Raw genomic sequence first — 54,824 nt, forward strand, 5'->3', positions numbered from 1 at the left:
CCCCAAATCCAGTCGCGGCCATCTAAAGCGGCCACATCTCCGCCGCGAAGGTGGAGCCGACCGGAAAAGCGGCGCGAATTGATCTCAAAGCTGCCTCACAGAAGCTTGTATCTGCCGCCATCGTACTGCTGCTGGCCTGCCCGGGTCTGCGGCGGGACAGCGTCCGACTCTGAAGTCTGCGTTTCTCGAAGGAAGAGTTCGTCACCATGGAAACCGAAGCTCTCGAACGCCCTGCCGATCTGACGATCTGGCGCACGGCTCCGGCGAGCGCTCCGCTCGCGCAACCCGAGCGGTACGGCACCCTGCGCGAGGCGATTGCCGCCGCTGCGGGCGCCCTGACCGATCCGGCCAAGCAGCCCTGGATCATCACCGAGGAGGGCGAGATCCTCTCCCCGAACTGGATTCGCACCTACCTTAACTGATCATCGGGGATTGCGGGGACGGCAAGACAGCCCACCCCGCACCCTCCAGGGCTATTCCGCGGCGTCCTGCCGGCGGAAGCCCTCGATCCCCCGGTGGTCGGGGTTGATCGCCTGAAGCGCCCGCCGCGCGGCTTCGAGCGGATGCTCGGATTCGATTCGGACGGCGGTGAGATCCGGGCTCTTGTAGACCGTCACGATGGTGTCCATCACCTCGGTGAGGGTCGTGCGCTTGTCCTCCGGCGCCGCGATCAGCAATTGCAGCCCCCACGCCCGGTAGAGATCGACCAGCGCCTGGGAATTGCGCACGTCGAGCTTCGAGAACGCCTCGTCCAGCAGGCATAAGCCCAGCCCCGGATGCTCCGAGCCCGGCCTGTCGCCGGGATAGTAGGCGCTCGCCAGCGACGCCGCGATGGCCACGTAGAACGGCGCCTGCGCCTCGCCGCCGGAGCCCCGCAGGGCCCGGGCCGACATCGTCGTCCGGTTGCCCGCCTGATCCTTCATCCCGATCTCGTAGACGAAGTAGTTGCGGTAGTCGGCGAGCCGGTTCGCATCCTCCTCGCCCGCGATCAGCGCCGTGATCTCCGCGAGCGCCGAGGCCATCGGCCCCTCGACCTCCCCCGTCAGCAGCGCCTGCGCCGCCTCCGGCGAGCGCGCGGCCTCCACCGCCAGGGCGTGGACCGCCGCGTAGCGCCGATCCACCGCCGCCTCGAAGGCGTAGGTCTGGCCGGTGAAGGAGCGGGCGGACAGCCGCTCGTTGAGCGCGGCGAGCCGCGTATGGACGCGCTCGAACCGGTCCGCGAGGCGGGCGAGCAGATCCTCCGTCATCAGCCGGCGCATCTCGGCCTCGGCGCGGGCCGCCTGATCGCGGTAGCGGCGCAGCTCATGGCCCTCCACCGCCTCGTATTCCCGCCGCACCCAGGCGAAGCCCTCGATGGCCGGCACATCGCCGGCCCGCAGCGGGTTCTCGATCCGCCACGTCGCGCAGGCTTCGGCGAGTTCGCGCTCGGCCACGCGGCCATGGGAGCGCGCCGCCTCGGCCGCCTCGCGGGAGCGGCTGCGCTCGGCGGCGGCGAGCGCCCCGGCGCTCTTCGGATCGAGCCCCGACAGCGCCTTGCGCGCGGCGGCGACGATGGTCGGATCGAACACCTCAATCCGCGCCACGCGCACCCGTGCGGCATCGCCACCCGCGCATTGCCGCAGCGCCCCCCGCCGCGCGGCGAAGGCGGCGCGGGCCGCCTCGCGCATCGTGCCGACGCGGGCCTTCAGGGCGGCCTCGTCGGCGAGCATCCGGTCGAGCTTGGGCTCCAGATCCTCGGAGAGTTCGCGCAGGTAGGCCACGCGCTCCGCGTTCAGCGCCGCGATCTCTGCGTCGAGCCCGCCGGTGTCGCGCTTCACGATCTCGGCGCGCTCGGTCTGCAGGGACCGGCGGCGGCCGTCGAGCCCGTCGAGTTCCCCGCGCAGGGTGTCGATGTCGTCGAGGCCGCGCTCGATCCGCGCGCGGATCGCCGCCGCCGTGCGCGCCGCCTCGCGCAGCACCGCCGCCTCGCCGCGCAGGCGCCGTGCCTCGGCGGCCGCGCTCTCATGGACGCGGCGGCTCTCCGGCGTCGGGCCGCGATGGCCGCGCGTCATCATCAGGTCGACGCTGCGCGTCACCGAATAGGCCATGCCGGCGGTCGTGCGACCGCTCGGCGCCACGGCGCGGGAGAGCCGCGCCAACTCGGCATCGTTGCGGGCGAGGTCGTAGCCGCCGATCCGCACGCCGAGGAAGGCGCGGGCATGGGGGTCGCTCGATTCGACCACCGACATGGCGCCGTCATCGTCATGGCGCGCGCGCTGGCGGGCCGTGTCGGTGGTTTTCACGAGGATGCAGCGGTGAAAGCGGTCGCGTCCCGCCTGCAGGACGCCGAACGCCTCTTCCAGCCGGTCGGGCTCCACGATCAGCGCCTCGCGGGCGCGGCCGAGCAGCGCCTCGATGGCCGGGCCCCAAGTCGGGTCCACAATCTCGGCCCGCTCGCAGATCGCGACCGCCTCGATGCCCTTGCGCTCCAATTCGGCGCGGAAGGCCAGCGTGTCCGAGGACAGGCGTGCGCCCGTGCCCGCGCCGGGGCGTGGGGCGGTGCGCTCGGCCTCGGCCTCGGCGCTGCGGGCCTTAAGGGCGGCGTCCTCGGCCGCCCGTTCCAGCGCCTCGTCGAACGGGGCGAGACGCGACAAGCCCTCGATCAGTTCGGCGAGGGGGCCGTCCGAGCGCAGGATCTCGTCCGGCGGGGTGTCCTTGCGCAGGCTCGCGCGGGCGCAGGCCTCGGCGAGGCGGGCCGCCTGCGGCGCCACCGGCCGCAGCACAGGCGCCACGGATTGCAGCCGCGCCATCTGCCCGACGAGGGAGACGAGATCGCCGACGCGGCCTGCGAAGTCCTTGCGGTCGCGTTCCAGCATGGAGAGGCCGAGATCGGCGGCGGTCAGCCGCTCGCCCATCGCCTGCCCGGCCTTCAGCGCTTTCTTCTCCGCGATCTCGCGGTCGATGTCGCGCACGAAGCCGCGGCTGTCGGCGACCCGCTCGCGGGCGACGCGCAACGTGTCGGCGCCCTCGCGCAGCTTCTCGCGCACGGCGGTGAGGTCGAGCGTGCGGCGGCGGAGTTCCGCCACCGCCGCCCGCAACTCGTGCTCGGCCGAGGAGACGACCGCCTCTCCCCACGCCTCGTAGCGGTCGCGCAGGCGCTTCAGCCGGATCAGCCGCGCCTCCAACTCGCCCAAGGTATCGAGGAGCGACTTCCAGGTGGCGATGGACTGGCGGACCCGGTCGACGTTCAGGGGCTCGGGGTCGAGCACGAAGGCGCGGACGAAGGCGCTGGTGTCGAAGATCGGCTTGAACGCCACCGCGTTGGCGAAGCTGCGCAGGAAGTGGCGCGGCTCGGGCGCGGGCGCGCCCTCGCGCAGGGTCGCGAGGAGGTCGGCGGTGAAGCGCTCGCCGGAGGTGCGGTATTCGGTGAAGCTCTCGGCCTTCGCCTTCAGGTCGGCGGCGATCTCCGACCACGGGGCGGTGAAGGTGCCGGCCTCGTTCGCGCGGGCGTAATCCGCGATGGAGAAGCGGTGCCCGACCGCGATGAAGCGTGAGAGCACGCTCTCCTTCGCCTCGTCCGCCCGCGCCGCGAGGGCGAGGCCGGCGGTGACGATCCGCCCGGAGGAGGGGTTCTCGAAGGTGAGGGCGAGGATGGTCTCGCAGGATTCCCGCGTCGGCCGCCCGCCCTCGGCGGGGTCGCTGATCCAGCCGAGGCAATAGTCGCGCACCGTCCGCGCGCTGCGGCCCGAGGCCGAGGCGTTGAGGGCGAGGCGGCTCGCGTTGTTGCCGGCCAGCACCGTGCCCACGGCGTCGAAGATGGTCGACTTGCCCGCGCCGGTCGGCCCCACCAGGGCAGCCGCCCCCCGGATCCTGATCTGCTCCCGGCGGATCAGGTACCAGTTGGAAATCGCGATATCGGTCAGAAGATACAAAGGATGGAGTCCGCCGGGCGGCTTGGGGAGCCGGACCAGTTGGCCGGAGTCGCGCCGAGACGCAAGCGTGAGGTCACCCACGCGCGTCGGCCCAGCCCCGCAACCGCTCCATCCACGCGTCGGAGGCGATCACCGTCAGGCCGGGGAGGAGGGCGAGGGGCGTGACGCGCTCGATCCGGTCGCGCTCGCCGAGTTTCAGCCCGCCGCGCCGGGCGAACAGGCGCAGGATTTCGCCGAGGCGCCCCTCATCGGGCGGATCGTTGCGGGCGGCGGTGCGGATCTTCTCGACGATCTCGTCCGTGGTGCATTCCACGATGCCGTCGGTGCCGACACGGGCATCGCGCAGGCCTTCCTCGTAGAGAAGCCGCAGGGCCAGCAGCACCAGCGTCTCGTCCTTGCGCAGGCGCTCCCCCGCGATGTCGTAGCGGGGCGCATCCGCCGCCGGGCTGAGGGACACCATCTGGTCGCGGTGGGCGACCGTCAGCGCGTAGCCGAGGCACGCGAAATAGTCGGTGAAGAACGGCGCGTAGTGGCGGGCCAGCTCGTAGGCCCGGCCGATCCCCGGCGTGTCGGCATAGACCACCTGCGCCTTCAGCATCACCTGAAGGGCGCGGATCAGCTCCTCGGCGTCGGGGGCACGGGAGCCGGGGGGCGGGGGCTCGTCGCCGTCGATGATGGCGCGGAACGGCTCAAGCACGGGCGCCACTCCGGGTGCGCCGCTCGACCACGAAGTCCGGGCAGTCGAGCCAGCCATTGGCCAGCCGTTCGGTGAGATGCGTCACGGCGTAGGTGTCGGCCAATTGCCCCTCGAACAGCAGGTCGATCTCCCGCAGGCGCTGGAACACGACGAAATCGTCCACGTCCTCGATCGTCAGGCCGGAGCCGCGCAGCGCCTTGCCCCGTGCCAGCCGGGCCTCCACGAAGTCGCGCATCCGCTCCGGTGTCACCGTGACCCGGCGGCGGAAATCGGCCTTGGCGGCGGCGAAGGCATCCACCGCCGGGTCCACGTCGAGGTCGGGCAGCGCCTCGATAAAGATCTCGGCCCGCCGGGCGCGGGGCGATTGCAGATGCGCCTCACCGATGGGCGGTCGCAGGAGTGAGAGATCGGCTGGCACGTCGGGCGCGTCGTCCTCCTTGCCCACCATCTGCAGCAGCGCGGCGATGCGCTCGACGGTGCCGGGGTCGGGCGCCTCGGCGTAGCGCAGGGTGGCGCCGATCCGGCGTTCGAGGCGCACCACCACCGCGTCCACGGCGTCGAGATGGCTGTCGACACCCTCGAACACCGTCAGGATCTGCGCGAGGTCGGCGCGCACCGTCCGCTCGCCGGCCGTGAGGTCGGCCGCGCGGCCTTCGCGCACCGCCCCCTCGGCCAGGGCGCGCACGCCGAGCGCATCGCCCAGCGCCCGGTGCGCGAGGCGCACGACGCTCGCCCGGAAGCGGAACGGATTGTAGCGGGTGTGGAGCGTCCGATAATCGCGGATCAGGTGCCGCTCCACGAATTCCTCGAAGAACAGCCGGAACGAGGCCGCCCGGTCGGGCTCGCGCAGGATGCGCTCCTCGACCTTGCGCATCCCCGCCGCGAGGCCACGGACATGAGCAAGGAAGCCGTCCGCCGCGCGGGCGGCGTTGGCGAGCGATTCCGAGCGGTTCGCCGGATCGGCCAAAGCGGATTCGAGGCCGCCGAGCACGTCGAGCACGGCGCCGCCATAGGAGCGCGTCTCGCCCCGTTCGAGGCGGGAGAGTTCTTCGAGGAGAAGGCGCGCCTCCGGGTCGAACTCGACCACGGGGACGTAGCGCTCGCGGCGCTCGATCAGCCAGCCGGCATCGAGCAGGCGGCGATAGGGCACGGCCCGGCGCTCGACCGGATCGGGCGGGACGGGCTCGTCGCCATGGACGTCGGGCTCGCTCCAGCCGGCGGTGAAATCGCCGATCTCGGCCAGAAGCTCGGCCTTGCGCACCGGCTCGGCGCCGAGAACGCGTCGGTGAAGGTGCAGGAGCAGAGCCGCGTTGAAGGCGCGGCTCGGCGAGGCCAGGGGCCGGAAGAGGTCGTCGGACAGCTGCGCGAACAGCATTGAAACGCGTTCCCTACGCCCGCGCAGCCCTCACGCCTTACTTGGCGCCGAGCAGCTCGACGTCGAAGATCAGCGTGGCGTTCGGGGGGATGACGCCGCCCGCGCCACGGGCGCCGTAGCCCAGCTCCGGCGGGATGATGAGGGTGCGCTTGCCGCCCGTCTTCATGGTCATTACGCCCTGGTCCCAACCCTGGATCACCTGGCCAGCGCCGATGGTGAAGGAGAAGGGCTGATTGCGGTCGCGGGAGGAATCGAACTTCTTCCCCTTCTTGCCGCCCTCGTCGAGCCAGCCCGTGTACTGCACGGTGACCTGCTGGCCGGCCTTCGGCTGCGGGCCGGTGCCCACGACCTCGTCCTGATACTTGAGACCGGTCGGCGTGGTGACGATTTCGGCGGCGTTGGCTGATGCGGTCATGGCGATCACTACGGCTCCGGCGACGAGGGACAGGCGGGTCATCGATCCTCCCTGGGCCGGTTGCGAACCACCGGCCTTCGGGGGGCTTCTAGAGCCGGGGGATGGCGCGACGCAATGCGGGCGGCGAAATCCCGCCGGCCCGGGCGGTTAACGCGACCTGGGGATAACCTTTCCGAAAGGATTCCCTTCAGCCACCGTTCAACCGGCGGGGCGCAGCTTAGCCGTGCGCTCCTGATGAGGTGCGTCCCACCGGATCACCACACGCCATGCTGGCCTTTCGGGCTCTCCCCGCCCTCGTCACCGCCGGCCCCGCGCCGAACCGGCCGCGGCATCCGATCCTCGCCAGCATCATGCCCGCGCTCGATACGGCCTTCGGGCTGGAGCATCCGGCGCTCTTCCCCGACGCCATCGCGGCCCTGGTCGCGCAGCTGACGGCGGCCCTCGACGCGGAGCCGGCCGAAGCGGATTTCGTCTTCCTCGAAGCGGCCTGACCTTAGCGTCCCGCCAACTCCGCGAGGCGCGCCACCAGCCGGCGGGCGACCTCCTCCTTCGCGGCGCGCGGCCACGATTCGACGCCGCCGTCGCGCGAGATGAGGTGCACGGCGTTCTCCGCGCCGCCCATCACACCGCCTTCGGCCGAGACGTCGTTGGCGACGATGAGATCGCAGCCCTTCCGGGCGATCTTCGCGCGGGCATGGTCGAGCACCGAGTCGGTCTCGGCCGCGAAGCCAACCACGAGGCCGGGCCGCCCCTCCCGCCGATGGGCGATGGTGGCGAGGATGTCCGGGTTCTCGGCGAGCGCCAGGGACGCGGGGCCGGTGCCGTCCTTCTTGATCTTCTTGGCGGTCGCCTCGGTCTCGGGCCGCCAATCGGCCACGGCGGCGGCGAAGATCGCGATGTCGGCGGGCAGGGCCGTCTCCACGGCGGCCAGCATCTCCCGGGCGGTCTCGACGCGGACCACGTTCACCCCCGGCGGATCGGGGAGGGCGACGGGGCCAGAGACCAGCGTCACAGCCGCGCCCGCCTCGGCCGCCGCCGCCGCGATGGCGTGGCCCTGCCGGCCGGAGGAGCGGTTCGCGATGTAGCGCACCGGGTCGATGGGCTCGTGCGTCGGGCCGGAGGTGATCAGAACCCGCTTGCCGGCGAGGGAGCGCGGCGCCGCCGGGCCGGGGCGCCCGGCGAGGAAGCCGAGGCCGGGCGTCTCGCCCGACGCCGCGTCCAGCATCGCCACGACCGCATCGGCGATCTCCGTGGGCTCGGCCATGCGACCCGGCCCCGATTCGGGCTCCGCCATCGCGCCGGCATTGGGCCCGACCACCCGCACGCCGTCGCCTTGAAGGGTCGCGAGGTTCCGCTTGGTCGCGGGATGCGCCCACATCTTCACGTTCATCGCGGGGGCGATCAGGATCGGCAGCGTCGTGGCGAGGAGGATCGTGCAGGCGAGGTCGGGGGCGTGCCCCCCGGCCATCCGCGCCATCAGGTCGGCCGTGGCGGGCGCCACCACCACTGCATCCGCCTGCCGGGCGAGCTTGATGTGGCCGATCTCGGCCTCGTTCGCGCGGTCGAACAGGTCCGTATGGGCCCGCTCTCCGGCCAGGGCGGCGGCGGCCAGCGGCGTCACGAATTCCTGCGCCCCCGCCGTCAGCACGGGGCACACGCTCGCCCCGCGCTCGCGCAAGCGGCGGATCAGGTCGAGGGATTTGTAGGCCGCGATGCCTCCCCCGATGACGAGGAGGATGCGGCGGCGGGCAAGCGGCAGGCTCATAAACTTAGCCTCTGCGCCTCACGCCGTCGACGTCAAGCGAGGCGGGTCAGGCCGCCACGGGCACACGCGCCGATTTCAGCCCGCCGAACCGCCGGTCGCGCTGCGCGAAGTCCTGCACCGCGAGGCTCAGATCCTCGGGGCCGAACTCGGGCCACATCCGCTCTGTGAAATGCAGTTCGGCGTAGGCCGCCTCCCACAGGAGGAAATCTGACAGGCGCTTCTCGCCCCCGGTGCGGATGAGGAGATCGACCTCCACGGGCGAGCCGTGCATCTCCCCGGCCACCATGGCGCCGAAGCTCTCGCGGGTCGCCTCGCCGCCTTCGAGGCGCCGCGCCGCCGCGATGATCGCGTCCCGCGCCGAGTAATCGACGCAGATCCGCAGGTGCAGTCGCTTGCCCTCCGCCGTCGCCGCCTCGGCCGAGGCGATGGCCTCGGGGATGCCGGCGGGGAGGCGGTCCCGGCGGCCGACGACGCTGAGGCGCGTGCCGGTGCGGGCGAGGCGCTGGGTTTCGTTGCGCAGGTAGCTGCGCAGCAGGCGCATCAGCCCGCCGACCTCGTCGGCCGGGCGCTGCCAGTTGTCGGCGGAGAAGGCGTAGAGGGTCAGCGTGCCGATGCCGAGATCGGGGCAGGCCTCCGCCGTCCGGCGGATCGCCTCGACACCCCTCCGGTGCCCGGCGATGCGCGGCAGCCCGCGACCCGTCGCCCAGCGGCCATTGCCGTCCATGATGATCGCGGCGTGCAGGGCGCGGGGCTCCGCTTCGCTTTGCATCGTAAAGTCTCCGGACGAGTCGGCGGAAGGCGAGTGCATCGGATCCCGGTTAACGATTGCTGTTCGGTCTGGCGATGTCAGGCCGGTTTCGTGACCGAACCGAGGCCGTTTGTCCGGGCGGGGTCGGACGCACGCTCGGCGGCCCGGGCCGCATCGCGAACGACCTGCTCCAGCACGGTCAGGTAGCCGAGGAACCGCTCGCGTCCGCTGCTGGTGAGGCAGCAGATCGTCTGCGGTCTGTTACGATAGACGCCCTTCTCCAGACTCACGAAATCCGCCTCGCTCAGAACGGACAAGTGCCGGCTGAGGTTGCCATCGGTGAGCCCGCAAAGGCGTTTCAGATCGGGGAAGGGCAGGCCCTTCGGATGGGCGGCGAGCGAGGTCAGCACGCTGAGGCGCGCCTTCTCGTGGATGATGCGGTCCAGCCCCTCGTACGAGAAGCGGCCGGCGGCGCGATTAGCGGTCGGCATCGGCCCCTCCGGTGCGCTGCACGATGAGGGCCAGCGTCATCTGCCCGATCACGAAGGGCAGGCCCATGGTCCAGGGCGAGAGCGTCCTCGTCTCCGCCGCGATGGCGATGACCATCAGGCCGGCGAGCAGGTACCACGCCCCGACCCCCTGAACCGCGCGGGGCAGGATCCGGGCGGAGGCGAACAGGCCGAGGCCGACCAGCACCTGCCACAGGCCGGGCAGCAGCCAGAGCGAGTCGGGCGCGAAGCGGGCGATGACGAGGCCGAGGCAGGCGCCGGCCCCGGCGGAGGGGAGGAACACCTCGATGGCGCTCAGCACCATCGCGTCGGCGAGGCCGGAATGGAGCTGGCGCGTGCGCCGCAGGGTCTCGAACCCGACCAGGGCCGAGGCCACCAGGGCGGCGGCGATCCAGAGGCCGAAGAACAAGCCGGGCCGGGTGGCGAGATCCCCCAGCCACAGGGCCTGCCCGGCCGCCGTCGCGAGCGCGATCACGCCCGTCGCGGCGAGCGTGGCGGAACCCAGGCCACGGAACGCCGTATCGCGGGCGATCTGGGTGCGGATCGCCACGATATCGGCCAGGGCCTTGTCGAGGTCCTGCACCTGCCCCACCCCCGTGCGTCGGTAATATTGGGATTTGAAGTATCGCGCGGCCCCGCCGCTCGCAAGCGCGGTTGAAAACGGGATTTCGGAAATTGTCGCCCGCCGGAACGCACGCGAGCGTCGTTCTCTGTGGGCGGACGCCTTTCTCCCGCCGCGTGACAGGCCCATATTGTCCCCATGCCGACGCCGAGAAAGCCCCGCGCTGCCGCCGCCTCGTCCTCGAAGGCCGACAAGCCGGTTCTGCAACCGCTCGACAGCCATCTGGCCGAGCTCCTGAATCCCGCCCTCAACCGCACCCGGCCGAAATCGCCGGATGTCGGCGGCGCACGGCCGGGCAAGCCAGCCGCGCGGAAGAAGGGCGGCAAAGGTTTCGCGGAGGCGCCGCAGGCCGGCTTCACCGTGGGCGACGCGGCCGAGATCGACCCCAAGCTCGCCCAGGCCCTCGGCCTCGCGGCGCCGGAGGATGGCCCGGTGCCGGCGGGCGCGGCCGACATGGAGCCCGTCGCCGATGGCGGCGCCTCGGCCACGATCACCGCGCTTGAACGGCTGCTCACCGAGGGCAACCCGCTCTTCAAGAACGGCGAGACCTGGACGCCCCACCGGCCCGAGCGCCCGGCGAAGTCGGAGGGCGGCGTCAAGTTCGTCCTGAAGTCCGAATTCTCCCCGGCGGGCGACCAACCCACTGCCATCGCCAGCCTCGTCCAGGGGGTGCGGGAGCACGAGCGCGATCAGGTGCTGCTCGGCGTCACCGGCTCTGGCAAGACCTTCACCATGGCGAAGATCATCGAGGAGACACAGCGCCCGGCGCTGATCCTCGCGCCGAACAAGACCCTGGCGGCGCAGCTCTACGGAGAGTTCAAGGCGTTCTTCCCTGAGAACGCCGTCGAGTATTTCGTCTCGTACTACGATTACTACCAGCCAGAGGCTTACGTCCCGCGCTCGGACACGTTCATCGAGAAGGAATCCTCGATCAACGAGCAGATCGACCGGATGCGGCACTCGGCCACCCGCGCCCTGCTGGAGCGGGACGACGTCATCATCGTCGCCTCTGTCTCGTGCATCTACGGTATCGGCTCGGTCGAGACTTACACGGCGATGTCGTTCACGGTGTCGCTGGGCGAGCGGATCGAGCAGCGCCAGCTAGTCGCCGACCTCGTGGCACTCCAATACAAGCGCATCCAGTCGGACTTCGCCCGTGGCACCTTCCGGGTGCGCGGCGACGTGATCGAACTCTGGCCCGCCCACTTGGAGGATCGCGGTTGGCGGATCGGCCTGTTCGGCGACGAGATCGAGTCCATCGTGGAATTCGATCCCCTCACCGGCAAGAAGATCAGCGACCTCAAGTTCGTGAAGGTCTACGCGAACTCGCACTACGTGACGCCGCGCCCGACGCTGCAGCAGGCGATCAAGGGCATCAAGGCCGAGCTGAATGGCCGGATCGAGGAGTTGACCAAGATGGGTCGCCTGATCGAGGCCCAGCGCATCGACCAGCGCTGCACCTTCGACATCGAGATGATCGAGGCCACCGGCTCCTGCAACGGCATCGAGAACTACTCCCGCTACCTCACCGGCCGGAAGCCCGGCGAGCCGCCGCCGACCCTGTTCGAGTACATGCCGGACAACGCCCTCGTCTTCACCGACGAGAGCCATGTGACCGTCCCTCAGATCGGCGGCATGTACCGGGGCGACTTTCGCCGTAAGGCGACGCTGGCCGAGTACGGCTTCCGCCTGCCATCCTGCCTCGACAACCGCCCGCTGCGGTTCGAGGAATGGGATGCGATGCGTCCGCAATCGGTCCACGTTTCGGCGACGCCGGGCAAGTGGGAGATGGAGCAGACCGGCGGCGTCTTCGCGGAGCAGGTCATCCGCCCGACCGGCCTCGTGGACCCGGTGATCGAGATCCGCCCGGCCCGCTCGCAGGTCGACGACCTCCTCGGCGAGGTGAAGGCCGTCGCCCAGGCCGGCTACCGGACCCTGGTGACGACGCTGACCAAGCGCATGGCGGAAGACCTTACCGAGTACCTGCACGAGAACAGCGTGCGCGTCCGCTACATGCACTCGGACATCGACACGCTTGAGCGAATCGAGATCATCCGCGACCTGCGGCTCGGCGCCTTCGACGTGCTGATCGGCATCAACCTGCTGCGCGAGGGCCTGGACATCCCGGAATGCGCCCTGGTGGCCATCCTCGATGCGGATAAGGAGGGCTTCCTGCGCTCGGAGACCTCCCTGGTGCAGACCATCGGTCGCGCCGCCCGAAACGCGGACGCCCGCTGCATCCTCTACGCCGACAACATCACCGGCTCGATGGAACGGGCCATGGCCGAGACGGAGCGCCGCCGCACGAAGCAACTCGCCTACAACGAGGAGCACGGGATCACGCCGCAGAGCGTGAAGCGCGGCATCTCCGACATCCTCAACAGCGTCTACGAGCGCGACCACGTTCAGGTCGATACCGGGCTCGCCAAGGATGCGATCACCGTCGGCCACAACCTAAAGGCGGTGCTCGCCGACCTCGAAAAGCGGATGCGCGCCGCTGCCGCCGACCTCGACTTCGAGGAGGCCGCCCGCCTGCGCGACGAGCTCAAGCGCCTCCAGGCGACGGAGCTTCTGGTCTCGGACGACCCGATGGCCCGCCAGGGCGATGTGGAGCGCGAGGCCGGTCGCTACGGTAGCAAGGGTCCGCGCGGGGGCAGCCGGATCAGCAAGCCGGACCTGGACAACATGGGCCCCGGCACCGACCGGGAGTTGCCGGCGGACACGCCCCTCTGGCAGGAGCGCCCGAAGCCACGCTCGACGCAAGGGCTCGGCGGCCAGCGGCCGAAATACAAGGGTGGCGGCGGCCGCAAGCGCGGCTGAGCCGCCGCTGGCCGGCGCCGGCGGATGCCCCATCTACCGGGCCGCAACCCTCTTGCGGACGACACGCGCGCGCCATGACCGATCAAAAGCCCGAACTCGATTCCGACACCCTGGCCTTCGTCGGCCGGGTCTTCCAGTTCGCGCGGATGGGTCACGCGGAGGAACTGGCCACCCTGTTCGCGCAGGGCCTGCCGGCCAACCTGCGCAACGACAAGGGCGACAGCCTGCTGATGCTCGCGGCCTATAACGGGCAGCACGAAGCGACGCGGGTGATCCTCGAAGCCGGGGGCGACCCCGAACTCGCCAACGACCGGGGCCAGACGCCCCTGGCCGGGGCCGCCTTCAAGGGCGATCTCGCGATGGCCGAACTCCTTCTCGCGCACAAGGCGCAGGTGGACGGGGTCGGCGACGGCACCCGCACGGCACTGATGACGGCGGCGATGTTCGACCGCACGGAGATGGTCGATCTTCTCCTCGCCCACGGCGCAAACCCGGACCTGCGCGACGCCTCCGGCCAAAGCGCCGCCGACATGGCGCGGGCCATGGGCGCGCAGGCGACACCGGACCAGCTGGACCGGGCGCCGCGGAAGGCGGGGTGAACCCGCTCTAAAACAACAACACAACAACGAGGGGAACGCCGTGCCGAAAGCGATCAAACTGTCGGGCGCGCTGTTCGCCCTCGCCCTGCCCGCCCATGCCGCCGAGACCGACTGGCCGGCGTTCGGGCATGACCACAGCAACCGCAACTTTTCGGACCTGACGCAGATCGACCGGGGCAATGTCGCGAAGTTGCGCCCCGCCTGGATGTTCCAGACCGGCGTGACCGGCTACTTCCAGGCGCAGCCCATCATGGTCGATGGCATGCTCTACCTCTCGACCACGCAGAACAACGTCGCCGCCCTGGATGCCAAGTCTGGCAAGGTGGCGTGGACCTATCTGCACAAGCCGCGCACCGACAAGATCTTCGGGCCGCCCTCGAACCGGGGCGTCGCCGTGGCGAACGGGCTCGTCTACGAGGCGACGATGGACGGGCGGCTGATCGCCCTCGACGCCAAGACCGGCAAAGTCGTGTGGGACAAGGAGGCGGTCCGCCCGGAGGAGGGCGAGACCGAGACAGCCTCCGGTCTGGCGGACAAGCTCGGCGGCAAGCCGGTGCAGGGATCGAGCCGGCTCGGCTTCAAGATGCCGCCGCTCGTGGCCGAGGGGCTGGTGATCGTTGGCGTGACCGGCGCGGGCTACGGCCTGCATGTCGAGGACCCCACGGGCGGGCTCGACGGCGGCGCGGTCGTCGGCATCGAGGGCGGCTATGGCCGCCGGGGCTGGCTCGCCGCCTACGACGCCAAGACCGGTGAGGAACGCTGGCGCTGGTACGTCACGGCCGCCGAGGGCTGGGAGGGTGGCTTCGTCGACAAGACCGCCGACGGCGTGCCCCTGCACCGGGACATCGCCGCCGAGAAGGCAGCGGCACCCGCCAACCGCGACGCGTGGCGGGTCGGCGGCGGCTCCCTCTGGATGACGCCAGCCTACGACCCCGCCCTGGGGCTCCTCTTCCTCGGCACGGGCAACCCGGCGCCGCAGAATTTCGGCCTCACCCGGCCGGGCGACAACCTCTACACGATGTGCCTCGTCGCCCTCGACGTGCACACGGGGACGCTGCGCTGGTACTTCCAGCAGGTGCCGCACGACGAGTGGGGCTATGATGTCGCCGCGCCGCCCTTCCTGCTCGACGGGCCGAACGGCACCAAGGCCGTCGCCTCCGCCAGCAAGACCGGCTGGATCTACGTCCACGACCGGACGAGCGGGAAGCTCCTCGAACGCTCGGAGCCGCTGCTCAACCAGAAGAACCTGTTCGTCCCGCCGAGCCCGGAGGGCACCGTCGTGGCGCCGGGGCCGCTCGGGGCGGTCTCGTGGCCGCCTACCGCTTATGATGGCAACCTCGCCTACGTGCAGGTCCGCCATGGGGCGACGACCTACACGGTGAACGCCGTCCCCGCCGGGCCGGGGCGCCCGGAAATCCGCTTCACCGAGACGAGTGTCGCCAAGGGCGAGCCGTCGTTCAGCACCCTCACCGCCGTCGATCTCAACGGCGGCGGCAAGATCGCGTGGTCGGTGAAGTCCGGCAGCCGTCTGTCCGGCGGCACCCTCGCCACGGCGGGCGGGCTCGTCTTCTCCGGCGAGGAGGACGGCCATCTCGACGCCCACGATGCCGCCACAGGCCAAGTGCTGTGGCGCTTTCAATGCGGCGCCGGCATCAGCGGCCCGGCCATGACGTACGCCATCGACGGACGGCAATACGTCGCCGTGGCGGCGGGCGGCGCGTCCTACACGCAATCCGCCGGGTTCGGCACGGGCGACGCCCTCGTGGTGTTCACCCTGCCGGAATAGAGGCTCACGCGCCGGCGCGAACGGCCGTCGCGGGCTGCGTGCGGGAGAGGCGGGCGCCGCGCAGGATACGGCGCCGGGCCGGCTCCTCCACCAGCAGGTGCGCCAGCGTCGCCGCCACGAGGCTCGTGAGGCTGGCGAGGCCGATCCCGAACCAGGGATGCGCCGAGAGCCGACCGTGCAGCACGACCTTGTCGGCGGTATTCAGCATCGCGAAGACCGGGATGTGCAGCAGGTAGAGGGCGAAGGAGATCTTGCCCAGGAACACCAGCGGCCGGGAGCAGAGCGGCCCCCGCCGCATGGCGGCACAGGCCAGGATCAACGGCGCCCAGGCGAGCATCGTGATGCCGTTGTGCAGGATCGGGTCCGGAACGTAGCCGTTTCCGGCGACGATCAGCACCCCGAACCCGGCCGCCGCCGCGAGGAGGAGCGGGCCCGGCAGGCGCGCATGGCGCCACGCCACATAGAGTAGCAGCCCCGCGATGAATTCCGGCAGATGCAGGAGCGGGAAGTACTTCACGAACTCGGCCAGCAGCACCGGCCGCATGCCGCCGGCCTCCGGCGCGATCAGCGAGACGCCGCCGCTCGACGCCTGCCAGACGGACGTCGCCAGCGCGGCGACGGCGACCCAGAAGGCGAGGGTGGCGAGCGCGACCCGCCTCGGATTGCGCAGCACCAGCGGGAGCAGGATCGGGAACAGGGCGTAGAAGAAGAACTCCACCGAGACGGACCAGCTCGGGCAATTGAGCGAGCAGGCCGCCCCCGGCACCCAGGCATGGAGTCCGAGGGGCGCGAGCAACGCGCCGGAGGCCATGAGCGCCTTCAACGGCATCGGCTGCTTGACCACCCAGGCGAGGAACCACGGAACGTGGATCACGAGCGCCAACAGGAAGAGCGGGTACACCCGCGCGAACCGCGCCCGGTAGAACAGCGCGCGGGCCTGCGGCTGGCCGAGATCTGCATCGCGGTAATTGTAGGCGAGGATGAAACCGGAGAGCAGGAAGAAGAACGTCACGCCCGAATAGCCGAGCCCGATGAATCCGCCGCCACTCACGTCCGGGAAGTAGTAAGGCGTATAGTGGAATGCCACGACATAGGCCGCCGCGAAGAAACGCAGGGCTGTAAGAGCAGGAAGCGCCTCGACCTTCGGATGAATAGCGATGGCGGGCGTCGAGCGCGAATCGAACATGGCGGAATCGTCCGGATTGCGCCGCTGACCGGACGTTTCCGTCCGCTGATCCCGGCACTTTCAGGAGCATAGCAAGCCGGCGCTACGCGTTGATCTAAAATTTCTCGCTAAATGCCGCCAGCCACACTTATCGAAAATTAGCCCTACCGCCCCGTGCTTACACGATCACCGGGCGGACGGTGAGCATCCGCAATCCGGCGATGGCCATGACGATCATGCCGAAGGCCGGCGTGTTCGGATTGAACAGGATCGTCTCCAACGACGCCGAGAGCAGCACCATCTGCCACAACCGCAGGAAGAGTTCGGCGGACGGATCGGTCGGCCCGTGTGGGAGCCGGTAGAGGAAGTCCCGTGTCGGCAGGGCGATGAAGACGATCAGGGTCAGCACGAAGCCCGGCAGGCCCATGGCGAGGGCGGCGTCGAGGAACGAATTGTGCGCCTGGGTCGCCATCTGCACCCAGTTCGAATCCGGGTTCACCACCGAGGCGTAAACCGTCCGCTCCGTCAGCCAGAAGGCGCCGAAGCCGAAGCCGGTCAGCGGCTTGTCGGCGATGTTGTCGATGGCGAAGGTCCAGATCTCGTTGCGCGCCGTGAAGGTCGCATCGGGGAGGACGACATCGAGGACGGCGCGTACCGGCGGCAGGACGATGGAGCCAATGGTGATGGTCATCAGGACCATGACCGGCCCGACGAGCAGCACCAAGCGCGCCATGCGGGACCGGAGGATGCCGCAGAGCCACGAGAGGCCGAGCACCATCACCAGGGTGATCATCGGCGTCTTCGATCCGCTGCCGATCAGGAAGATGCCGGCGGAGACAACCATGGTCCAGCCGAGCCAACGGTTGCGGACGGCGGCGATGAACAGGCCGAAGATGACGAGGATCGTCATCGCCATGCCGGCCTCGTTCTTGTGCGAGAAGATCCCGCGCCACAGGCCGTCATGGCCGATCTCGCCCGTCAGGTCGAAATGCGAGTGGATCGTCAGGCCGGGTACGAGCACCAGTCCGAGATAGCTGGAGATCAGCACCGTGAAGCCGGCCATCGCGAAGGCGTCGGCCAGTTGCCGCGCCGAACGGGCGACGGCCAGAAGGCTCACCGCGAGGAAGGCGGCGATGACGTAGAGGGCGAGGCGGCGCAGGGACAGGAGCGGATCGCTTGCGAGCAGCGAGGTCGTCAGCAGCCACGCCCCAAACAGGAGCACGGACTTCGTCGCCATCGGCCGCAGACGCTGCAGGCCGAGATGCCAGACCAGCGGGATGCCGACGAGGATCATCGACCCGAACAGGAGCTGCGTCGCGAGGCTCCCGCCCTCGACCTCGCCAAGCGGCGTGGGGGCGCTCAGGTCCGTGAACCACGCATGGTTCAACAGGGCTACGAGCACGAAGACCATGTAGGACAGGCGCAGGACATCCGGCAGGTCGCGTGCGCGACTCGATGCCGGTTGGCTCGCGGAGAAGACGGTCTCGGTCGCCGTGCTCACAGGTCAGACTCGCCGATGCCGACGGGAGATTAATCCGACGGGAGGCTCATACCTTAGCGCGGCGGCCTATCAGCAAAAGCTAACGCCTTCGCGATCGACGCGATAATCTTTCGTTAGGGTTGAAGTTTCACGGCCCGGGCCGGATCGGTCATCGTATACTGCGTCCGACCGGCCGCCTGCCACATCAGGAACGACGACATCTCGGCCAATTCCGGCGCCTTCGAGCGGAAGGTGACGGAGAGGGCGAGCACCGTGTCCTTGTGGTCGAGGCCGCGATAGACCCGTTCCTGCACCGGCACGTTCGCGGCCCGCAGGCGCGCGGCCAGCGCCGCCGTGTGGCGCGGCTTGACGGTCGTGTCTTCGTCGCCCGTGGCGAGGAAGGCCGGCGGCGAGAGCGGGCCGGCGAAGTTCATCGGCTGCGTCTGGGCCAAGTCGGCGGCCTGCCCGAAGACCTTGCGGGTGGTGTCTGTGTCGAGGGGCAGGAAGTCGTAGGGACCGGACAGGCCGGCGACCGCGCGGATCACCTTCGGATCGATTCCGACGCCTTCGAGGTAGCGCGGGTCGAGGGCCAGCATCACCGCGTTGTAGGCGCCCGCCGAATGGCCGGCGAGGACGATCCGGCGCGGGTCGCCGCCATAGGTCGCGATGTTGTCGCGCACCCAGGCGATGGCGGCGGCGCCGTCGTTCAGGAAATCGGGGAAGCGCGCCTGGGGGTAGAGCCGGTAGTCCGGCAGCACCGTCACGAAGCCCTGCGCGGCGAGCGCTTGGCCGACGAAGGCGTAATCGTCCTTCGAGCCGCTGTCCCAGGAGCCGCCGTAGAAGAACACGAGGACCGGGGCGGCTTCCGGCGCCGTCACGGGCACGTAGACGTCGAGCGTGTGGCGGGGGCCCTTGCCGAACTCCCTGTCCCGCGCCGCCAGCCGGCCGCCGGAATCGCGGGGGCCGATCGCGTCGAAGAGCGAGAGGGGGGATGCGTTGGAGAAGCCCAGGGCCGCGAGCCCCAGGCAGATCAGGCTGGCAAAGGCGGTGAGGAGTCGTGTCATATCCCGTCCGGTTGCGCCGTTCCCCGCGAAGAATCACCCGCCTCGGGGCAGATTGATGACGCAGGCGAGGCGCTGAGAAAATATTTCACGTCCGCAGCACGAAACAGGCGCCCCCGACGCGGCGGATCTTGCCGCACAGATTGTCCGCCGCCTGCCGCGTCTCGGCCGGAATGCGGATGCGATAGAACGCGCGCGTCCCCCGGTTGCGCAGGCGCGTGCCGATGATCATCGGGCGCACCTCGCCGATCACCCCGGCATAGGTGCTGCGCGCCCGCGAGAAGCTCTGCAGCGCCAGCGCCTTCGAGAAATTCCCCGCGAGCTGGATGCCCCAGGGTGCGGCCGGTCCCTCCGTGCCGCCGAGCGCGAAGCGGTCGCCACGGTTGGGCAGCCGCAGGGCGGCGGTGACTTGCAGGCAGGTCTGCGGCTTCTCCGGCGCGGCCGTTGTGTCGGCTTGCTTCGGCGCCGGGGCGCCGCCCTCGGGGAACTCGATCTTGCCGCTCGATGGAGTACGCCATTCCTCCGGCGAGCGGCCGGTGATGGACAGCACGTAGGCGCGGGTCTCGGCCGGAAGGCCGCCGCTGCCCGCGAGCCAGTTGCTCACCCGCGTCGGGCCGCCATTGTAGGCCGCCGCCGCGAGACCGAGATTGCCGAATTGCCGCTTCAGGTCCGCGAGGAGATGCGCCGCGTGCGGGATGGCCTGTTCCGGGTCGAACGGATCGAGCAGCCCCCGCTCCTTCGCCGTGCCCGGCATGAACTGCGCGACGCCCTGCGCCCCGGCCGGGCTCACGACGCCGACGCGGAAGCTCGATTCCCGCCAGATCAGGCGGGTGAGGAAGGCCACGGGCAGGTCCCGCGTCTTCGCGGAATCGTCGATCAGCCGGCAGAGCGCCTGCTCGACGGTTTCCGTCGCGCCCTCGGACGGGACGGCAGCCGCGGGCAGGGCCGATCCGAACAGGAGCAGGAGGGCCAAGCCGACGCGGAGCGCCGGAGACACGGGGCGGGGCAGGGGAATCACGCTCTCCGACAGCATCCCGCGATCCGGGCGACGCGGCCGCAACTAGAGCCGGGATTCCCCCGATCAATGCAAGTCGGTCGCGGAGGCCGGCACTGTGACGCGGGAGCGTCCGCGCTATAAGGCGTCCATGCCGGATCTGCAGACGCCGCTCCTGTCCGTCGAGAACCTGTCGGTCGTCTTCCGCTCGCGGGACGGCGACACGAAGGCCGTCGACGGCATCGATTTCCACATCGCCCGGGGCGAGACCTTGGCGCTGGTGGGAGAATCCGGCTCCGGCAAATCGGTCTCGGCGCTGGCGGTGCTGCGCCTCCTCGATCAGGCGGCGGTGCAGGGCGGGCGCATCCTGTTCAAGGGGCGCGACCTCGCCGCCCTGCCCGAGCGCGACATGCGCGAGGTGCGCGGCGCCGACATCACCATGGTCTTCCAGGAGCCCATGACCTCGCTGAACCCGCTCCACACGATCGAGCGGCAAATCAGCGAAGTGCTGGGCCTCCACACGCGGCTCACCGGCAAGGCGGCGAAGGCGCGGATCCTCGAACTGCTCGAACTCGTCGGCCTGCGGGATGCCGCGTCGCGGATGGGCGCCTATCCGCACGAGCTGTCCGGCGGCCAGCGCCAGCGGGTGATGATCGCCATGGCGCTCGCCTGCGAGCCCGACCTGCTGGTCGCCGACGAGCCGACCACCGCCCTCGACGTGACGGTCCAGGCGCAGATCCTCGCCCTCCTCGCCGACCTGCAGAAGCGGCTCGGCATGGCGATGCTGTTCATCACCCACGATCTCGGCATCGTGGAGCGCATCGCCGACCGGGTCTGCGTGATGCTCAAGGGGCGGATCGTGGAGGCGGGGGAGACCGGCGCGGTCTTCCGCGCCCCGCAGCACGAATACACGCAGCGCCTGATCGCCTCCGAGCCGAAGGGCCGGGCGAACCCCGTCGCACCCAACGCGCCGATGCTCATGGAGGCAGGGCCGCTCAAGGTGTGGTTCCCGCTCAAATCCGGGTTCCTGCGGCGCACGGAGGGCTACGTGAAGGCGGTCGACGGCGTGTCCGTGAAGGTCCGCGCCGGGGAGACCGTGGGCGTGGTCGGCGAATCCGGATCCGGCAAGACGACGCTCGGACTTGCGATCCTGCGGCTCACCGCCTCCGAGGGGCCAGTCGTGTTCCTCGGCCAGCGGATCGACGGCTATTCCGTGAGCCAGATGAGGCCCTTGCGGCGGGACATGCAAGTGGTCTTCCAGGATCCCTACGGGTCCCTCTCACCGCGTATGTCGGTGGCCGACATCGTGGCCGAGGGGCTGGTGGTGCAGGGCGCCGTGCGCAACCGGGCCGAGCGCCGCGCGGTGGTCGCGAAAGCGCTTCACGATGTCGGGCTCGATCCGGCGACGATGGACCGCTATCCGCACGAGTTCTCCGGCGGTCAGCGCCAGCGCATCGCCATCGCCCGCGCCATCGTGCTGGGCCCGAAATTCGTGGTGCTGGACGAGCCGACCTCCGCCCTCGACCGCTCCGTGCAGGCGCAGATCGTGACCCTGCTGCGGGACCTCCAGCGGGAACGCGGCCTCGCCTACCTGTTCATCAGCCACGATCTGAAGGTGGTGCGCGCGCTCGCGAACCACGTGGTGGTGATGCAGAACGGACAGGTGGTGGAGGAGGGCGCGGCCGAGGCGATCTTCGCCAACCCGCGCACGGACTACACCCGCACGCTGTTCAAGGCCGCCTTCGCCCTCGACAGCGACGCGCCGACCGAGATGGAGCCCGCCTAGACCGTGGCGCGCGCCCTCCTCATCGTGCTCGATTCCGTCGGGATCGGCGGCGCCCCGGATGCCGCCGCCTATGGCGACACGGGCTCCGACACCCTCGGCCACATCGCGCAGGCCTGCGCCGACGGGCGCGGCGACCGGCCGGGCCTGCGGGCCGGGCCGCTGCGGCTTCCCCATCTCGCCGCCCTCGGCCTCGGCCTCGCCGCGCGGGGCGCCACGGGTGCGGTGCCGCCGGGCCTCGACCCCTCGGGCGAGCCGGAAGGGCTCTACGGCCACGGCGTCGAGACCGCCGCCGGGAAGGATACGCCCTCCGGCCATTGGGAGATCGCGGGCCTGCCCCTGCCGGAGCCCTGGGGCACCTTCCCCGATGCGAGGCCCGCCTTCCCGGCCGAACTGATCGACGCCCTCGTCACGCAGGGCGGCGTGCCGGGCATTCTCGGCGATTGCCACGCCTCGGGCATCAGCATCGTCGAAGAGCTCGGCGCCGAGCATGTCCGTACCGGCAAGCCGATCTGCTACACCTCGGCCGACAGCGTGTTCCAGATCGCGGCGCACGAGGAGAGCTTCGGACTCGAACGGCTCTACGACCTCTGCCGCACGGCGCGGGTGCTCTGCGATCCATACCGGATCTGCCGGGTCATCGCCCGGCCCTTCGTCGGCTCGGCCGAAGCCGGCTTCCGCCGCACCGCCCACCGTAAGGACTTCGCCGTGACGCCCCCCGGCCCGACGCTCCTCGACCGGGCGGAAGAAGCGGGCCGCGAGGTGGTGAGCGTCGGCAAGATCGGGGACATCTTCGCCCACCGCGCCACCGGCCGCGAGGTGAAGCCCGGCGCCAACGCCGCCTGCCTGGATGCCGGGCTTGCCGCCCTGCGGGACTTGGCCGAGGGCGGGCTCGTCTTCGTGAACCTCGTGGATTTCGACACCGAGCACGGCCACCGCCGGGACGTGCCGGGCTACGCGGCCGAACTCGAAGCCTTCGACGCCCGCGTGCCCGCGATCCGCGCCGCCCTTCGGCCGGGTGATGTGGCGATCATCACAGCCGACCACGGCAACGATCCGACCTGGACGGGCACCGACCACACGCGCGAGCAGGTGCCGGTGCTCGCCTTCGGCCCCGGCCTCGCGGGCAGCGCCATCGGCCGGCGCGACAGCCTCTCCGACATCGCCGCCTCCTTCGCCCGCCATCTCGGCCTTCCCGCCGTGGGGGCGGGCAAGCCCTTCCTGTAGGAGCGTTTCATGTGGGACGACGACACGCCGCGCAAAGCGCCGACGCACGAGATCGGCCAGCCCCTCGACACGCTCTCGCTCTCGGACCTCGATGAGCGGATCGCGCTGCTGCGCGCCGAGATCGCCCGCATCGAGGCAGCCCGGGCCGCCAAGGAGGCCGCGCAATCGTCGGCCGATTCCTTCTTCAAGCGGGGTTGAGATGGATCGCACGGCCACGTTGGCGGCCCTGCGCCGGGGCGACCTCGCGGGTACGCGGGAGGTCCGCCTTCCCGATGGGCTGTCCGAGTTTCCGGCCGAACTGTTCGGGCTGGCCGACACGCTCGAAGTGCTCGATCTCGGGCGCGGCCGCTATGCCCTGCCGGACGATCTCGGCCGCTTCCGCGCCCTGCGGGCCCTGTTTTGCTCCGGCACGCCCTTCGCACGGCTGCCGCCGGCCCTCGGCGGCTGCGAGGCGCTGAGTCAGATGGGCTTCCGGGGCTGCGGCATCGCCGATGTGCCGGCCGAAGCCCTTCCGCCGCAATTGCGCTGGCTGACCCTCACCGACAACCGTATCGCCACCCTGCCGGATGAACTCGGGCGACGCCCACGCCTTCAGAAGCTGATGCTCTCCGGCAATGCCCTCGACCGCCTGCCGGAGAGTCTGGGCGGGCATCGGAACCTCGAACTCGTCCGCTTCGCCAGCAACCGCTTCGAGCGTCTGCCGCCCTGGCTCGCCGAGATGCCGGCGCTGGCCTGGGTGTCCTATTCCGGCAACCCCGCCGAACCGGCGAGCCCGCCCGCGGAGGCGCCCCTCGTCCCCTGGGCGGATCTCACCGTGGGGCCGCTCCTGGGGGAGGGCAGTTCCAGCTGGGTCCACCGCGCGACGTGGCGCGGCGAGGTCGCGCTGAAGCTGTTCAAGGGCGCCATGGGCAGCGACGGCCTGCCCGAGCGGGAAGTCGCGGCCTGCCTCGAGGCGGGAGATCATCCGGCTGTGATCGGCGCCCTGGGCGGCGTCACCGGCCACCCGGAGGGGATACCGGGCCTGCTGCTCCGCCTCGTCCCGGCGGAATGGCCGGTGCTCGCCGGGCCGCCGAGCCTCGCGAGTTGCAGCCGCGACGTCTACGATCCGGCGCTCCGGCTCGGCGCGGATGCCGTGCGGCGCCTCGCGGGCGGCATCGCCTCGGCCGTGGCGCATCTGCACGGGCGGCGGCTGATGCACGGGGACCTCTACGGCCACAACATCCTCTGGGACGGTCGCGACGGCGAGGCGGTTCTGGGCGATTTCGGCGCGGCCTCGACCCTGCCCGAGGGCGAGGCCGGACGGGCCCTCGCGCGGATCGAGACCCGCGCCTTCGGCATCCTTCTCGACGAGCTTCTGGCCCTCTGCGCCGAGGCGCCCGACAGCCTCCACGACCTCGCGCGGGCCTGCACCCAGCCCGACGCGGCCACGCGGCCCGCCATGGCGGATGTCGCCGCGACCCTGCAGTGAAGGCGTCACGGGCTCATCCGCTCTGCGTCAAAACCTCGCCGATTTGGCCCCCTTTCACTCTCCGCCGGTTGGCCCGAGAAGGCTGGCCGAGCGAAAGGGACCGATGGCGGCGCGACGAACGATAGCGGTCTGGGGGATGTACGGCGCGTTGCTCGCAGGTAGCGGCGAGGCGGGGGCCATCGACGCGAAGCCGGAACCCGCCGTGCCGGCGGCCAAGGTGACGCTCGGGATGCTGAGCGTGAAACCCCTCGGCGTCGATCTCCCCTGGGATCCGCGCATCTGCATCGGGTGCGAGCCCAGCCACGGCCCGGCGCAGGGTTGGCGCCGGCGGCATCGTCGCCGCTAGGCGCGCCGAACCCTAGCGCGGGGGCGCGGCGTCGATGGCCGACAACTCGCCTGGCGGCAGGGCGGGTCCGCCGGCCTGGACCTGGATCGTCGTCCCCGTCCCACGGGCGCGGTTGGCCAGCGCCACGGTCAGGCGCTCGGCGGCCTCCGGCTGCATCACGGCCAGGATCTCGGCCATCTTGCGCGGGTTCATCGCCACCACGAGGGGCACGAGCACGTCGTGGCCGAGGCGGTCGAAGACCCGCGCGGCGTCCTTCGGCTTCATCGTCTCGTACATGGTGACGATGCTCTTGAGGCCCTGCTTCTCGGCCTCGTCCTTCGCCTTGGCGGCGGCATCGACCTTGTCCTCGGCCTTCTTCAGGTCGCCGATACCGGTCTCGACCTTCTTCTCGGCCTCATCGAGCATCTTCTCGCGCAGGTCGAGTTCGTCGCTGCGCTGCTTGAGGGCGTTGCGGCGAGCGCCGAGCTTTTCGAGGAGCGCCTTCTCGCTGGGCGATGCCTGATCCTGCGCGGGAGCCGGTGCCTCGGGAGGCTCGGCGGCAGGCTTCGGCTCCTCCTTCTTCGGCTCGACGGAGCCGGTGGTCTCGGGGTCGGGGATCTCGTAGCCGGTGCGCGCCTTGGCGATGGCCCGCGCGAAGGCGGGCAGGCTCGCCTCCGGTATCCCGGCCTGCGAAAGCGTCAGCAGCTTCAGCACCAGCAGCGTCCCCGCCGCGATGGCGACGGCATCGATCAGCCGCAGCTTCAGCGGGCGCACCGGCTTCAGCCGCGAGCGCCGCAACGCCGTCTGCGGCTTGGCGGCGACCTTGGTGCCGGCCTTCACCGGGACGGCCGGCTCCGGCGTGGTCTTGGTCGTGGGGCGGGGGCTCATCAGGCGGCGCGGGCGCGGACGCGGGCCAGCGCCCGCTCGGTCATGGCGAGGGCGGCGGCGGCGGCGGCGCCCAGGCGCTCGCCGTTCGGGCCTTCCGCGATCGGGGTGGAACCGGGACGGGCGGGCGTCTCGGCCTTCGGTTCGGCCCGCACCTCGACGGGGCGCGGCGCGGCCGGCGCGTTGCGGGCACCGGAGACGATGGCGGCGATGCGGCTCAGCACGGCCTCGCCCGCCTCGACGCCGCCCGCCAGCGTCGCGGTGCAGGCCTGCGCCGCCTGGATACGGTCGGCGAGGGTGCGGTCGCACTCGTCCAGGGCGCTGCGCAGGCCGGAGATGGCGCGCTCGGCATTGTGGGTCGCGACCATCAGATCACCGATGGTGGAGCGCAACGCCGACTCGTCGCCCTTCATCTGGCCGATCCGCTTGGACAGGCGCACGGAGGAGACGATGGTGGCGGCCAGCAGCACGGCGACGAGCAGGTCGGCGAAGAGGGTGACGAAGAGACTCATGGCGGCCTACCCGTCCGTGCGGTTGTTCATGGAGGCCTCGTAGGCCTGGAGCGTGGTCCGGGAGCGCCGCAGGGGGCGCGTCACCTGCACCGCGATGTTGCCGTCCACCCGGCCGATCCGCCCTTGCGTCAGCGCCCAGTCGCCGCAGCGCACGGTGACGAGATCCGAGGGCTTGGCATCGAACATCAGCGTGTCGCCAACGCGCAGCCGCATCACGCGCTTCAGCGGCAGCATCATCTCGTGCAGCACCGCCTCCATGGCGACGTCGGCCTGCCAGATCTCGGTGGCGAGGTGGCCCTCCCACACCTGATCGCGGCCGAGCTTCTCGCCCATGAAGCTCTGGGTGAGGAGTTCGCGGATCGGCTCCAGCGTGGCGTAGGGGAACAGGATCTGCATCCGCCCGCCGCGCCCATCGACGTCGAGGCGCAGGCCGATGAGGATCGCCGCGTTGCCCGGCCGGGTGATGGTGGCGAAGCGCGGGTTGGTCTCGATCCGGTCGATGAGGAAGCTCACCGGAGAGAGCGGCTGGAAGGACAGCTGCAGGTCCGCGAGGATGATCTCCACAAGGCGCCGCACCAGCGTCATCTCGATGGCGGTGAAGGGCCGTCCGTCGAGGCGGCTCGACGACCCGCCGCGCTTGCCGCCGAGCAGCAGGTCGAAGGTCGCGTAGGCGAGGTTGGTGTCGACGGTGACGAGGCCGGAATTCTCCCACGGATCGGCCTTGAACACGCCGAGCAGGGTCGGCAGCGGGATGGCGTTCACGTAGTCGCCGAACCGCACCGACGTGATGTTGTCGAGCGTCACCTCGACGTTGTCCTGGAACAGGTTGCGCAGCGAAGTCGACAGCAACCGGATCATCCGGTCGAAGACGATCTCCAGCATCGGGAGGCGTTCGTACTGGACGACGCCCGAATCGACGATGGCGCGCACGCCCCCGGCCCCGGAGGCCGAGAGTTCGCGCATGGAGAAGCCCAGAACGCCGTCGATCTCTTCCTGGTTCAGGATGCGATCGTTGCCGGCGAGTTCGGGGAGGTTGTCGCTCTCCCCGTCCTCGATCATCGTCGCCCATTCGGCGGCGACGTCGCTGGCGTTGCGGGTGGTGCCCTGTTCGGCGAGGGCCGCGCCCCATTCCTCGGCGAGCGACGCGTCGCCGCCCTCGGCGCCCTGCTCAAGCAGTGCGGCCGACCAATCGTCCTCCTCGACCTGATCCTCCGGTTCCATCACCGCCTCACTGGATGATCAGATCCTTGAACAGCACCGCGTCGACCTTGGCCGGGTACACGGCGACGTTCACGCGCTTCAGAAGCTCCTCGCGGAGGCGATAGACGCCCACCGACCCGGCGAGGTCGCTGGCGCGGATCTCGCGCATGTACATCTGCAGGGTGTCTTCGATGCGCGGGGCGAGGGACTTCACCTCCTCCTCCAGCTTGGGATCCTTCATCTCCAAGCTCACGCGCAGCTTGGCGAACTTGCCCTTGTCCTGGCCGGCATCGGGGCTGAGGTTGATGATCATCTCGCGCAATTCGATGAAGGCGATCTGCTTCTTCGCCTCGCTGCCGCCGCCGTGACCGCCGCCGCCATGCGAGGAGGCCTGCGCGGCGCCGTCGCCGTCCTTGGCCACGCTGCTTCCGCCCTTCATCAGGAAGAAGCCCGCGCCGCCGCCCACCACCACGAGCAGCGCGGCGGCCGCGATGATGATGAGCTTCTTCTTGCTCTTCGGGGCCGCGTCGGCGCCGCCTTCACCCGGTTCGGCGCTCGCCTTCTTGGGCTTCTTGGCCATGGGGCCGTCACTCGCGAAGCTGAATGGAGGATCGTTGCGGTCAGGTATCGGCAGATGCGGTTAACGCGCCGTTAAGGAGGCAATTTCTGCCGGGCCGGCTTTGCCGCCAGGACTGTTCATCGTGGCACCCCACCGCCTGCCGTGCTGAACAAGTGGTTGCGTTGACTGATCAAATTGCCCCGGCCCGGACTGGCACGGGAGGTGCTGATTGTCCTGTCGCCCCGGTCGTTCGTGGGCGCCAGAGTTCACGATGCAGAATGCCCTCTACGTCGGCGTGTCGAGTCAGGTCGCGCTTCAGCGCGAGCTCGACGTGATCGCCAACAACATGGCGAACGTCTCGACCACCGGCTTCAAGAGCCGCAACAGCCGCTTTCAGGAATACCTGATGCCGACGGCGCGGGCAGACAGCTTCACGCCGCCCGACCGGCGCATCTCCTACGTGATCGACCAGGGCACGACCCTCAACGTCGATCAGGGCCCGGTGGAGCAGACCGGCAACCCCCTCGACATCGCCGTGAAGGGCACGGCCTTCATCGCGGTGCAGACCCCGGCCGGGGAGCGCTACACCCGTAACGGCGCCCTCACGGTCAACGCCCAGGGCCAGCTCGTGACGAGCGACGGCTTCGCGGTAGCGGGCGAGGGCGGGCCGATCGCCGTCAACCCGCAGGAGACCGGCCTCTCCATCGGCACGGACGGCACGGTCTCGACCAATCTCGGCATCCGGGGCCGGATCAAGCTCGTGACCTTCGCCAACCCCGGCAACCTCGTGAACGAGGGGGCGAACCTCTACTCGTCCACCGCCCCGGGCCGGCCCGCCGGCCTCGACGGGCGGCTCGAATCCGGCGCCCTGGAGCGCTCGAACGTCAGCCCCGTCCTCGAAATGACCCGGCTGATGGACGTGAACCGCTCCTACGCCCTCGTGACCAGCATGATCTCGCGCATGGACGAGCTTCGCGGCTCGGCCATCTCCAAGCTCGCCAACGTGGCCTGAGGTAGCATCCGATGCGCGCGCTCTACTCTGCCGCCACCGGCATGGCGGCCCAGGAACTCAACGTTCAGGTCATCTCGAACAACATCGCGAACCTGCGCACCACCGGCTACAAGCGCCAGCAGGTCCACTTCCAGGATCTGCTCTACCAGAACATCCGCCGGGCCGGCTCCTCGACCTCCGAGCAGAACACCCAGCTTCCCGCCGGCCTCGCCCTCGGCTCGGGCGTGAAGACCACCTCGACCGCCCGGGTGATGTCGCAGGGCACCCTCAGCTCCACGGAGAAGGATTACGACGTCGCGATCCGCGGCGAGGGCTTCTTCCGCGTCACCCTGCCGGACGGCCGTACCGCCTACAGCCGTGACGGCTCCTTCGACCTGTCGGCCTCGGGCCAGCTCGTCACCCGCGACGGCTACCTCGTGGACCCGGCGATCACCGTACCGAACACCGCGACCTCGGTGACGATCAGCGCGACCGGCGCCGTGCAGGCGACCCTGCCGGGCCAGACCGCACCGCAGGCTTTGGGACAGTTCCAGCTGTCGCGCTTCGTCAACAAGGTCGGCCTCGAATCCATCGGCGACAACCTGTTCGTCGAGACTGCCGCCTCCGGCCCCGCGATCAGCGGCCTGCCCGGCGCGGAGGGCTTCGGCAACCTGCAGCAGAGCTATCTCGAAGAGGCGAACGTCAACGCCGTCACCGAGATCTCGTCGCTGATCGCGGCACAGCGCGCCTACGAGATGAACTCGAAGGTCGTGACCGCCGCCGACCAGATGCTCTCCACCACGTCCCAGATGTTCCGCGGCTGATGGCCGGCACGGGATCCTTCACCATGATCGACCAGCACTTCGCCCCCCACGACGACCTTGCCGAGGTGGTCCTCAGCCCGATCACGCAGCCGCGCCGGCCGCGCGCGCCCCTGCCCGCACCGGGCATGCTGATCCGCGCCGCCCTCGCCCTCGTCCTCTTCGTGATCTTAGGCGCCGTGGCGGTGCCGGCCATGGCCGAGACCGCCGCCCCGCGCCTGCGCGGCGACGTGACCGCGAAGACCGACATCCTGACGCTCGGTGACCTCGTGGAGAACGTGCCGCCGGCGCTCGCCGACCGCCCGCTCTTCCGCGCCCCGGCCCTGGGCTCGACGGGCACGATCCAGTCGCGCCGCATCATGGAAGCCGCCTCCGGCCTCGGCCTCGGCCCGGTGGAGACCGGCGGCCGGCTACAGATCGCCGTGCAGCGCGCCGCGCGTCGCGTCGGCCCCGCCGAGATCGAGGTGGCGCTGAAGCGCGGCCTGGAAAACGGCTTCGGCTTGGAGACCAGCCTGATGACGATCCGCCTCGACGGCGAGGCGCCCTCCATGCTCGCCCCCCTCGACCTTGCCGGGCAGGCCACCGCCATCGACATGGTCTACGACCAGCGCTCGCACCGGGTTTCGGCCCTGGTGAGCCTCGGCGACCGGCAGGCCTCGCTGCGGGTCTCCGGCGTGGTGGTGGAAATGCGGGAGGTGGCGGTGCTCGCCCGCGGCCTCAACCGCGGCGAGCCGATCCGCGAGGGCGACCTCGTGCTGGAGAAGCGCCCGCGGGACGGCGTCGGCACCGACGTGCAGTCCAGCGTCACCGCCGCCCTCGGCGAGGTGGCGCAGCGCAGCCTGCCCGCCGGCTACGTCCTCCGCGAGGGCGATACCGCCAAGCCCGACCTCGTGGCGCGCGGCGAGACCGTGACCATCGTCTACTCGACCCCCGGCATCAGCCTGTCGATGCGCGGCCTCTCCAACGACGCCGGCCGGATGGGCGCCGTCGTGAACGTGGTTAACGTTGCCTCAAAGAAGGTGCTGCAGGCTACGGTCATCGGCCCCGGCCGCGTGTCCGTCGGCCCCGGCGGCGGCCCGCAGCTGCAGGCCAGCGCCGCCACGACAGCCCTGCGCTGATCGCCCCTTTCGCGTCGAGGAGTTCCGCCGATGCGCCTGATCGCCCGTCTCACCACGCTCGCGCTGCCGCTGGCGCTCGGCGCCTGCAACACGGCCGACCGGCTCGCCAACATCGGCGCGACCCCGGCCCTGTCCGCGATCCAGGACCCGACCGCCCAGCCCGGCTACAAGCCGGTGCGGATGCCCATGCCCGACGTGCAGCCGGTTTCCTACGCGCCGAACTCCCTGTGGCGCACCGGCTCGCGGGCCTTCTTCAAGGATCAGCGGGCGGCGAAGGTCGGCGACCTGCTGACGGTCAACGTCGTCGTGACCGACAAGGCGAACATCAGCAACGAGACCAAGCGCTCCCGCGCCAACACCGAGAGCTTCGGCCTGCCGAACGCGGTGGGCCTTGAGAACTCGACCCTCGGCAAGGCGGCGGGCGTCGGCGGCAGCGCGCTCCTCAGCGCGACCTCCGCCACCGCCAACGACGGCGCAGGCTCGGTCCAGCGCGCCGAGACGGTGACGACCAACGTCGCGGCCGTGGTCACGCAGGTGCTGCCGAACGGCAACCTCGTGGTCGAGGGCAAGCAGGAAATCCGCATCAACTTCGAGGTGCGCGAACTCGTCGTGGCGGGCGTGGTGCGGCCGGAGGACATCGCCGCCGACAACACCATCGATTCCACCAAGATCGCCGAATCCCGCATCGCCTATGGCGGACGCGGCCAGATCACCGACGTTCAGCAGCCGCGCTACGGCCAGCAGCTCGTGGACATCATCCTGCCGTTCTGAGGCCAAACCCGCCGCCTAGCCGGCCTCCTCCGGCTCCGGTCCCCGCGTGGCGTCGAGGCCGCTGCCCGTGCCGGGGAGGGGGCCGGTCTTCACCGGGGCTCCGGTGCGGGCCGAGTCGTAGATCGCCTCCATCAGGATCTGGTCCTGAAGCCCCTCCTCACCGGGGGTGTGCGGCTTCAGGTTCTCCTGGATGCAGCGGGAGAAGTGGTCGATTTCCAGGGCGAACTGGTTCTTGTGCGCCAGGATCTTCTCGTCCCGCGCCTCGCTCTTGCCCTCGGCCCGGCCGACGAACAGCCGCTGTCCGCGATAGGCGAAGGCGTTCTGCAGGTCGAAGGCCCCGGCCTGGGTATGCACCGTCAGTGCGCGGGACTCGTGCACGCCGTAGCTCGCGATGCACTGGGCGATCGTGCCGGAAGGGAAGCGCAGGGTGAAGGTGATCGTCTCCTCCACCTCCTTGAACTTCGGATCGTCGGGGGGCGAATAGGCGATGGCCTGCACCGAGTCGGGCTCCTCGCCGAGCAGCGCCCGCGTGCCGTTGAGGCAATAGAGCCCGATATCGGGAAGCGAGCCGCCCCCCGCGAGGGCCTTCTTCAGGCGCCATTGCTCGGGCAGGCCCGTGGTCTGGCCGTTGAACGCCTGGATCAGCCGCGCCTTCCCGAGGCTTCCGCCGCGCACCTCTTTGGTGAGCGCCCGGTTGAACGGCTCGTACTGGCAGCGATAGGCGATCATCAGCTTCATGCCGGCCTTGGCGCAGGCCTCGATCATCTCCCGGCATTCGGGGGACGAGACCGCCATCGGCTTCTCGCAGAGGACGTGCTTGCCCGCGCCGGACGCCGCCACGACGTTGTCCCGGTGCACGGCGTTCGGCGTCACGACGTAGACCGCCTGCACCTGCTTGTTCTGCTTGAGCCGGTCCCACTCGTCGTAGCCGTAGACCGCATCCTCGGGCAGGCCGTGCTGGCGGGCCACGAGCTTCGCCTTCTCCGGGCTCCCCGACATCAGCGCCACGAGGCGCGAGCGCTTGGTCTCGCCGAAGGCCGGCAGGATCTCATCGAGGGTGAGGCGACCGAGGCCGACCACGCAATAGCCGACCCGCTGCTCCGGTGGCTGCGGCGCCGGGCTCGGCGGGGGCGTCGGATCGCCGGAGCCGCGCCAGTTCGGAAAGAGGACGCGGTTGCCCTGGACGGCACCGGTATCGGCGGGGACGGACGGGCCGGGGGTCGCCGCCTGGGCGTTGGCACCGCCAAGCGCCGCGCCGGCCAGGGCGCCGCCTGCCGCGAGGAGGCTGCGCCGGGAAAAGCGTTCGTCGTCCGCCATGGGGCTCCGCTCGTCGAATCGGGCTTCGGGAACCCGGCCCAGCGAGACGGGGTTCCGGCCCGCGACGGATGTCCTCAGTGCACCGCGTCGCCCGGCCCGACGACCAGGGCCGCCTGCAAACGCGCGATCTCGGCGTCGCGGGCCTTCAGCGCCTTACCGTTGGCGAGGGTCCCGGCATCGTTCTCGAATTGGACGCCGACCGCGTCGCCGTCCCGCCACACGATGCGGCCGAGGCGGGTCTCGCCCCGGATCGGCACCCGCAGCGTCACCCGGTCGGGGAGGATCGCCCCGGAGGCGAGGCGCAGCCGCGCGCCGGTCAGCGAGACATCGCGCACCGTGCAAGCGATCTCCGGGAGGAAAGCCGCCGTCTCGACGAAGCCGCCGAGCAAGACCCGGCGGCGGGCTTCATCTCTCCGTTCCAACATCACCAGGTCCTCCTCACGAGTCCGTGAGCACTGGTAACGGTTTCTTCACGATCTGGCTGCGCTCACCGGCGAACAACGTAAGGTCATGCTTAATGCGAGGGCGGGCCGGTCGGCGGATCGTTGACCTCGACCTCGCCGCGTTGCTGCAATTGCAGGGCGACGAACCAGCACAAGGAAGCCCAGGCGGCGCCGACGCACCAGCCGGCCACGACATCGCTCGGCCAGTGCACGCCGAGATAGATCCGGCTGATCCCGACGAGCAGCGTGATGCTGACGCCGAGGGACAGGACGAGCGCCTTCACCCGAGGGTTGCGATCCACCCGCGCCATCAGGATCGCCAGGGTGAGATAGGCGATGGCCGACATCATCGCGTGCCCGCTGGGGAAGCTCGCGGTGAACACCTCCATCCCGTGCGGAACGAGATCGGGCCGGGGCCGGTGGTAGAACAGCTTCAGCACCGTCGAGACCAGCTCGCCGCCGCCCACAGCGCCGACCACGTAGAGGGCGATCCGCCGCCGGTTCGACAGGGCGAGGTAGGCTGCCACGGCTGCCGTGACGAACACCACCGTGAAGACGCTGCCGAGCCCGGTGATGTCGCGCATGGTCTCTTCGAGCCAGCGCGGCCCGATGGGATCGGACAAATCGTTGGGGTTGCGCAGGGCCAGCAGGATGCGGCGGTCGAGGGCTTCGGTCGACCCCTCGCCGACCTCGTGGGCCAGGGCGAAGAAGCCGTAGCCGAGGGTGCTCAGGCATAGCAGCGCGACGAGCGGCCCGACCTCGTTCAGCCGCAGCCAGAACCACACGGCCGTGGCGCGGCCGGTGATCGGGTTCTGCGCCAATGTCCTCGGCACCCTCATTGCCCGTGTCTCCGCCCGCCCATCACGCGTTCTCCCCGAACGGGATGCGCGCCACCCTGTCCCACGGGCCGCCGAGGTAGCGCCAGAGCATGACGCCCGGCGCCGTGAACCGGAACGGCGCGAAGCCCGCTTCGAGGGCGGCGTGGAGGGCGCGGGCGGTTTCGGGCGAGACCTTGTTCTGCACGGTGACGTGCGACCGCCAGCCCTGGCGGTCCTGCGCGGTGAGCCAAGGCTCGAACTCGCGGGCGAGCCGCCCCCGGAACGTGTCCAGCGCCTCCGATTGCAGGACGTAGGCGACGCCCCGGCCGGTGAAGCGCAGGCCCGTCACCGCCACCTCGGGCGGCGGAACGGTGCGGGCCAGCGCGGTGATCGCCTCCAGCACGCCGCGCTCCCTATCCCCCGGCAGATGGTGGAACAGGGTCGAATGCGCGGGGATGTGATTCAGCTTCTCCGGAAAGTGGCGACGGCGCTCGCCGTCGAACCGGGTGAAGGTGTCCTCGTCGAAGGCGAGGGTGAGGATGAGGGGAGGCGACTCTTGCATCATTCGCGAGATGGCGCGCCCGGTGCTTAGGTCCAGTAGAGAACCCGCGCGCCGGGCAGGGTGCGGGCGATCTCGTCAGTGATCGCCGCACGCATCGCGTCCATCTGCGGCTTCGGTAGCACGTATTTCACCGTGCCGAACTTCGTGAACTTGCGCGTCCGTTCGGCCTCGTCCAGCGGCAGGTCGGAGCCGGGATACCAGCCCTGCAGCACCTCCTTCGAGCCGGGCGTGAACCGGTGGGTGATGAGCTCCGTGGTGAGGTCGAGGTTGGGCACGCCGGAGAGGGCGTCGGCCGCATCGCGGATCAGGCCGGCATAGGCCTCCTGCCAATCCGGGATCGGCAGGATCGGCGCGATGGTCAGCCCCACGGGATACCCCGCCAGGGCCACCTGCCGCAGGGCGTCGAGGCGGGCGTCGAGCGGATCGGTCCCGCCCTCGTAGCGGGCGGCGCCGCGCGCGTTCACCGAGAAGCGGATGCGGGTGCGTCGCCCGTGGTCGAGGCCGAGCAGCGGCGCGACGGCGGCGAACTTCGTCGTGAAGCGCAACTGCACGGGCGCGTCCCACCCGCCGAACCGCTCGATCGCCGCCGAGAGCGAGCCCGTCAGGTGCTCGATGGCCAGGGGGTCGGTGTAGCAGGACGCCTCGAAGGTCGTGCCCTCGGCCGCCCGCGCCTCCGAGGCCGAGGTGACGTTGCCGCGCCCGAGATACGAATCGAGGTTCCCCAGGATGTCGCCGAGATTGGCATAGGCCCGCGTGACCGGCGGGCCGGAGAGCGACCCGGCGAGGTAGCAATACTGGCAATGGGCCGGGCAGCCCTCCGCGAGGTCGAAGCGCCAGTCGGCCGAGGGCGGGATCGGCTGCAAGCGCAGTTTGGTCGGCGGGGCGACGGTGATCGCGAGCGTCGTCTTCGCGTCGGTGTAGGCGCGGCGCGGGTCGGCCTGGCGCGGCAGGCTCAGCCGGTTGGCGGCGAGCCGTTCCACGGGCAGGCCCATCGCCTCGATCCGCGCGACCATCGCCCGGCCGTGGGCGTGGTCGAGGGCGGCGGGCGTCACCACCACCCGGCGCGGACGCCACAGGCGCGGCGCGCGGGCGCGGCGTGCCTCGGGGAGGGGGGATGCGACGGCCATGTCCATGCGGTGCGAACGCCGCAACCACTGGGCGAGGTCCGGCTTTCCGACGCCGGAACGTGCGGCTAAAGCTCCCCGCGATGGCCGAAACGGACAAGCCCCATGTGCATCTCGGCCGCGACGGCTGGCTCTTCCTCATCGGCGGCAGCAACCGCGTCATGGACCGCTATCGCGGCCCGCTCGCGCAATGGTGGCAGCTGCGCCGCTGGTCCCGGCTGATCGCCGCCCGCGCCGCGCGGGCCGAACGGCTCGGCATCCGCTGCCTGCACGTGTTCGTGCCGGAAAAGCTGTCGGTCTACGACAACAAGACCGATGGCCTGCGCTACGACCCCACCCATGCCTCGACGCGGCTCCTCGCGCGGCGGCTCGGCCGCAGCCATGCCTATCTCGACCTGCTCGCCCCGCTGCGCGCCGCCCGCGACGGCGACGTCCCGCTCTACCTGCGCACCGACACCCATTGGTCGCTGGAAGGGTGCCTCCTCGCCTACCGCACCCTCATGCGGGCGCTCGGCGCCACGCCGCCCGCCGACATCGCCGCGCGGCCGAGGGTCGAATGCCCGGAGGTGATGGACCTCGGCGAGAAGCTGGCCGAGCCGCCGGTCGAGGCGGTGGAGCGCATGGCGATCCTGCGGGACGCCGCCCGCGTCGAAACCGGCCCCCTGCTCGCCGCCTACGAAGCAACGGGTCGGGCCGCCGATCTGCATACCGGCGCACATGTGGTCTACCGCAATGCAGCGGAGAACGCCGATCCGCGCCGTCTGGTGCTGTTCGGCGATTCCTGCGCGCATTTCGCGCCGTTCATGCTCACGGGTCTACTGGCCGAGAGCTTCCGCGAGGTGCACTTCGTCTGGTCGTCCAGCCTCGACTGGCACTACATCGAGGCGGTGAAGCCCGATATCCTGCTCTATGAGCTGGCCGAGCGGTTCATCGCCCGCGTGCCGACCGACGATTACGACGTCGCCGCCGGCACCCGACGCGGCGCGGCGGCGAGGCCGCTGCCGGGTCAGTAGATGGCCGGATCCATCATCACAAAATCACCGGACGAGGCCTGCGTGGCCGGCACGGGCGCAAAGGCGATTCCGAGCATCAGCACGAGGATCGTGGCGAAGCAGGCGAGGGTGGCCGTGACCGTGTCCGCGTGCCGCCGCAGCGCGTGGATCGCCATGCAGCCGAGCGTGAAAAGGGCCGCCTCCGCGACGGGCGCCAGCGCGGGGATCATCAGGGAACTCCTCGTGTCATGAAGTATCGGTTGGGCGGGCGCAGAGCACCGGCCACGCCACGGACGATGCCGTGTTTTGCTGCGCCGCAACAGAGGTTCCGCCGCAAATCAGGTCTGCGCGGAGCGGGGCGAAGCTGCACTTTCCCTCGACGGCGGCACTCCAGCGCCTAATTCAGGGCAAAGGGGCAATGACCCTGCGGGAGGAACACGCAACGCCATGACGGCCACAGTCCGCTTCGCCCTCGCCTGCGCCGCCCTGGCGGGGTTCGGCATCCACGGCGCCGCCGCCCAGACCGCGTTCAAGCTCGAAGGGGCCTGCGAATCGCTGGTGGTGGCGGGTCGCGACGTAAGCGCCCAATGCGCCCCGACGCTGACCAACGCGGTGAGCCGCAACCGCACCACCTTCGACTTCATGACGAAGGACGGGCAGGTCGTCAGCTTCTCCGGCAACGGCGCCCAGCAGGAGGCGACGGAAGAGACCGACCCGCTCCAGCCGATCAACGTCGTCTCGGAGAGCAAGACCGGCAGCGAGGTCGGCGCGCCGGTCCTCGCCATCGGCGCCTGCCGGTTCTCGACGCCGGAGCCCGGCCGCACGGGCATCGCCTGCGAGGCCAAGACGGCGGATGGACGGGTCTATTCGGGAACGTTCGTGACCGCCGCCAAGACGGCGCCCGGAGCCCCGGGCCGCTGAGCCAAGCGCCAGCCGGGGGTGGACAACCGCGAACCATCCGCGCAGCGGACTGGTCAGAGGCGGCGTGAAGCCCCATCTACCGGCAACCACGAGAAAAGTTCCGAAGCGAGATCGATGCTCAACGACCTCAGCGCCGGCGGCGCTTCCGCCGACCTGATCAAGGACACCACGACGGCCTCCTTCCGGCAGGACGTCATCGCCGAATCCATGAACCGCCCGGTTCTCGTGGATTTCTGGGCGCCGTGGTGTGGGCCGTGCAAGCAGCTGACGCCCGTCCTGGAGAAGGTCGTTCAGGCTGCGGCCGGCAAGGTCGTGCTCGCCAAGATGAACATCGATGAGCACCCCTCCATCGCGGGCCAGCTCGGCATCCAGTCGATCCCGGCGGTCATCGCCTTCGACAAGGGTCGCCCGGTGGACGGCTTCATGGGCGCCGTGCCCGAGGGCCAGATCAAGGAATTGATCGACCGGCTCGCCGGCCCCGGCGGCCCGTCGCCGATCGAGGCGGCCCTGGAAGAGGCGGCCTCTCTGGTGGAGGCCGGCGACCTCGCGGGCGCGTCGGAAATCTATGCGGCGGTGCTCGAACAGGAGCCCGACAACGTCACGGCCCTGGCCGGCTTCGCCAAGCTGCAGCTCGATGCGGGCGAGATCGAGAACGCCAAGCGCGTCCTGGCCATGGTCCCGGAGGAGAAAGCGAACGACCCGGCCCTGGCCGGTGTCCGCGCCGCCCTCGAACTCGCGGAGCAGGCCGCCTCGCTCGGCGATCTCGCCGGGCTGCAGAAGGCCATCGACACGAACCCCGACGACCATCAGGCGCGCTACGATCTCGCGCTGGGCCTCGCGGGGCGCAACCAGCGTGAGCAGGCGGTCGATCACCTGATCGAGATCCGCAAGCGCGACAAGACCTGGAACGACGACGCGGCGCGCAAGCAGCTGCTTCAGTTCTTCGAGGCCTGGGGGGTCATGGACCCCGACACGATCCGTGGCCGGCGCAAGCTTTCGGCCCTGCTGTTCTCGTAACGCGCCGGCCCATCCCGGACGAAGTAGGCGCGTCCGGGAGCCGGGCCGGGAAATCGCGCCAGAGGAGGTGCGATGAGCACGCATTCCGGCTTACAGCGTCCGGCGGATTGCCCCGCCGTCATTCCCGTCTTCCCCTTGCCCGGCGCTTTGCTGCTGCCGAGGGGACAGATGCCGCTCAACATCTTCGAGCCGCGCTATCTCAAGATGGTGGACGACGCCCTGCGCGGCGACCGGCTGATCGGCATGATCCAGCCCGATCCGGACGGCGCCGCCGCCGCCCACCCCAAGCTGTTCCGCGTGGGCTGCGCCGGGCGCATCACCCAATATGCCGAGACCGGCGACGGCCGTTATCTGATCTCCCTCACGGGCGTCAGCCGCTTCCGCATGGAGAGCGAGGTCGCCTCGGCCGAGCACTACCGTCTGTGCCAAGTGAGCTACGACGAGTTCGCGGTGGACTTCCAGGCGCGGGCGGGCGAGGAACAGGTCGACCGGGCGGGCGTCCTCAAGGCCCTGCGCGACTTCGTCGAATCGAACGATCTGAAGGTCGATTGGGCGGGGATCGACGAGGCCCCCAACGAGGCCCTCGTGAACGCGCTGTGCATGATGAGCCCGTTCGGGATCCGCGAGAAGCAGGCGATGCTCGAAGCGGCGGACCTCAAGACCCGCGCCGAGATCCTGATCGCGGTCACGCAGATGGAACTCATGCGGGGCTCCGGCCCCGAGCCGACGATGCAATAGGATTCCACCCCGTCATGGCCAACGACCTCACTGCCCCCGTCGAGGCGACCCGCGTCGATCCCAAGCTCCTCGAAATCCTCGTCTGCCCGCTGACCAAGGGCACGCTGGAATACGATTCCGCGAAGCAGGAGCTGATCAGCCGTTCGGCCAAGCTCGCCTACCCGATCCGCGACGGTATTCCGATCATGCTGCCGGAAGAAGCCCGGCCGCTGCACGACTAAAATCGTCGTCGCCACGAACGTCGCGAAAGCTCGGCCGTATTGCCGAGCTTTCGCTCGGTTACGAAATAATACATATTTGTTGGGGCGCGGCCATATTCATGCCGCGCAATTTGGTTTACAACGACTCATCCCGCAACAACGCTGACGACCGGACGCGAAACCGCGCCGTGGCGTCGCTGTATTTGCAGAGAGCCGTTCCCAGGATGACCTTCACCGTTCCGACCGTCTTCGCCGTCGCTGCCCTGACCGCCGGTGCCATCACCGCGCCCGCCGCAGCCGCGCCCGACCGGCACAACGGCACCTGGGCGGTGGAACTCGTGACCGACAGCGGGCTGTGCAGCGCGCGCTACAGCTACAGCGTCGCCATCCGCGACGGTGAGGTGCGGCCCGCCACGACGACCGGCGCGCGGGTCAGCGGTCGGGTCTCGCCGGATGGCACGGTGGGCATCACCGTCGCCGGAGCCGGCGGGTCCGGGACCGGCACCGGGCGGCTCAGCGGCACGCAAGGGTCCGGCACCTGGGCCGTGTCCTCGCTCTGCTCCGGCCGCTGGACGGCCCGGCGCGGCGACACGCGCACCGCCCAGGCCGAGTAGACGCGCTCAGGCGGCGGCGGAAAGCCAGGAGCGCGCCTCGGCCAGCCGTTCGCGCTCGAACACCTTGATCTTGTAGGGCGAGACGAAGGCGAAGGTCTCGGCCATCATCTTCAGCCAGGGCGCGTCCGTGACCAGGGCCACGTGGCTCACGCCCTTCATCATCGCGATGCCGAAGCGCGGATCCTTGAAGAAGGCCGCCGGCTCCATGCCATTGAAGCTGCGGATGTCTTCCAGGAGCTTGATGCGCTCGCCCTTGTCCAGGTCGGCCTTCATGGCGTTGATGGCCGCGTTCATCTCCTCGTCGGAGATCTTCCCGTCGACCACGATTTCGGCCACGTTCGAGTCGGGCGTCTTGGTGTAGCTAAGCACTGATCGCTCTCCGTCCACGGCGTCGCAGCCGAAGCGCCCTGTCTCCTACAAAAAGCTCTGCGGGTCGACATCGATCGTGACCTTGAGGTTGCCGCGCGGCTTCGGGGCGCGGGCCAGCCACTCCCGCAGGTAGGCCTGCATGTCGACGTTGCGCTCGGTCTTCACGAGCAGCCGGAAGCGGTGGCGCCCCCGGATCAGCGCCAGCGGCGCCTCGGCCGGTCCGAGCACCATCACGCCGCCCGGCGGGTCCGCCTCGCGGGCCAGCGCCTGCCCGTAGGCCTCGGCCACCGCCTTGTCCGTGGCGGAAACGATCAGCGCCGCGAGCCGGCCGAAGGGCGGCAGGCCCGCCGCCTCGCGGGCGGCGATCTCTTCCGCGTAGAACCGCTCCGCATCGCCCGACAGCAGCGCCGCGATCACCGGATGCTCCGGCTGATAGGTTTGCACGAGCGCCCGCCCCGGCTTTTCGCCGCGCCCGGCCCGGCCCGTCACCTGTTGCAGCAACTGGAAGGTCCGCTCGGCGGCACGCGGGTCGCCGGAGGTGAGGCCGATATCGGCATCCAGCACGCCGACCAGCGTCAGGCCGGGGAAGTTGTGCCCCTTGGCGACGAGCTGCGTGCCGATCACGAGGTCGCATTCCCCCGCCGCCACCGCTTCGAGTTCCTGGCGCAGCCGCTCGGCGCCGCCGGGAAAGTCGCTCGACAGCACGATGATGCGCTTGTCCGGGAACAGCCCGGCGGCCTCTTCGGCGATGCGCTCGACGCCGGGGCCGCAGGGGGTCAGGTGGTCGAAGGCACCACAATTCGTGCAGGCCTCCGGCCGCCGCTCGGTGTAGCCGCATTGGTGGCACACCAGCGCCCGGCGGAAGCGGTGCTCCACGAGCCAGGTCGAGCAGTTCTTGCATTGGTAGCGGTGGCCGCAGGCCCGGCACAGGGTGAGCGGCGCGTAGCCTCGCCGGTTCAGGAACAGCAGCGCCTGCTCGCCACGCTCCAGCGTATGCTTCACCGCGTTGATGAGGGGCGGGCTGATGAAGCTGCCCTTGGCCGGTGCATCGCGCCGCATGTCGATGGCGGCGATGTCGGGCAGGCGCCGTCCGCCGAACCGCTCGGGCAGGACGAGGTGGTCGTAGCGCCCCCGCGCCGCGTTCACCCGGCTCTCGATGGAGGGCGTCGCCGAGGCAAGCACCACCGGGCAGCCTTCGAGCCGCCCCCGCACCACCGCCATGTCGCGGGCGTGATAATGGACGCCGTCCTCCTGCTTGTAGGCGGTCTCGTGCTCCTCATCGACCACGATCAGGCCGAGTTGCGCGAAGGGCAGGAACAGGGCCGAGCGGGCGCCGACCACGACCTTCGCCTCGCCCGAGGCGACGGCGACGCGCAACCGCTCCCGGCGCCGTCCGCCGATGCCGGAATGCCAAGCGGCCGGGCGGACGCCGAACCGCTCCGCGAACCGGTCGAGGAACTGCGCGGTGAGGGCGATTTCCGGCATCAGGATCAGGGCCTGCCGCCCCGCCCGGACGCAACTCGCCACCGCCTCGAAATAGACTTCCGTCTTGCCCGAACCGGTGACGCCTTCGAGCAGGACCGGCTTCGCCGTGCCGGCCTCGGCACTTGCGGCGATGATCGCGTCGAGCGATGCCACCGCCTCGGCCTGTGCCTCGGAGAGGGGGACACGGGGGTGGTCCGGGTCGGGCTCGGGCGCCACCGGCTCCGGCGCGATGGCGAGCGCTTCGAGCGCCCCGTCATCGATGAGCCCGTCCACCACCGACAGCGAGACGCCGGCCTCCTTGGCCAGGGCGCTCTTGCCGCGCAACTCCCCGTCGGCGGCAATGGCGAGCACCTTTGCGCGCGCAGGCGTCGGCCGGGACGGCGGCTTGCCGGAACTGCGCACCGCGACGCGGGCGATCTCCGCACCGGCCGCCTCGTCGGGCAGGCGCAGCACCATCGCCAGCGCCGAGCCCCGGGGAGCGAGGGTGTAGCGGGCGATCCAGTCCACCAGACCGCGCAGGGTGCCGCCAAGGCGGGGAACGTCGAGGATGCCGGTGACGGGCCGCAGGTTCGAGCCGCCGACGCTCTCGGCGACGTTCCACACCACCCCGACCGTCTCGCGCGGGCCGAGGGGAACCTGCACCACGTCGCCGGCCGTCACGGTCAGGCCATGCGGGACGACGTAGCTGTAGGGCGTATCGATCGCGAGGGGGATCTGGATTTCGGCGACGGTCGGCATGTTCTGCCTTTGTACCATAGCGGACGGGAATTGGCTCCTGCCCGCCCTCGTCGCCGAAGGGAAATTTACGAGTGGCGGCGCACGGCGTAGCGGTAGCGCCGTCCCTCCTCGTCGAGCAACTCGCTGTCGGAACTCTCCCGCCAGACGATCTCGTCGCCGGGTCCGGCGGCGTCGGTGAGCACGGTGCCGCGCACGATATCGAGCGCGAGGCCCGCGCCGTAGCTCATGGCGGTCGCGTCCGTGATGGCGGCGCCGATGTCGCCTCCATCGGGAAGACAGGCGAACAGGACGCCGTCGGCGATGGCGAGGGTGTAGGTTTGCATGCGGCGGCTCCAACTCAAACGAGCAGCTCGGGAGGGGCGAACCTAGGAACCCCGGCCAGCAGGAGAAGTGCATTCTCCGAATTACTGCAATGCAACAAGACGCCGGGGCACCGTCATGTGTTCCGGTTCGGGAGGTGGCCCACCGTATTGAGACCATCTCCCGACGTGCTGCGCACGAGCGTTATGACACCTGAGCGACCCGGATCGTGCCGTCACACTCGCGTGAGCGGTGGCGTCTCCGGGGGCGAGACGACGACCGTCGTGGGCACGCTGTCCGCGTCCGAGAAGGCGGCGATGACCTGCGGCGTAAGGGCATCGCCGTCCTCGCCGGAATTCGGGACGAGGCGCACCGTCTCCTCACGGGGCGGGGGCGCATCACTGCCGGCATGCTCGTCTGCGACGGCCGCGACCGCCTCCGGCGCGATCAGCCCGAGCCCGGCAGCGTGGCGGGCGATGGCGATGCTGTCGGCGGCGAGCACGAGGCTCGACCCGGTCGCGGCCACGGCGCCCGCGAGGCGCACCACCTCCTCCGTGCGAGCGGCATCCCGCGAGACGTTGCGGATGTAGACCGCCTTCACCCGTCCGGGATTGTCGGCCACGATCTGCGCGTAGACTTCCGGGTCGTGCTGCCCACTGTCGCCGATCAGCACGAAGGGCCGGTCATGGTAGAGATCGAGCATGTGGCGGATCAGCGCCTGCTTGTGATCCTCGGCCTTGCGCGGGAGCGGATGGGTCCACGAGAGACCCCATTCCCGCAGGAACAGCACCGGCCCCGCCGGGATGCCGTGGCGCTGGAAGAACTCCGTCAGCATCTCGTAGAGACCCCAGGGCGCCCGCGAGACGTAGAGCATCGGGTTGCCCTCGCCCCCGCTCGGGCCGGCATGGAGCGCCCGGTAGAGCGACGTCACGCCGGGGAAGGCGACGCGGCTCTCCGCATCCTCCACGAACAGCCGCCAGAGCATCTTCAGCTTGTTGGCGACGCCCGTGCGCATCACCGTGTCGTCGATGTCGCTGACGACGACGTAGCCGCATCCGGCGGGCGGGATGTAGACCTCGCCCTTCGTGGGGATCGGCGGATCGGCCTCCAGGGTGAGTTGCACCTCGTGCCAGGGGCCCTCGACTGCCGGCAGGGATTGCGGGCGCAGATGCACCCGGAAATAGCCGTCGCTGTCCGTCGCGACCCGCGTTTCGGCCCCGCCGAACCGGACGAGGATCGAGGCATCCGCGACGATGCGCCGGGAGATGCGGCGGCGTACGTCGCGCCATTGGGCCCGCAGGGAATCGGGATCCTCTCCGGGCCTGTTCGGCGATTGGCGAAAGACCCGGCCGATCAGGAAGATCTCTTCGGCCGAGCCGTAGCCACGATAGGGTTCGACCACGAGGCCGCCGCGTCCCTGCGCCCGCCGCACCGGGCGGGCGATGACGCGCAGCGCCTTCCGCGCGGCCCGGCCGGCTCGTGTCGACATGCCTCGAGGGGCCTCAGGCTTGCGGGAGATCGGGGGTGAGGCCGAGGGCGTCGAGCCCTTCCTCGAGCAGGTCGCCGGCATCGGGCGAACCCAGCAGTTCCTTCACCGCGCCTTCGCCGGCCGCCTCGCGCTCACGGGCGAACTTCACGGCGGCGTCCCACTCCTCCGGCTCCATGTCGCCACGGCCGATGTAGAGGAGCGCCAGAAGCTCGGCGCGGGAATCGTCGTCCATGCCGGCGATCATGCCGCGCACTTCGGATTCGGTGGCATCGTCGGTGCCCGAGGTGAGCACGTCGGTGGCGCCGTCATCGATGGGGTTCGAGCCGGAATCCGGATCGGTCGGGCCTTCCTTCACCTCGATCGCGCGGAGCCGGATGACGAGGTCGGCGACGGTGTCGGGGGCGAGGTCCATCGATGTCTCCTGAGAACGCATGAAACAGCAGGGCATTCGCGCCCCTTGAGCCGCGACAACGGGCGAGGCGCGCGGCGGTTCGCTGCCTCGTGCGCGCTAAAGCGGGAGACTGCGTGGTCCACGGCGTCGGGCGGAACGAAGCGGTGCCTTTCGGGCTTGCAGTTCGCCGATGACGAACGACCTCCCCGCCCGATCCGTGACACGTACCGCGAGGCCTCCCATCTGGGCGGCCATCCTCGCGAGCGCCGGCCTTTCGTGGGGGCTGGCGTCATCCGCCGAGGCGCGGCCGAGCTACGACGGCAGCGCGCCGACCTGCTTCCTCACCGCTGGCGGCGCCCTCGAAATCTGCCGCGACGGCAGCGAGGCGGAGGGCGTCCTGGCGGCGCCGTCTCCCTGCGCCTTCGCGCGGGGTATCCAGCTCCTTCGGCTGCCGAAGACCGGCGTGACGGCGGTGTTCCAGGGCGAGAGCCCGCTGGCCAAGACGCGCCGGGGCGAGGATTGTCCCGAGCGGAAGGCCACGGACACGCGCGACGGCGGCGCGCTCCATACCGGCCGCAGCCCGGAACAGCTGGCGACCATCCTGCCGCCCTCGCAATCGCGCTTCGGCGTCGCCTTGCCGGAGGAACGGCGGCGGAAGGGCGAGGCGCCGACGCAGGAAGGCATCGGCCCGCGCGATCCCATCGCCATCGCGGGCCGAGATTGGGCCGGCGAGGAGTATTCCTACGTCTTCCTGCTCGGCCAGGAATCCACCGCCACCGACGCCGAGGCGCCGGAGGACCAGCCCCGGCGCAGACGGGGCCGCCGCAGGCGGGAGGCATCCGAGCCGGCGGCGCCCGCCGCCTTCAGGCGGATCCAGATCGAGGCCCGCACCCTCGACTTCGCGAGCTTCGAGATCCGCACCCGCGACGAGGACGGCAAGCTCGCCTGGGAGCCCTTCACGCAGGAGCGGAAGAAGCGGCATCGCGCCTCCGACGCCCCGACGCCCGTGGCGGTGCTGGACGAGGCCGGCAAGCCGCTGATGTCCGCCTGCCCGGCGCCGCCCTTCGCGACGCAGGGCCTCGCCGGCTCGATCAGCATCGTGGACCGCACGTATCACTATTTCTACACGGACGTGCTGCCCGAGGATTGCGGCCTGCCGCCCGAGCAGCGGCGCATGGGCCTGTACCTGCGCACCTCCACCGACCTCGCCGCCGACAGGGTGTGGTCGGCCGCGCGGAGTCTCGGCGCGGCCCTGCCGCCGAACAGCCTCGTGCGGGTGGCCCGTGCCAAGGGCGCGACCCGTTGGGCGGTGTCCTACACCTGCAACCGCCCGGCGAACGCCCCCGGCGGTCCGCTGGCCGACATCTGCCTGCAATACACGGCCGATCTCGATCCGGCGGGGATCGGCGCCCTGACGCTCTACGCGGACCCGGTCGAGGCCGGGCGCTCGCCGACGTATCTTGGCCTGCGCTCCGGCGGGAACGGGGCGGGGCGCTTCGACCGCACCGGCCATTTCTGGATGACCGACGCCTACGGCAACCTCGACTTGCCGACGACCTATGCCGGCAAGTCGGGCCTTCTGACCTGGGTCGACCGCCTCTCCCCCGGCGCCGGGGGCTACGAGGGCTCGCGCGTCTACGGCCGGCCGGCCTTCTGGGCGACCTGGACCGTGCGCCGGACGGGCACGCCCTGACGGGAGGGGCATGCACGCCGCTCACGGGGGCGTTATATGGCTCCTCCGGGCACCGGGCGGCGGTGCGTCAGATCTGACAGATGGGCACCGAAACAGACCTCTGGTTCGCCGCGAGCATCGTGGCGATCTCGCTCGTCCTCTCCGCCTTCTTCGCGGGTGCCGAGACCGCCTTCACCGCCGCCTCGCGGGCGCGCATGCACGCCCTGGAACAGAGCGGAGACCCCCGCGCCAGCATCGTCAACCGCATCCTCGCGATCCGCGAGCGGTTCATCGGCGCGATGCTCATCGGCTACAACATCGTCGCCATCGGGGCGTCGGCCTTCACGACGAGCGTGCTCACCGCCGTGTTCGGCAAGAGCGGCGTCATCTACGCGACCATCGGCATGTCGGTGCTCGTCATCGTCTTCGCGGAGGTGCTGCCGAAGACGCTGGCCATCTCCAACCCCGACAAGATCGCCCTGCTGATCGCCCGGCCGGTCGCCTTCGCCGTCGCGCTGATGGGGCCGCCCGCGCTGGCCATCGAGCAGGTGGTACGCCTGATGCTGAAGCCGTTCGGCGTGACCATCGGGGAGCACCAGTCGATCCTCACCGCCGCCGAGGAGATCCGGGGGCAGGTGGCGCTCCTGCACCGGGAAGGCGGTGTCGAGCGGGCCGAGCGCGACATGCTCGGCGGCCTTCTAGACCTGTCGAACCTCTCCGTGTCCGATGTGATGGTCCACCGCACCAAGATGCGCGCCATCGACGCCGACATGACCTCGCAGGATATCGTCCGCGCAGTGCTGGCCTCGCCCTACACGCGCATGCCCCTATGGCGCGGCACGCCGGAGAACATCGTCGGCGTGCTCCACGCCAAGGATCTGCTCCGCGCTCTCGACGCGGCGGGGGGCGACGCCTCCGGCCTCAAGGTCGAGGAACTGGCCCTGGAGACATGGTTCGTGCCCGGCACCACCACCCTGCGGGCGCAGCTCAAGGCGTTCCTATCCAAGAAAACGCACTTCGCCCTCGTCGTGGACGAATACGGGGAGGTGATGGGCCTCGTGACCCTCGAGGACATCCTGGAGGAGATCGTCGGTGACATCGCGGACGAGCACGACGTGACGGTCTCGGGCGTGCGCCTTCAGGTAGACGGGTCGGTGAACGTCGATGGCGGCGTGCCGATTCGCGACCTCAACCGCGCGATGGACTGGCACCTGCCCGACGACGAAGCCACCACCATCGCCGGCCTCGTGATCCATGAGGCGCGCACCATCCCGGACCAGGGCACCGCGTTCAACTTCCACGGCTTCCGCTTCCAGGTGCTGCGGAAGGCGAAGAACCGGATCACGACGCTGAAGATCACCCCGTTGTCGGGCGTGGTCCAGCCGCCGACCTTGGCCTTGGAGCATCGCGACACGGTGTGAGGGCCAACACCTCGTCAGAGATGGCGCCTCGGGTCCATGCGCCCGTGAAGCACGCGCACGATCTGGATACGTCCGTCGTCTTGCCGTCGGTAGTAGACGGTGTGAGAGCCCACTACGAGGGTCCAATAACCCGGCCGGATATCATCGGCGTTTCGCCCAGGTCGGTGACCGCTCGCGATATCGCCGAAGGCGGTGGCGACTCGCCGTAGGTACCTCTCGGCTTGGTCGGCATCCCAATGGCGTGCCGTATAGCGCCAGATTTCGTCGAGATCACCGCGTGCCCGTGGCGTGATCGTGTAGCCCGAACTCACGGCCGTTGGGTGCGCTTGCTCAGCAGGAACTCTTCGACGTCGAACGGCTCAGCGGGACCGCTGTTCTCGCCTTCGATGAGCGCGGCACGCACGCCCTCCAGTTTGGCTTCATGCTCTTCGAGAAGGCGCAGCCCGGCCCGGACGACATCACTGGCCGAACCGTAGCGTCCGCCCTCGACCTGCCGCTCGATGAAGCGCGAGAAATGGTCGTTGAGGGCGATGGAGGTATTGCGTCCCACGGGCTCCTCGGGAGCGAGCATGTTACCAATTCCTGGTTACTGTGCCCTCGCGACGCCCAAAAGAAAAGGGGCCGCCTCGCGGCGACCCCCTTCCCGTTTCATCAGGTGGCGTGGACTTAGAAGTCCATGCCGCCCATGCCGCCGCCGCCCGGCATCGCGGGGGCGCCGCCGTCCTTCTTCGGGGCGTCGGCCACCATGGCCTCCGTCGTCACCAGCAGGCCGGCCACCGAGGCGGCGTCCTGAAGGGCGGTGCGGACGACCTTGGCCGGGTCCACGATACCGGCCTGGATCATGTCGACGTACTCTTCGGTCTGGGCGTTGAAGCCGAAGGTCTCGGAGTCCGTCTTGTCGGTGATCTTACCGACCACGATCGAGCCCTCGACGCCCGCGTTCTGGGCGATCTGGCGGATCGGGGCCTCAAGGGCCTTCAGGACGATCTTGATGCCGGCCTGGACGTCCGGGATGTCGGACTTCAGCTCGGCGACCGCCTTCTTGGCGCGGAGCAGCGCGGTGCCGCCGCCGGGGACGATGCCCTCTTCCACCGCAGCGCGGGTGGCGTTGAGCGCGTCGTCGACGCGGTCCTTCTTCTCCTTCACCTCGACCTCGGTCGCGCCGCCGACGCGGATCACCGCGACGCCGCCCGCGAGCTTGGCCAGACGCTCCTGCAGCTTCTCACGGTCGTAGTCCGAGGTGGTCTCCTCGATCTGCGCCTTGATCTGGCTGATGCGACCCTCGATCTCGGACTTCTCGCCGACGCCGTCGATGATCGTGGTGTTCTCCTTCTCGATGCGGACGCGCTTGGCGCGGCCGAGCATCGGGAGCGTCACGTTCTCCAGCTTGATGCCGAGGTCTTCGGCGATCATCTGGCCCTTGGTCAGGATCGCGATGTCCTCGAGCATCGCCTTGCGGCGATCACCGAAGCCCGGAGCCTTCACGGCCGCGACCTTGAGGCCGCCGCGCAGCTTGTTCACGACAAGCGTGGCGAGCGCCTCACCCTCGATGTCCTCGGCGATGATGACGAGCGGCTTGCCGGTCTGCACCACGGCCTCGAGCACCGGCAGCATGGCCTGGAGCGACGAGAGCTTCTTCTCGTGGATGAGGATGTAGGGGTCCTCGAGCTCGGCGACCATCTTCTCCGCGTTCGTGATGAAGTACGGGGAGAGGTAACCGCGGTCGAACTGCATGCCCTCGACGACGTCCAGCTCGGTCTCGGCGGTCTTGGCCTCCTCGACGGTGATGACGCCCTCGTTGCCCACCTTCTGCATGGCGTGGGCGATCATCTCGCCGATCTCCTTGTCGCCGTTGGCGGAGATCGTGCCGACCTGAGCGACCTCGTCGGAGGTCGAGACCTTCTTGGCGCGGGCGATGATGTCCTTCACCGCGGCGGCGGTAGCGAGGTCGATGCCGCGCTTCAGGTCCATCGGGTTGATGCCGGCGGCCACGTACTTGGCGCCCTCGCGAACGATGGCCTGGGCCAGCACGGTCGCGGTGGTGGTGCCGTCACCGGCGATGTCGTTGGTCTTCGAGGCCACTTCGCGCACCATCTGGGCGCCCATGTTCTCGAAGCGGTCGGCGAGCTCGATCTCCTTGGCGACCGTCACACCGTCCTTGGTGATGCGCGGGGCGCCGAAGCTCTTCTCGATCACGACGTTGCGGCCCTTGGGGCCGAGCGTCACCTTGACGGCGTCCGCGAGGATGTCGACGCCGCGAAGCATCTTGTCGCGGGCGTCGGCGGAGAAACGAACGTCTTTCGCTGCCATGTCCTAAGCTCTTTCGGTTCGAGGATGCCCCGAGGCCGGGTTCGGCCTCAAAGGGGCTTCAAAGCTGTCTGGGTCGGATGGGGGTCAGAGGTTGACCACGCCCATGATGTCCGACTCCTTCATGATGAGGAGGTCTTCGCCGTCGATCTTGACCTCGGTGCCCGACCACTTGCCGAACAGGACGCGGTCGCCGGCCTTGACGTCGAGGGGGTTCACCCGGCCGTTCTCGTCGCGGGCGCCCGGCCCGACGGCGATGATCTCGCCCTCTTGCGGCTTCTCCTTGGCGGAATCGGGGATGATGATCCCGCCCTTCGTCCTCTCTTCGCTCTCGATACGGCGGACGACCACACGGTCGTGCAGCGGACGGAACTTCATGAGCTGCCCTCTTGCTTCAGGTCTGGAGATGGCGTTGATGCGGCCCGGCGGGTCGCCTCGACCCCATAGTTAGCACCCTTGTTAGCACTCTCGTTTGACGAGTGCCAACGTGGTGGCGAAATAGCCATCGCGCGTCATCGAGTCAAGATGGTCGCACCTTTCCGGGCCGCGTCGCGGCCCGTGCCTGCCAGGATCGCCACCCGACATGCTGAAGAAACACGGGGCGGTCTGGATCGACCTGTTCGATCCATCGGCCGAGGAGGTCGCGGCGGTGGAGAAGGAGACCGGGCTGCGCATCCCCACGCGCGCCGCGCTCTCCGAGGTGGAGACGTCGAGCCGCCTGCGCCGGCTGAAGGGCGGGCTTTCCCTCTCGACGCCGATGATCACCTTCGAGCAGGCGGATTCGCAGTTGAAGCCCCTCGGCTTCCTGCTGACGAAGGATCACCTCGTCACCGTCCGCTTCCACGATCTGCGCGCCTACGGCCACGCGGCCCAGCGCCTGTCGGAGGAGGAGGCGGGGGATCCGGCCGAGACCTTCATCGTCTTGCTGGAGGAGCTGGTCGACAGCCTCGCCGACGCGCTGGAGGAGATGGCCGCCGATCTCGACTCGCTGTCGAGCCGCATCTTCGACTTCGACGTGCGCGGCCCCTCCGCCCGGCGGATGGAAGAGCCGCCGCCCCGCCGCCGCGACATCGCCCTGCGGCGCATCCTGCGGGCGATCAGCCGCCGGGGGAAAGTGCTCGGCAAGGTGCGGGCGAGCCTGCTCGGGCTGGAGCGCATCCTACCCTTCGTGTCGAGCGCCTGCGACGGGCTCGAACTCAACGACGACGGGCGGTTCGAGACGATTCGCCGGGACATCGAATCGCTGGACGAGTTCGAGACGCGGCTCGCGGAGAACGTTCAGTTCCTGCTCGACGCGGCCCTGGGGCTCATCAACATCGAGCAGAACAACGTCTTCCGGGTGCTCACCGTCGTCTCGGTGGTGGGCGTGCCGCCGACGCTGATCGCCTCGATCTACGGCATGAACTTCAAGAACATGCCGGAACTCGATTGGGCCTACGGCTATCCCTACGCCCTGGGCCTGATCTTCCTGAGCGCCGTGATGCCGATCATCTACTTCCGCATCAGAGGCTGGTTCTGAGCGGCACGGTCGTCAATCCCGCGCCAGCTGTGCCCGGCCGATGGCGAAGACGCGGCCGTCGCCGAGGAGATAGGCCGTGAAGCCCTTCGGGAAGGCGGCGTCGAAGGCCTTATCCCGCACGTTCAGGCCGCCGGCGAAGGCGCCGAGCGCCGGCATGACGAGGCGCTGGCCATCGGTGACGAAGCAGCGGCGGCGCACGGCCCGGCCGCGGGCCGCCACCTTCCCGCAGGGATGAAGGTGGCCGGCAATCTCACCGGAAGAGGGGGCCTCGCCGGGCTCGTGGCGCAGCACGAGGTTGCCGAGGGTCAGCGCCTCGGCGTAGCGCCCGCCGACGCCCTCCTGCACTGCCGCGTCGTGGTTGCCGGCGATCCAGACCCAGTCGCGCCCCTCCTGCAGGGCGGCGACCATCGCCCGGTCGCCGGGCTCCATGCGCTCGGGGCCGCGCGCATCGTGGAAGGAATCGCCCAGCGCGACGACGCGGGCGGGGTCGTGGCGGACGATGGCCTCGTGCAGGCAGGCCAGGGTCTCGCGGGTGTCGTAGGGCGGCAGGAACTGGCCCGACCGGGCGGCGAAGGCGGAGCCCTTCTCGAGGTGGAGGTCGGAGACGATCAGCGTGCGGTGGGCTTCGAGCCAGATCCCGCCGCAGAGATCGAGGGTGAGCACTTCGCCCGCAACGGTGATCGTCGGGTGCTTCTGGGTCTTCTCGAGTCGGAGTCCGGCCGCCACCAGGGCATCCTCTATCGCGTCGGGGGAGGGCGAACCGTCGTGCGGGCCTCGGCTCAAGCCAGGGCCTCCTGAAGAAGCTCCGCCTCCGCCTCGGCCAGAATCTCGTCCGCTCCCTCGCCGTAGACCCGCTCGCGGCCGATCTCCAGCATCACGGAGACGGACAGCGGCGACACCCGGTCGAGGGCGCGATGGATGATTCGCCCCTGGATACGCTCTAGCATCACGCCGAGCCGCCTGACGTCGAGGAGTCCGGTTGCCGCATCCTGCCGCGCGGCGGCGAGCAGCAGGTGGTCGGGCTCGTGCTTGCGCAGCACGTCGAAGATCAGGTCCGTCGAGATCGTGACCTGCCGACCGGTCCTCTTCTGGCCGGGGTGGTGGCGCTCGATCAGCCCGGCGATCACGGCGCATTGCCGGAAAGTGCGCTTCATCATGGCCGATTCATCGAGCCACGCTTCGAGGTCGTCGCCGAGCATGTCCTCGCCGAACAGCTCGCCGATGAAGTCGGGATCGAACGCAGCCCGCTCGGAGATGTCCCGCGTCATCCAGATGGCGATGCCGTAATCGTTCGCCGCGAAGCCAAGCGGCCGGAGCCCCGCCCGTTCGAGGCGCCGGGTGAGCAGCATGCCGAGCGTCTGGTGGGCGAGCCGACCCTCGAAGGGGAAGGCCGTGAGGTAATGGCGCTTGCCGCGCGGGAAGGTCTCGACGAGCAGGTCGCGCTCCCCCGGCAGAACCGAGCGGCGGCGCTGCTGCACGAGGTAATCGCCGATGGAGGTCGGCAGCCGGTCCCATTCGAACGGGTCGGCGATGATCGCCCGCACCCGCGCGGCCAGGAAGGTCGAGAGGGGGAACTTGGACCCGGCATAGGAGGGGATCGCCGGGTCGGTCCCCGGCGGGGCGCGGGTCACGAGGGCCTCGTCCTCGGCCAGCCCTTCGAAGCGCAGGGTCTCGCCCGCGAACAGGAAGGTATCGCCCACGGTGAGCGTATCCGCGAACTCGTCCTCGATCTCGCCGAGCACGCGGCCGGTCTTCGGCAGCACCGTGCCGGGCTTGCCGCGCAGGCTCCGGCCCAGGCGCACCTTCACCCGCGCCGCCTCGACGATGGTGCCGACATTCATCCGGTAGTTTTGCGCCGTGCGGGCGTCGCGCACCCGCCACAGCCCGTCCGGCCCGCGCAGGATCTTGGCGAAGCGCTCGTAGGCCCGCAGCGCGTAGCCACCGGTCGCCACGTAGTCGATAACCTGCTCGAACCGCTCCCAGGTCAGGCCGGCATAGGGCGACGCCGAGACGATCTCGTCGTAGAGGGCGCTCGGGTCGAAGGCGTCGGCGCAGGCCATGCCGAGGACGTGCTGAGCCAGCACGTCGAGGGCGCCTTCCCGGGCGTCGGGCGTGTCCTGCGCCGCCTCCTCGACGGCATCCAGCGCCGCCTGACATTCCAGCATCTCGAAGCGGTTGCCGGGGACGAGATAGGCCTTGGACGGCTCGTCCATCCGGTGGTTGGCCCGGCCGATCCGCTGCATGATCCGGCTCGCCCCCTTCGGCGCGCCGACATTCACGACGAGATCGACGTCGCCCCAGTCGATGCCGAGATCGAGGGTCGCGGTGCAGACGATGGCCCGCAGGCCCCCCGAGGCCATCGCCGCCTCCACCCGCCGCCGCTGGGCGGCATCGAGGGAGCCGTGGTGGATCGCGATGGGCAGCGTGTCCTCGTTGAGCCGCCACAGTTCCTGGAAGGTGTACTCGGCCTGGAGCCTCGTGTTGACGAAGACGAGGGTCGTGCGGTGCTCCTTGATGAGGTCGTAGATCGCCTCCATCGAGTGCCAGGCGGTGTGGCCGGAGATCGGCAGCGGGCGGCCGAGGTCGAGCATCCGCAGGTCGGCGCGGGCCCCGCCCGCCACCACCACGAGGTCGGCCAGAGCCGAGGCGTTCCCTCCCCCCCCGCTGCGCGGGGTACCCTCCCCCGCAGAGGGGGGAGGGAGACGCGGAACCGTCTGCGGCACGAGATAGCGCCGCAACTCGTCCGGCTCGCGCACCGTGGCGGAGAGGCCGATCGAGAC

56 protein-coding genes (1 of these 56 cut by a window edge) are annotated in these 54,824 nt (G+C 70.1%); 23 read left to right on the forward strand and 33 right to left on the reverse strand.

All coding sequences use genetic code 11. The annotated features are described in order from the left end of the window. Window positions 1-206 precede the first annotated feature (206 nt). A complete protein-coding gene (locus AAHF99_RS12970; protein WP_147909957.1) occupies window positions 207-422 on the forward strand; it encodes a hypothetical protein in 216 nt (71 codons plus the stop codon). Window positions 423-473: 51 nt separating this feature from the next. Here AAHF99_RS12970 and AAHF99_RS12975 read toward each other — a convergent pair whose 3' ends face one another. From AAHF99_RS12975 to AAHF99_RS12990, 4 genes are all read right to left on the reverse strand, one after another. Then, the gene (locus AAHF99_RS12975; protein WP_342164771.1) at window positions 474-3,911 is read right to left on the reverse strand and encodes an SbcC/MukB-like Walker B domain-containing protein; all 3,438 of its coding nucleotides are present in this window, start codon (window positions 3,909-3,911) and stop codon (window positions 474-476) included. Between the two features lie 73 nt (window positions 3,912-3,984). Next, window positions 3,985-4,608 carry a DUF4194 domain-containing protein gene (locus tag AAHF99_RS12980; protein WP_342164772.1) on the reverse strand — a complete coding sequence of 208 codons (624 nt, stop codon included), beginning with the start codon at window positions 4,606-4,608 and terminating at the stop codon, window positions 3,985-3,987. Continuing rightward, window positions 4,601-5,983 carry a Wadjet anti-phage system protein JetA family protein gene (locus AAHF99_RS12985; RefSeq protein WP_342164773.1) on the reverse strand — a complete coding sequence of 461 codons (1,383 nt, stop codon included), beginning with the start codon at window positions 5,981-5,983 and terminating at the stop codon, window positions 4,601-4,603. The genes AAHF99_RS12980 and AAHF99_RS12985 overlap by 8 nt, the downstream gene beginning before the upstream one ends. Window positions 5,984-6,020: 37 nt before the next feature. Next, a complete protein-coding gene (locus AAHF99_RS12990) occupies window positions 6,021-6,440 on the reverse strand; it encodes an FKBP-type peptidyl-prolyl cis-trans isomerase (protein ID WP_342164774.1) in 420 nt (139 codons plus the stop codon). Window positions 6,441-6,664: 224 nt separating this feature from the next. On the opposite strand from AAHF99_RS12990, the gene AAHF99_RS12995 reads away from it, so the two are divergent. Further along, entirely contained in the window at window positions 6,665-6,889 is a 225-nt protein-coding gene (locus AAHF99_RS12995; RefSeq protein WP_342164775.1) for a hypothetical protein, read from the forward strand. A 2-nt stretch (window positions 6,890-6,891) separates the two neighbouring features. Here the strand turns inward: AAHF99_RS12995 and coaBC are convergent, their stop codons facing one another. From coaBC to AAHF99_RS13015, 4 genes are all read right to left on the reverse strand, one after another. Continuing rightward, window positions 6,892-8,163, reverse strand: a complete 1,272-nt coding sequence (coaBC, locus tag AAHF99_RS13000; protein ID WP_342164777.1) for a bifunctional phosphopantothenoylcysteine decarboxylase/phosphopantothenate--cysteine ligase CoaBC — start codon at window positions 8,161-8,163, stop codon at window positions 6,892-6,894. Between the two features lie 46 nt (window positions 8,164-8,209). Continuing rightward, window positions 8,210-8,932, reverse strand: a complete 723-nt coding sequence (locus AAHF99_RS13005) for a di-trans,poly-cis-decaprenylcistransferase (protein WP_243953952.1) — start codon at window positions 8,930-8,932, stop codon at window positions 8,210-8,212. Between the two features lie 77 nt (window positions 8,933-9,009). Next, on the reverse strand, window positions 9,010-9,402 hold the full coding sequence (locus tag AAHF99_RS13010; RefSeq protein WP_342164779.1) for a transcriptional regulator: 393 nt from the start codon (window positions 9,400-9,402) through the stop codon (window positions 9,010-9,012). Then, entirely contained in the window at window positions 9,389-10,003 is a 615-nt protein-coding gene (locus AAHF99_RS13015; protein ID WP_342164780.1) for a hypothetical protein, read from the reverse strand. The genes AAHF99_RS13010 and AAHF99_RS13015 overlap by 14 nt, the downstream gene beginning before the upstream one ends. Before the next feature lie 177 nt (window positions 10,004-10,180). On the opposite strand from AAHF99_RS13015, the gene uvrB reads away from it, so the two are divergent. From uvrB to AAHF99_RS13030, 3 genes are all read left to right on the forward strand, one after another. Then, on the forward strand, window positions 10,181-12,862 hold the full coding sequence (uvrB, locus tag AAHF99_RS13020) for an excinuclease ABC subunit UvrB (RefSeq protein ID WP_342164781.1): 2,682 nt from the start codon (window positions 10,181-10,183) through the stop codon (window positions 12,860-12,862). 74 nt (window positions 12,863-12,936) lie between these two features. After that, a complete protein-coding gene (locus tag AAHF99_RS13025; RefSeq protein WP_342164782.1) occupies window positions 12,937-13,461 on the forward strand; it encodes an ankyrin repeat domain-containing protein in 525 nt (174 codons plus the stop codon). A gap of 52 nt (window positions 13,462-13,513) precedes the next feature. After that, window positions 13,514-15,247, forward strand: coding sequence for a pyrroloquinoline quinone-dependent dehydrogenase (locus AAHF99_RS13030; RefSeq protein WP_342165003.1), 1,734 nt, complete (start codon window positions 13,514-13,516; stop codon window positions 15,245-15,247). A 4-nt stretch (window positions 15,248-15,251) separates the two neighbouring features. Here AAHF99_RS13030 and AAHF99_RS13035 read toward each other — a convergent pair whose 3' ends face one another. The 4 genes from AAHF99_RS13035 to AAHF99_RS13050 form a co-directional block, all read right to left on the reverse strand. Then, the gene (locus tag AAHF99_RS13035; RefSeq protein WP_342164783.1) at window positions 15,252-16,433 is read right to left on the reverse strand and encodes an acyltransferase family protein; all 1,182 of its coding nucleotides are present in this window, start codon (window positions 16,431-16,433) and stop codon (window positions 15,252-15,254) included. Between the two features lie 157 nt (window positions 16,434-16,590). Next, window positions 16,591-17,913 carry an O-antigen ligase family protein gene (locus AAHF99_RS13040; RefSeq protein ID WP_342164784.1) on the reverse strand — a complete coding sequence of 441 codons (1,323 nt, stop codon included), beginning with the start codon at window positions 17,911-17,913 and terminating at the stop codon, window positions 16,591-16,593. A 113-nt stretch (window positions 17,914-18,026) separates the two neighbouring features. Continuing rightward, complete coding sequence (locus AAHF99_RS13045) at window positions 18,027-18,956, reverse strand: alpha/beta hydrolase (RefSeq protein WP_342164785.1); 930 nt, start codon at window positions 18,954-18,956, stop codon at window positions 18,027-18,029. An 85-nt stretch (window positions 18,957-19,041) separates the two neighbouring features. Then, window positions 19,042-19,986: a lytic transglycosylase domain-containing protein gene (locus AAHF99_RS13050; protein WP_342164786.1), complete on the reverse strand. Its 945-nt coding sequence runs from the start codon at window positions 19,984-19,986 to the stop codon at window positions 19,042-19,044. 121 nt (window positions 19,987-20,107) lie between these two features. On the opposite strand from AAHF99_RS13050, the gene AAHF99_RS13055 reads away from it, so the two are divergent. The 5 genes from AAHF99_RS13055 to AAHF99_RS13075 all read left to right on the forward strand — a co-directional run bounded on the left by AAHF99_RS13055 (window position 20,108) and on the right by AAHF99_RS13075 (window position 24,771). Then, a complete protein-coding gene (locus AAHF99_RS13055; RefSeq protein WP_342165004.1) occupies window positions 20,108-21,733 on the forward strand; it encodes an ABC transporter ATP-binding protein in 1,626 nt (541 codons plus the stop codon). Window positions 21,734-21,736: 3 nt separating this feature from the next. Then, the gene (locus AAHF99_RS13060) at window positions 21,737-22,957 is read left to right on the forward strand and encodes a phosphopentomutase (RefSeq protein ID WP_342164787.1); all 1,221 of its coding nucleotides are present in this window, start codon (window positions 21,737-21,739) and stop codon (window positions 22,955-22,957) included. 9 nt (window positions 22,958-22,966) lie between these two features. Then, window positions 22,967-23,155 (forward strand): DUF1192 domain-containing protein, encoded by a 189-nt coding sequence (locus AAHF99_RS13065; protein WP_342164788.1) that lies wholly within the window; start codon window positions 22,967-22,969, stop codon window positions 23,153-23,155. A 1-nt stretch (window position 23,156) separates the two neighbouring features. Continuing rightward, the gene (locus AAHF99_RS13070; protein WP_342164790.1) at window positions 23,157-24,425 is read left to right on the forward strand and encodes a leucine-rich repeat-containing protein kinase family protein; all 1,269 of its coding nucleotides are present in this window, start codon (window positions 23,157-23,159) and stop codon (window positions 24,423-24,425) included. 148 nt (window positions 24,426-24,573) lie between these two features. Further along, window positions 24,574-24,771 carry a hypothetical protein gene (locus AAHF99_RS13075; protein WP_342164791.1) on the forward strand — a complete coding sequence of 66 codons (198 nt, stop codon included), beginning with the start codon at window positions 24,574-24,576 and terminating at the stop codon, window positions 24,769-24,771. 12 nt (window positions 24,772-24,783) lie between these two features. Here the strand turns inward: AAHF99_RS13075 and AAHF99_RS13080 are convergent, their stop codons facing one another. From AAHF99_RS13080 to fliL, 4 genes are read right to left on the reverse strand one after another with little or no spacing between them, the layout of a single operon-like run. Beyond that, window positions 24,784-25,638: a MotE family protein gene (locus tag AAHF99_RS13080; protein WP_342164792.1), complete on the reverse strand. Its 855-nt coding sequence runs from the start codon at window positions 25,636-25,638 to the stop codon at window positions 24,784-24,786. Then, window positions 25,638-26,147: a DUF6468 domain-containing protein gene (locus tag AAHF99_RS13085; RefSeq protein WP_342164793.1), complete on the reverse strand. Its 510-nt coding sequence runs from the start codon at window positions 26,145-26,147 to the stop codon at window positions 25,638-25,640. The genes AAHF99_RS13080 and AAHF99_RS13085 overlap by 1 nt, the downstream gene beginning before the upstream one ends. Window positions 26,148-26,153: 6 nt before the next feature. After that, entirely contained in the window at window positions 26,154-27,368 is a 1,215-nt protein-coding gene (fliM, locus tag AAHF99_RS13090; RefSeq protein ID WP_279597774.1) for a flagellar motor switch protein FliM, read from the reverse strand. 7 nt (window positions 27,369-27,375) lie between these two features. Continuing rightward, complete coding sequence (gene fliL / locus AAHF99_RS13095) at window positions 27,376-27,927, reverse strand: flagellar basal body-associated protein FliL (protein WP_342164795.1); 552 nt, start codon at window positions 27,925-27,927, stop codon at window positions 27,376-27,378. Window positions 27,928-28,177: 250 nt separating this feature from the next. On the opposite strand from fliL, the gene flgF reads away from it, so the two are divergent. From flgF to flgH, 4 genes are read left to right on the forward strand one after another with little or no spacing between them, the layout of a single operon-like run. After that, a complete protein-coding gene (gene flgF / locus AAHF99_RS13100; RefSeq protein WP_342164797.1) occupies window positions 28,178-28,918 on the forward strand; it encodes a flagellar basal-body rod protein FlgF in 741 nt (246 codons plus the stop codon). Window positions 28,919-28,929: 11 nt separating this feature from the next. Next, window positions 28,930-29,721, forward strand: coding sequence for a flagellar basal-body rod protein FlgG (flgG, locus tag AAHF99_RS13105; protein WP_342164799.1), 792 nt, complete (start codon window positions 28,930-28,932; stop codon window positions 29,719-29,721). A 23-nt stretch (window positions 29,722-29,744) separates the two neighbouring features. Further along, window positions 29,745-30,836, forward strand: a complete 1,092-nt coding sequence (gene flgA, locus AAHF99_RS13110; RefSeq protein ID WP_342164800.1) for a flagellar basal body P-ring formation chaperone FlgA — start codon at window positions 29,745-29,747, stop codon at window positions 30,834-30,836. 30 nt (window positions 30,837-30,866) lie between these two features. Continuing rightward, the gene (gene flgH / locus AAHF99_RS13115) at window positions 30,867-31,607 is read left to right on the forward strand and encodes a flagellar basal body L-ring protein FlgH (RefSeq protein WP_342164802.1); all 741 of its coding nucleotides are present in this window, start codon (window positions 30,867-30,869) and stop codon (window positions 31,605-31,607) included. 15 nt (window positions 31,608-31,622) lie between these two features. Here the strand turns inward: flgH and AAHF99_RS13120 are convergent, their stop codons facing one another. The 5 genes from AAHF99_RS13120 to AAHF99_RS13140 form a co-directional block, all read right to left on the reverse strand. Further along, window positions 31,623-32,924, reverse strand: a complete 1,302-nt coding sequence (locus AAHF99_RS13120) for a Gfo/Idh/MocA family protein (protein WP_342164803.1) — start codon at window positions 32,922-32,924, stop codon at window positions 31,623-31,625. Window positions 32,925-32,998: 74 nt separating this feature from the next. Beyond that, window positions 32,999-33,349, reverse strand: a complete 351-nt coding sequence (locus tag AAHF99_RS13125; RefSeq protein WP_342164805.1) for a PilZ domain-containing protein — start codon at window positions 33,347-33,349, stop codon at window positions 32,999-33,001. 89 nt (window positions 33,350-33,438) lie between these two features. Continuing rightward, a complete protein-coding gene (locus AAHF99_RS13130) occupies window positions 33,439-34,206 on the reverse strand; it encodes a phosphatase PAP2 family protein (protein WP_342164806.1) in 768 nt (255 codons plus the stop codon). A 22-nt stretch (window positions 34,207-34,228) separates the two neighbouring features. Beyond that, a complete protein-coding gene (locus AAHF99_RS13135) occupies window positions 34,229-34,747 on the reverse strand; it encodes a 2'-5' RNA ligase family protein (RefSeq protein ID WP_342165006.1) in 519 nt (172 codons plus the stop codon). Window positions 34,748-34,773: 26 nt separating this feature from the next. Next, window positions 34,774-35,874 (reverse strand): SPL family radical SAM protein, encoded by a 1,101-nt coding sequence (locus AAHF99_RS13140; protein ID WP_412759880.1) that lies wholly within the window; start codon window positions 35,872-35,874, stop codon window positions 34,774-34,776. Window positions 35,875-35,954: 80 nt separating this feature from the next. On the opposite strand from AAHF99_RS13140, the gene AAHF99_RS13145 reads away from it, so the two are divergent. Further along, window positions 35,955-36,884: an alginate O-acetyltransferase AlgX-related protein gene (locus AAHF99_RS13145; RefSeq protein ID WP_342164808.1), complete on the forward strand. Its 930-nt coding sequence runs from the start codon at window positions 35,955-35,957 to the stop codon at window positions 36,882-36,884. On the opposite strand, the gene AAHF99_RS13150 is transcribed toward AAHF99_RS13145, so the two are convergent. Further along, entirely contained in the window at window positions 36,878-37,093 is a 216-nt protein-coding gene (locus tag AAHF99_RS13150; RefSeq protein WP_243953990.1) for a hypothetical protein, read from the reverse strand. The genes AAHF99_RS13145 and AAHF99_RS13150 overlap by 7 nt on opposite strands. A 217-nt stretch (window positions 37,094-37,310) precedes the next feature. On the opposite strand from AAHF99_RS13150, the gene AAHF99_RS13155 reads away from it, so the two are divergent. The 5 genes from AAHF99_RS13155 to AAHF99_RS13175 all read left to right on the forward strand — a co-directional run bounded on the left by AAHF99_RS13155 (window position 37,311) and on the right by AAHF99_RS13175 (window position 40,353). Then, complete coding sequence (locus AAHF99_RS13155; RefSeq protein WP_342164809.1) at window positions 37,311-37,784, forward strand: hypothetical protein; 474 nt, start codon at window positions 37,311-37,313, stop codon at window positions 37,782-37,784. A 114-nt stretch (window positions 37,785-37,898) separates the two neighbouring features. Then, the gene (trxA, locus tag AAHF99_RS13160) at window positions 37,899-38,801 is read left to right on the forward strand and encodes a thioredoxin (protein WP_243953992.1); all 903 of its coding nucleotides are present in this window, start codon (window positions 37,899-37,901) and stop codon (window positions 38,799-38,801) included. A 72-nt stretch (window positions 38,802-38,873) separates the two neighbouring features. Continuing rightward, on the forward strand, window positions 38,874-39,539 hold the full coding sequence (locus AAHF99_RS13165; protein ID WP_342164811.1) for an LON peptidase substrate-binding domain-containing protein: 666 nt from the start codon (window positions 38,874-38,876) through the stop codon (window positions 39,537-39,539). 14 nt (window positions 39,540-39,553) lie between these two features. Further along, window positions 39,554-39,760: a Trm112 family protein gene (locus AAHF99_RS13170; protein WP_243953994.1), complete on the forward strand. Its 207-nt coding sequence runs from the start codon at window positions 39,554-39,556 to the stop codon at window positions 39,758-39,760. A 203-nt stretch (window positions 39,761-39,963) separates the two neighbouring features. Beyond that, the gene (locus AAHF99_RS13175) at window positions 39,964-40,353 is read left to right on the forward strand and encodes a hypothetical protein (RefSeq protein WP_342164813.1); all 390 of its coding nucleotides are present in this window, start codon (window positions 39,964-39,966) and stop codon (window positions 40,351-40,353) included. A gap of 6 nt (window positions 40,354-40,359) precedes the next feature. On the opposite strand, the gene AAHF99_RS13180 is transcribed toward AAHF99_RS13175, so the two are convergent. From AAHF99_RS13180 to AAHF99_RS13200, 5 genes are all read right to left on the reverse strand, one after another. Continuing rightward, on the reverse strand, window positions 40,360-40,722 hold the full coding sequence (locus AAHF99_RS13180) for a SpoIIAA family protein (protein WP_342164814.1): 363 nt from the start codon (window positions 40,720-40,722) through the stop codon (window positions 40,360-40,362). Window positions 40,723-40,767: 45 nt separating this feature from the next. Further along, window positions 40,768-42,963: a primosomal protein N' gene (locus AAHF99_RS13185; protein ID WP_342164815.1), complete on the reverse strand. Its 2,196-nt coding sequence runs from the start codon at window positions 42,961-42,963 to the stop codon at window positions 40,768-40,770. A 47-nt stretch (window positions 42,964-43,010) separates the two neighbouring features. Beyond that, complete coding sequence (locus AAHF99_RS13190; protein ID WP_243953998.1) at window positions 43,011-43,268, reverse strand: hypothetical protein; 258 nt, start codon at window positions 43,266-43,268, stop codon at window positions 43,011-43,013. Window positions 43,269-43,480: 212 nt separating this feature from the next. Then, window positions 43,481-44,734, reverse strand: coding sequence for an App1 family protein (locus AAHF99_RS13195; protein ID WP_342164816.1), 1,254 nt, complete (start codon window positions 44,732-44,734; stop codon window positions 43,481-43,483). Window positions 44,735-44,747: 13 nt separating this feature from the next. Then, complete coding sequence (locus AAHF99_RS13200; protein WP_342164817.1) at window positions 44,748-45,146, reverse strand: DUF3775 domain-containing protein; 399 nt, start codon at window positions 45,144-45,146, stop codon at window positions 44,748-44,750. Window positions 45,147-45,315: 169 nt separating this feature from the next. Here AAHF99_RS13200 and AAHF99_RS13205 point away from each other — a divergent pair, with 169 nt between their 5' ends. Both AAHF99_RS13205 and AAHF99_RS13210 read left to right on the forward strand, forming a co-directional pair. Further along, window positions 45,316-46,818: a hypothetical protein gene (locus AAHF99_RS13205; RefSeq protein ID WP_342164819.1), complete on the forward strand. Its 1,503-nt coding sequence runs from the start codon at window positions 45,316-45,318 to the stop codon at window positions 46,816-46,818. Window positions 46,819-46,898: 80 nt separating this feature from the next. Then, window positions 46,899-48,218: an HlyC/CorC family transporter gene (locus AAHF99_RS13210; RefSeq protein WP_342164821.1), complete on the forward strand. Its 1,320-nt coding sequence runs from the start codon at window positions 46,899-46,901 to the stop codon at window positions 48,216-48,218. Between the two features lie 14 nt (window positions 48,219-48,232). Here AAHF99_RS13210 and AAHF99_RS13215 read toward each other — a convergent pair whose 3' ends face one another. The 4 genes from AAHF99_RS13215 to groES form a co-directional block, all read right to left on the reverse strand. Further along, window positions 48,233-48,529, reverse strand: a complete 297-nt coding sequence (locus tag AAHF99_RS13215; RefSeq protein WP_342164822.1) for a type II toxin-antitoxin system RelE/ParE family toxin — start codon at window positions 48,527-48,529, stop codon at window positions 48,233-48,235. Continuing rightward, entirely contained in the window at window positions 48,526-48,768 is a 243-nt protein-coding gene (locus AAHF99_RS13220; RefSeq protein ID WP_342165007.1) for a type II toxin-antitoxin system ParD family antitoxin, read from the reverse strand. Before AAHF99_RS13220 ends, AAHF99_RS13215 begins: the two co-directional genes overlap by 4 nt. A 116-nt stretch (window positions 48,769-48,884) precedes the next feature. Then, window positions 48,885-50,528 (reverse strand): chaperonin GroEL, encoded by a 1,644-nt coding sequence (gene groL / locus AAHF99_RS13225; protein WP_243954003.1) that lies wholly within the window; start codon window positions 50,526-50,528, stop codon window positions 48,885-48,887. Window positions 50,529-50,612: 84 nt separating this feature from the next. Next, window positions 50,613-50,903, reverse strand: a complete 291-nt coding sequence (gene groES / locus AAHF99_RS13230) for a co-chaperone GroES (RefSeq protein ID WP_238249590.1) — start codon at window positions 50,901-50,903, stop codon at window positions 50,613-50,615. Between the two features lie 205 nt (window positions 50,904-51,108). Between groES and AAHF99_RS13235 the strand changes: the two genes are divergently transcribed. Continuing rightward, complete coding sequence (locus tag AAHF99_RS13235) at window positions 51,109-52,044, forward strand: magnesium transporter CorA family protein (protein ID WP_342164824.1); 936 nt, start codon at window positions 51,109-51,111, stop codon at window positions 52,042-52,044. A gap of 12 nt (window positions 52,045-52,056) precedes the next feature. On the opposite strand, the gene pdeM is transcribed toward AAHF99_RS13235, so the two are convergent. Beyond that, window positions 52,057-52,770, reverse strand: coding sequence for a ligase-associated DNA damage response endonuclease PdeM (pdeM, locus tag AAHF99_RS13240; protein ID WP_342165008.1), 714 nt, complete (start codon window positions 52,768-52,770; stop codon window positions 52,057-52,059). A gap of 53 nt (window positions 52,771-52,823) precedes the next feature. Continuing rightward, window positions 52,824-54,824, reverse strand: partial view of a ligase-associated DNA damage response DEXH box helicase gene (locus tag AAHF99_RS13245; RefSeq protein WP_412759882.1) — the 3' portion only. Its footprint extends 642 nt past the window's final position; only the last 2,001 of its 2,643 coding nucleotides appear in the window; its start codon lies off the right edge, out of view; its stop codon occupies window positions 52,824-52,826.

The sequence above is a fragment of the Methylobacterium litchii genome, assembly GCF_038442315.1.
Lineage (GTDB): Bacteria > Pseudomonadota > Alphaproteobacteria > Rhizobiales > Beijerinckiaceae > Methylobacterium > Methylobacterium litchii.

Coding starts and splice junctions, on each gene's coding strand:
- AAHF99_RS13035 (WP_342164783.1), bottom strand. CDS start 16,433: ATGTTCGATTCGCGCTCGACGCCCGCCATCGCTATTCATCCGAAGGTC.
- AAHF99_RS13170 (WP_243953994.1), top strand. CDS start 39,554: ATGGCCAACGACCTCACTGCCCCCGTCGAGGCGACCCGCGTCGATCCC.
- AAHF99_RS13195 (WP_342164816.1), bottom strand. CDS start 44,734: ATGTCGACACGAGCCGGCCGGGCCGCGCGGAAGGCGCTGCGCGTCATC.
- AAHF99_RS13205 (WP_342164819.1), top strand. CDS start 45,316: ATGACGAACGACCTCCCCGCCCGATCCGTGACACGTACCGCGAGGCCT.
- AAHF99_RS13085 (WP_342164793.1), bottom strand. CDS start 26,147: ATGAGTCTCTTCGTCACCCTCTTCGCCGACCTGCTCGTCGCCGTGCTG.
- AAHF99_RS13145 (WP_342164808.1), top strand. CDS start 35,955: ATGGCCGAAACGGACAAGCCCCATGTGCATCTCGGCCGCGACGGCTGG.
- fliM (WP_279597774.1), bottom strand. CDS start 27,368: ATGGAACCGGAGGATCAGGTCGAGGAGGACGATTGGTCGGCCGCACTG.
- AAHF99_RS13050 (WP_342164786.1), bottom strand. CDS start 19,986: ATGCTGTCGGAGAGCGTGATTCCCCTGCCCCGCCCCGTGTCTCCGGCG.
- AAHF99_RS13065 (WP_342164788.1), top strand. CDS start 22,967: ATGTGGGACGACGACACGCCGCGCAAAGCGCCGACGCACGAGATCGGC.
- groES (WP_238249590.1), bottom strand. CDS start 50,903: ATGAAGTTCCGTCCGCTGCACGACCGTGTGGTCGTCCGCCGTATCGAG.
- AAHF99_RS13140 (WP_412759880.1), bottom strand. CDS start 35,874: ATGGCCGTCGCATCCCCCCTCCCCGAGGCACGCCGCGCCCGCGCGCCG.
- AAHF99_RS13190 (WP_243953998.1), bottom strand. CDS start 43,268: ATGCAAACCTACACCCTCGCCATCGCCGACGGCGTCCTGTTCGCCTGT.
- fliL (WP_342164795.1), bottom strand. CDS start 27,927: ATGGCCAAGAAGCCCAAGAAGGCGAGCGCCGAACCGGGTGAAGGCGGC.
- AAHF99_RS13185 (WP_342164815.1), bottom strand. CDS start 42,963: ATGGTACAAAGGCAGAACATGCCGACCGTCGCCGAAATCCAGATCCCC.
- AAHF99_RS13175 (WP_342164813.1), top strand. CDS start 39,964: ATGACCTTCACCGTTCCGACCGTCTTCGCCGTCGCTGCCCTGACCGCC.
- AAHF99_RS13150 (WP_243953990.1), bottom strand. CDS start 37,093: ATGATCCCCGCGCTGGCGCCCGTCGCGGAGGCGGCCCTTTTCACGCTC.
- AAHF99_RS12970 (WP_147909957.1), top strand. CDS start 207: ATGGAAACCGAAGCTCTCGAACGCCCTGCCGATCTGACGATCTGGCGC.
- flgG (WP_342164799.1), top strand. CDS start 28,930: ATGCGCGCGCTCTACTCTGCCGCCACCGGCATGGCGGCCCAGGAACTC.
- AAHF99_RS13155 (WP_342164809.1), top strand. CDS start 37,311: ATGACGGCCACAGTCCGCTTCGCCCTCGCCTGCGCCGCCCTGGCGGGG.
- AAHF99_RS13080 (WP_342164792.1), bottom strand. CDS start 25,638: ATGAGCCCCCGCCCCACGACCAAGACCACGCCGGAGCCGGCCGTCCCG.
- AAHF99_RS13025 (WP_342164782.1), top strand. CDS start 12,937: ATGACCGATCAAAAGCCCGAACTCGATTCCGACACCCTGGCCTTCGTC.
- flgF (WP_342164797.1), top strand. CDS start 28,178: ATGCAGAATGCCCTCTACGTCGGCGTGTCGAGTCAGGTCGCGCTTCAG.
- AAHF99_RS13210 (WP_342164821.1), top strand. CDS start 46,899: ATGGGCACCGAAACAGACCTCTGGTTCGCCGCGAGCATCGTGGCGATC.
- AAHF99_RS13165 (WP_342164811.1), top strand. CDS start 38,874: ATGAGCACGCATTCCGGCTTACAGCGTCCGGCGGATTGCCCCGCCGTC.
- AAHF99_RS12985 (WP_342164773.1), bottom strand. CDS start 5,983: ATGCTGTTCGCGCAGCTGTCCGACGACCTCTTCCGGCCCCTGGCCTCG.
- AAHF99_RS13125 (WP_342164805.1), bottom strand. CDS start 33,349: ATGTTGGAACGGAGAGATGAAGCCCGCCGCCGGGTCTTGCTCGGCGGC.
- AAHF99_RS13045 (WP_342164785.1), bottom strand. CDS start 18,956: ATGACACGACTCCTCACCGCCTTTGCCAGCCTGATCTGCCTGGGGCTC.
- AAHF99_RS12990 (WP_342164774.1), bottom strand. CDS start 6,440: ATGACCCGCCTGTCCCTCGTCGCCGGAGCCGTAGTGATCGCCATGACC.
- AAHF99_RS13235 (WP_342164824.1), top strand. CDS start 51,109: ATGCTGAAGAAACACGGGGCGGTCTGGATCGACCTGTTCGATCCATCG.
- AAHF99_RS13130 (WP_342164806.1), bottom strand. CDS start 34,206: ATGAGGGTGCCGAGGACATTGGCGCAGAACCCGATCACCGGCCGCGCC.
- coaBC (WP_342164777.1), bottom strand. CDS start 8,163: ATGAGCCTGCCGCTTGCCCGCCGCCGCATCCTCCTCGTCATCGGGGGA.
- AAHF99_RS12995 (WP_342164775.1), top strand. CDS start 6,665: ATGCTGGCCTTTCGGGCTCTCCCCGCCCTCGTCACCGCCGGCCCCGCG.
- AAHF99_RS13010 (WP_342164779.1), bottom strand. CDS start 9,402: ATGCCGACCGCTAATCGCGCCGCCGGCCGCTTCTCGTACGAGGGGCTG.
- AAHF99_RS13120 (WP_342164803.1), bottom strand. CDS start 32,924: ATGGCGGACGACGAACGCTTTTCCCGGCGCAGCCTCCTCGCGGCAGGC.
- AAHF99_RS13200 (WP_342164817.1), bottom strand. CDS start 45,146: ATGGACCTCGCCCCCGACACCGTCGCCGACCTCGTCATCCGGCTCCGC.
- uvrB (WP_342164781.1), top strand. CDS start 10,181: ATGCCGACGCCGAGAAAGCCCCGCGCTGCCGCCGCCTCGTCCTCGAAG.
- groL (WP_243954003.1), bottom strand. CDS start 50,528: ATGGCAGCGAAAGACGTTCGTTTCTCCGCCGACGCCCGCGACAAGATG.
- flgA (WP_342164800.1), top strand. CDS start 29,745: ATGATCGACCAGCACTTCGCCCCCCACGACGACCTTGCCGAGGTGGTC.
- flgH (WP_342164802.1), top strand. CDS start 30,867: ATGCGCCTGATCGCCCGTCTCACCACGCTCGCGCTGCCGCTGGCGCTC.
- trxA (WP_243953992.1), top strand. CDS start 37,899: ATGCTCAACGACCTCAGCGCCGGCGGCGCTTCCGCCGACCTGATCAAG.
- AAHF99_RS13005 (WP_243953952.1), bottom strand. CDS start 8,932: ATGCAAAGCGAAGCGGAGCCCCGCGCCCTGCACGCCGCGATCATCATG.
- AAHF99_RS13070 (WP_342164790.1), top strand. CDS start 23,157: ATGGATCGCACGGCCACGTTGGCGGCCCTGCGCCGGGGCGACCTCGCG.
- AAHF99_RS13135 (WP_342165006.1), bottom strand. CDS start 34,747: ATGCAAGAGTCGCCTCCCCTCATCCTCACCCTCGCCTTCGACGAGGAC.